The sequence below is a fragment of the Streptomyces sp. NBC_01515 genome, from assembly GCF_045040345.1.
In the GTDB taxonomy this organism is placed as follows: Bacteria; Actinomycetota; Actinomycetes; order Streptomycetales; family Streptomycetaceae; genus Streptomyces.
The window spans coordinates 3,766,523-3,824,193 of the sequence record NZ_CP109416.1; the positions used below are offsets into that span (position 1 = coordinate 3,766,523).

Here is a 57,671-nt window from a genome sequence, read left to right on the forward strand (position 1 = left end):
TACGGTTCAGTTTTTCGCGGGCCCGCGCATGGATGACCGGCTTCAAAACGACCTCACCCCACGGGAGTCCAACGCCGTTCAACCACTTGGTGATGGCGCTGACCCGCGGTGCGGAGAAGCCGCCATGGAGGGTACCGATGATGTTCCCGTATGGCAGGAAGCAGAGGGTCGTCACGTGCACGACATCGGTGCCGGCCGCGAGCCGCAACGCTTCAATGGTGCCGTTGCTGTGATCGAGTTGGTGAGGCACCTCTCCAGTGATCTTAGCGAGGAGGAGATGATCCTCGGAGGTGGCTGCATCGACGGCCCCGATCAGCCGATCTTCACCACTCTGCACACTGCGTTCGTCAGGCGGTGCGGCCGAGATGCGGTCGAGGAAGCCCCGCCAGTCCTGAGGCTCCATGCGTGGCTGGTGGTTCTTGGCCTCGACGATCTCGAAGAAAAATACTGTGCGCTTGCGCATCGTTCCGGCCATTTCGCCTCCCCCTACTGCTGGCATGGCCCACATGATCGTAGGCACATTTGCCGAGGATCACCGAGCACCGTCCACAGATGGCCGAAAGTTACAGCCTGAGATGCGCCAACTACCGTGCGCGCAAGGGGAGTTTCACGCCCCAGGCCTTGTATGCGGCCTCCGATCTGGCAAGGTGATCGATCATTGGATTAGTTTCGAGAAGCCGTGATTCTCCGCCTCAGGCCAGTAGCACCGGCACACGTCGTACCGACGAGCGGATCCGGCTGCGAAAGGTGCGTGAACGGCGGTGGCGGCAGTAGGCGGCCCGGCGACCCCCAAGCCCGGCCAGCATCAGCCGAAGCGCTGGTACCAAACTCGGCCGTCCCCCTTTCCGTGGGAGCAGGCGGCTCTTGACCACATCAAGCAACGGATGCCGGTCACTGCCCCGCACTACTCGTGGTCGACCTTCTCCTTCACTGCCATGAGCGGCCGCATCAACGAGTGTGACCTGCTCATCGCCGTACCCCGGGGCCTGTATCTGGTCGAACTGAAAGGGCACCCCGGCCGGGTCGCGAACAGCGGCGACACCTGGAGCTTCCACGCCCCCGACGGCCGGATCCGTACGATCCGCAACCCTCTGCACCTCACCGACCTCAAGTCCAAGGAGCTGAAATCCCGACTCCAGGAAGCGGCCCGCGAGCTCTACCCGAGCCTCCGCGTCCCCCGTATCGACCCGGCCGTCTTCCTCTCCGACCCTCTACTCCAGAGCGAATTGGACACAGTTCAGCGCACCCATGTCTACGGACGTGACGGCGTCCGGAGCGGACTCCCGGGGATCTGGGACGAGTTCCTCAGCCTGCCGCCGGAGCGCGAGAACTGGCGGGTCAGGGAGGACTTCACCCGGCACCTGCCCGAGTTGATGAAGAAGATCGGGGTGCGGGCATCGACCGCTCACCTCGACTTCGGCGACGGCTGGAAGCTCGCCTCCCGCCCCCTGGACGCGGGCCCCACGTGGGAGGACCGGCTCGCCGAGCGCAAGGAGATGATCCACGAGGAAGGCCGGGTCCGGGTCTATCTCGTCGAGCAGCAGGCGAGCGAGGAAAAGCGGCGTTCTACGAGCCGTGCCGCCGAGCGCGAGTATCAGGTGCTTCAGGGCATCGCCCACCGAGGTATCGCCCAGGCCGTGGCCCTGCGCCAGCATCAGGGCGGTCCCGCTATCCTCTTCCGCCACCGGGAAAGCGATCTGCGGCTGGACAACTACCTTGCCGTGTACGGCGCGAAACTGACTGAAGCGGTACGCCGTGACATGGTGCGCCAACTCGCCGAGGCCGTCCGCTACGCCCACCGCCGCTCGCTCTATCACCGTGCGCTGGCGGCCCGTTCGGTATACGTCAGCGCACGCGAGAGCGGCAGCGACCCCGTTCTGCGAATCATCGACTGGCAGGCGTCCGCCCGCGACTTCGACACCACCTCACTGCGCTCGCTGGGCGAGAGTTCCTTCACTGGGGAGCACATCGAGGACGCCGCCCAGTGCTACCTCGCACCCGAGACCGACGCCGACTACCCGGACCCGGTGGACCTCGATGTCTTCGGCATCGGCGCGGTGGCGCACCACATCCTGACCGGGATGCCTCCCGCAGAGACCCGTACCGCGCTCAAGGAGCGACTCACGGCCGACGGCGGACTGCACATGTATGCGGTCAGCGACGCCATGGACGCCGGACTCGACGAGCTGGTCTACGCCGCCACCCGAGCCTCTGTCGACGACCGGCTGGACTCGGCCGACGCCTTCCTCAAGCAACTCGATGATGCCGAACAGGCCAGCGCCGCCCAGGCCGTCGCCGTGGAGGCCGACCCCCTCACTGCCACCCCCGGTCAGGCCGTCGACGGCGATTGGACCGTCGAGCGAGTCCTCGGCTCGGGTGCCACGGCACGTGCGCTGTATGTGACACGCGTTACCGAGGACGAGCGCGGCACAAGGGCGGTGGAAGAGCGGGTCCTCAAGGTCGCCCTGGACGCGGACAAGAACGAGCGTCTCGCCTCCGAGGCCACAGCCCTTCAACAGATCAGCAGCGGACGCATCGTCAAACTGTACGAAGGTCCGCGGACCATTGGCGGCCGGACCGTCCTTGCTCTGGAGTACGCGGGCCCCGAAACACTCGGCCAGCGGCTGGCCAGCCATGGGCAGCTGGGCTACGAGGAACTGGCGTCCTTCGGCGAGGACCTTTTCACCGCGCTGGACGACCTTGCGGCCAGAGGTATGCGCCACCGCGACCTCAAGCCTTCCAATCTCGGGATCAAGGTCCGGGACGACGACGAGCAGCAGCTCGTGCTGTTCGACTTCTCCCTGGCCAATGTCTCCGACCGGGACATCAAGGCGGGCACCCGCGGCTATCTCGATCCGTTTCTGGGCGATGCACGGCGTCCTATTTACGACGACTACGCGGAGCGGTACGCCGCCGCCGTCGTCCTGCACGAGATGGCCGCCGCCGAGCGCCCCATGTGGGGCAACGGCGCGGACGATCCGCTCACAGCGCTGAAGGACGAGCTACCGCTGCTCGCCGCCGACGCATTCGTGGGGGTTCTGAGGCCCGGTCTCGAAGCATTCTTCGAGCGGGCCCTGCACCGGGACGTCAACCGCAGGTTCGAGTCGCTGCGGCAAATGCGGGACGCCTGGCGGGCGATCTTCACCGAGGCCGACCGCACCCAGCCTCCGCCGACCACCGACACCGTCTCGATACTGGGGGCCGGCGGGCTGCCGGAGGGGCTCTCCGAGGACGACATCCGGGATCTGTATGCGGAGAGGGCGAAGCTCGGAACGACCCTCAGGGATGCGGGGCTGACCGAGCGGGCGGCGGCTGTGGCCGAGGAACTCGGCGCGGTGACAGTCCGCGAGCTACTGGATGTGCCGTTGCCCCGCTTCCGGGGCAAGCGCGGGATCGGCGCGGTCGTCAAGAAGGAGCTCAACCGACGACACCGTCAGTGGACGTCTGCCCTGCGGCCGAGGAAGCCCAAGGCCGTGGCCGTGCCGGTACAGCCCCCGGTGCCAGCGGCAGACGACATGCTCGGCGCCGAGCATGAGGCCCGGCAGAACGTGGAAAGGCTCGCCGCACTCCTCAACCCGGTATTGGCCGGCCGCAAGGACAACAAGCGGCCGCAGGTCGTCGCGGCCTGGCTCGGGCTCGATGGAAAAGCAGAGCCGGGCGCCTGGCCGACCAACCGGCAGGTTTCGGAATCCGTCAAGGCCTCCGAGTACACGGTCTCCAGGCACCTAGGATCGGCGATCGGCGAGTGGGCCTCTGCGGACTGGATGACCCTCCTGTGCGGTGAGCTGGTGGAAGCCGTCCAGGATGCAGGACGCGTGATGACCGCCCGCGAACTGGCCCGGGTGCTCAGCGCGGGTCATGGCTCCGAGAGCGAATCCACCGAGGGCACGGAGGCCGCCGCGCTCGCCGTCGTACGAGCCGCTGTCGCCGCCGAGACCCTCCTCACCGGCCGCGACGAGGACCATGAGCCCCGGCTCGCGCAGATGCGGCGGCGGGGGCGTCTGATCGTAGCCCTGGAGTCGCTGGACGGCTCCGACGATCCGACTTCCGATGAACTCGCCGCGTACGCCATTGAGTTGGGCGAGGCCGCCGAGAAGGTCGCTGCCGCCGAACCGCTACCTGACCGGGCCGCGGCGCTCCGCGACCTGCGTGCGGTGCGCACACCGGAAGGCATGGCCCCGCTCCCGGACGCCCGGCTCGTCACCCTGGCCGCAGCGACTTCGGTAGGTGCCGCGGCCTCGCCCCGGCTTGAGCTGTACCCCCGGACATTGGAGCTGTGGCGGGCCCTTCAGATCTCGCAGGCCGCGGCGGGTGTACGGCGCGAGGTCGGCATCAGCCTGGAGGGGCTGCTGGCTCGGCTGCGCTCTCGCTTCCCCGAGATGGTGCTGGGCAAGCCCACGTACATCGAGGTCGAGGATGCGCTCAAGAAGGCCGGCTTCCCGCTGACGTACGAGACGGCCGAGGCGCGCTTCAAGCCTCCGGTGCCGGTCTCGGCGGTGACCGGCAGCAGCTGGCTGTACTCCTCCACCGGCACGGTGACCGGAGCCTCTCGTGCGCTGGCGGCGGGAGCCGCCGCCGGGCGCGAGCCGTCGTTGCTGCTCGCCGCGAAGCTCGACTCCGCAGTACGGGAGGGCGGTTTCCTCGCACTGAACGTGCACGTCAAGCGGTTACGGGGTGAGACGGGTTCGGTTGCGGACGCGGTGGCCGAGGCATTCCCGGTCGTACCGGTGAGCCTGGCACGGGTCTTCCTGGAGGAGTTCCGGGCGCTGGCGGGAGAGCACGGCACGGACTGGTCCAAGGTGCTGGGCGCGGACACCCGGTACACAAGGAGCGGCGAACTCCCCGGCGGGCTGCGGTCGTTCGTGGTCCGGGTCTGGCCTCGCGTCGCTGCGCAGTTGGAGAAGACGGCCTCGCGGGAGCCGGGGACAGTGTTGTTCGTACATACATCTGGGCTGCTCGCGCACTACTACGAGGCGGGTGGGCACGACCTGCTGGTCGGCTTGCAAGCCGGTGCGCGCAAGCCAGGCGGGCGACCGCACGGACTGTGGTTGCTCACCCCTTCGCACAATCCGCAGGGCGGACCGGAGCTGGACGGTCGCACGGTAGAGATAACCGGCGGCGACGCGGAACGCGTGGTACTGACCGAGGGCTTCCTGAAGGACTTGGCCACCATCTGGGCCGCACATCGAGAGGGTTTGGGACAGTGAGCGCACGCGGTAGCGGCCAGGATGGATTACTGAAGGACCTCCGCAAGCAGGTCGCGCTCCTGGAGGACGACTTGCGGGCGCGCAGCGACTCGGAGGAGGAGTACCGGGACAGGCTCGCAGACGAGTACGCGCGCGCCTGCGCCGCCGGGCGGACAGCGGCCATGTACGAGGCATGGCGCGACGAACGGGTCATGCAGGTCGCGGCAGCGTGGGTGCTGGGATGCGTCTTCGTCCGATTCTGCGAGGACAACGGGCTAATCGCGCGTCCGTGGCTAGCAGGTGTCGGCGAGCGGCTCAAGGACGCAGAGGACCACGACACGGCGTTCTTCGCCGCGAACCCGGAAAAGAATGACCGTGACTGGATCATCGCGGCGTTTGATCATCTTGCTGGCACCAACCCGACGGTGGCGGGGCTCTTCGACCGCGTGCACAACCCATTGTGGGAGATCTCGCCTTCGTATGAGGCAGCAACGGCGTTATTGAAGTTCTGGCGGCGGGTTGGTTCGGGCGGCGAGATCGTGCACTCGTTCGTGAACGAGGACTTGGACACTCGATTCCTGGGTGACCTATATCAGGATCTGAGCGAGCACGCGAGGAAGACGTACGCGCTGCTCCAGACCCCGGTGTTCGTGGAGGAGTTCATCCTCGATCTGACATTGGAGCCGGCGGTGAAGGAGTTCGGTCTAGAGCCCGTCGTCTCCCTTGTCGACGGGCACGGCATCGTACGGGAACTCCCCGCAGGCCTGCGCACGATCGACCCGGCGTGCGGCTCTGGGCACTTCCTGCTGGGGATGTTTGAGCGGCTGCTGGAGAAGTGGCGCGACTTCGACAAGGGCGCGGATGACTGGACGCTGATCCGGCGGGCGCTGGATGCAGTGCACGGGTGCGACAAGAACCCGTTCGCAGTGGCTATCGCGCGGTTCCGGCTGATGATTGCCGCGCTCAAAGCGGCGGACGCGAAGCGGCTGGACACGGCTCCCGGGTTCCGGATCAACCTGGCCGTGGGGGACTCTTTGCTTCACGGACGCGGAGCCCCAGGGGTTCGCCAGGGGCTGTATTCCGATCATGAGCAGTTCTTCTACACCACCGAAGACATATACGACTTCACGAAGAGTTGCGACCTACTCGGGAGAGGTTCGTACCACGTTGTAGTCGGCAACCCGCCTTACATCACAGTAAAGGATAAGCAGGAAAACCTGGCCTACAGGGAACGGTACGACACGTGCGCAGGAACGTACGCGTTGTCGATACCGTTCGCGCAGCGGATATTCGAGTTAGCGGTGCGCACCAGCGGGTCAGAGCGCGCGGCAGGATTTACGGGCCAGATCACGGCAAACTCCTTCATGAAACGCGAGTTCGGAAGAAAACTGATCGACTGGTTCCATCAAAAAGTTGACTTGACACATGTCATCGACACTTCCGGCGCCTACATTCCGGGGCACGGGACGCCAACGGTTATCTTGGTTGGGCGAAATCGCACGGCCTACCAAGAAGATTTAGTCCGTACTGTCATGGGAATACGCGGCGAACCCTCGCAGCCGGATGACGCATCAAGCGGTCTCGTCTGGTCCGCCATTTATCAGCAGATCGATCAACCTGGCAGCGAGAGCGAATGGGTCTCGTCAGTCGATTCTGCACGTAATCAGCTCGCAGAGTATCCATGGTCCCTAAGCGGTGGCGTGGCTGGGGAAATCGCCGAGGAGATCGCATCAGGACGGCAGAAGCTGGGCTCCAGGGCTACCAGCATCGGGCGAACCACAGCAACTGGCGCCGATGATGCCTTTTTCCTCCCGGACGTAAGTACCGCACGACGCCTCAGGGACCATTCGGCAATTCGAACGCTGATCACGGGTGACGTCGTTCGAGATTTCAGATTCACAGATTCGGTCGCAGTTCGTAACCCTTATTCAGGCCCAGAAAACCGACAGACCATCAATTCGGACCACCATCTCATCAAACACAGTTTATGGCCCTTCCGAACTCAATTATCGAAGCGCGTCATCTTCGGCAAAACTATAATCGAGAACGGTTACCCTTGGTATTGCCATCTCGAGAACTATTCGAGCAAGCTCACAACCCCGAAGGGAATATCCTTCGCCTTCGTTGCCACGCATAATCACTTCACTCTCGACACCCAGTCGCGCTTATTTAATCGTTCCGCGCCGGTGATCAAACTGCCGGATAGTGCGAGCGAGGACGAGTACTTGGCACTGTCGGGAGTACTCAATTCGTCGGCAGCATGCTTCTGGCTCAAGCACGTCTGCCACGACAAGGGTAGCCAGTCCGGCACCGGTGGCTTCATGCACGATGAATGGGAACGCTTCTACGAATTCGCCGGGGCTAAACTTCAGGATTTCCCCCTGCCCGACCGGCTTCCTCTATCCCTCGGCCGCATCCTCAACTCTCTCGCTCAAGACGTCGCCATTCACGAGCCCTCGGCCATATGCGCCGCGGACGAGCCGCCCACGCCCATCCGCCTCGATGCCGCCCGGGACACCTGGACCCGCGCCCGCCAGCGCATGGTCGCCCTCCAGGAGGAGCTCGACTGGGTGGTGTATCACTCCTACGGACTCCTCGCTGACGACGAGGTAGCCCGACTTACAGCCTCCTCGCTCAGCACCATTCCCCAAGTGAGCCTCGGAGAGCGGGCATTCGAGATCGTATTGGCTCGGAAGCAAGCAGCTGGCGAGGCTGAGACTGTGTGGTTCGGGCGGCACGGCTCCACCCCCATCACCGAGATCCCAGCCCACTGGCCGGACTGGTACCGGGATATCGTGCAGGCCCGCATCGACACCATCTCCGCCCGCCACGACATCGCGCGCATCGAGCGTCCCGAGTGCAAGCGCCGCTGGGCCACTGACCCCTGGGAAAAGCAGGAGAAGGCCGCTCTGCGGACCTGGCTACTCGACCGGTGCGAGAACAAGTCCCTCTGGTTCCACATCCTCAATGACTTCGAGCAACCCCGCACCCTCACCATCGGCCAGCTCGCAGACGAACTCGAAAGGCTCCCGTACGCGGACGCGATCCGCAACACTGCTTCGCTTTACGCCGCCCATCTTGGCAAGCCGAACCTCTCCCTCGCCCAAGTCCTCCAAGATGTGGTCGACGCGGAGCACGTGCCCTATCTCGCCGCGTACCGCTACAAGGACACCGGACTTCGCAAGCGCTCGCAGTGGGAGGACGTCTGGGACAAGCAGCGCAAGGAGGACCGCACCGGCGAGCACCTCGACATCGCCGTACCCCCCAAGTACGCCTCCGCGGACTTCACCAGGCAGTCCTACTGGTCGAACCGCGGAAAGCTGGACGTCCCCAAAGAGCGCTTCGTGTCCTACCCGGACGCGAACCCGGACTCCGACCCGACCCTCCTGCTCGGCTGGGCCGGCTGGGACCAACGCGACCAGGCCACTGCCTTGCTGAACATCGTCACCGAGCGCCGCAAACAGCAGGACTGGCCCGCCGAGCGCCTCGCACCGCTGCTCGCCGGAATCGCGGAACTGATGCCGTGGCTTCGGCAGTGGTTCGGAGACGCGGACGACGAGTGGGGCGAGGAGTCGGCAGCCGAAGAGTTCCAGAGCTTCCTGGACGGGGAGTTGGCACGCGAACAGCTCACCCCAGCCGCACTCACCGACTGGCGTCCAGCGAATGCGACCCGTGCACGCAAGACGAAGAAAACGGCAACGACGGCCATGAAGAAGGCGACGGAAGACGATGAGTAACAGTGGCAGCGACCTCTACCTCCGGGACGTGCTGGACCTGCCTGAGTCCGTGCTCGCCGGGTCATTCAAGGTCGAGCTGTCCGGCGGCTTCGATCAGACCGCCGAGCGAGTGCGCGAGTATGTGGTCACCCCGCAGCTGGAACAGTCCCTCCGTCGGGCGCTGAAGATCGTTGAGGCGTCCGTGCGTGCGGGGTCGTCCAACGCCGCGTATCTTCACGGCTCGTTCGGCTCCGGCAAGAGCCACTTCATGACCGTGTTGCACGCCATCCTCTCCAACGCCCCGGCCGCCCGCACCAAACCCACACTCCAGCCGATCATCGCGGACCACGACACATGGCTGCGGGACCGGAAGTTCCTGATGGTGCCGTTCCACCTGGTCGGCGCGACGGACCTCGACTCGGCGATCCTCGGCGGCTATGTCGCCACGGTTCGGCGGCTGCACCCGGACTCACCTGTGCCGCCGGTCTACCGGGCGGACGCGATGTTCGACGACGCCCTCCGCCAGCGGGAGTTCTTCGCGGACGACGCGCAGTTCGTACGCTGGCTCGGTAACCCCACGCTGCCGGAGGACACGAATACCGCCCCACAGCAAGCCGCCGACGACGAAAGCGACCTAGAGGACCTCGACGTCAAGGAGGCCCCGAAGGTCTGGACCCCGGCCCTCCTCGACCTGGCCTTAACATCCGCCCCCGGCGAGCAGGTCCGCGACTGGCTGGCGTCCGCACTGCTCTCCGGCCCGTACTCCTCGTACTCCCGTGGCGCGCTCGGCGCGAAGAACGCCTTCCTGCCCCTCGAAAACGGGCTGGACATCATCAGCCGGCACGCCAAGTCCCTTGGCTACGACGGGCTGATCCTCTTCCTCGACGAGCTGATCCTCTGGCTCCAGGCGCATCTGCGCGAGCGGACCTTCGTCAATGACGAGGTCAACAAACTGGTCAAGCTGATCGAGTCCGGCACGGGTGGCCGCGCGCTGCCGGTCGTCTCCTTCATATCCCGCCAGCGCGACCTGTCCGAGCTGATCGGCTCGGACGCAGTTGGCGCGGAGGCAAAGAACCTGGAGCAGCAGGTCAAATACCTGGCGGGCCGTATCGATCCAATCAGCCTGGAGGACCGCAACCTCCCGGAGATCATCAAGGAGCGGGTCCTCAAGCCGAAGGACGATGCCGCCAGGGCCGTACTTGAAGCGGCCTTCGCCCGGGTCGAGACATCCAACCAGTCAGTACGCGATGTGCTCCTAGACGCCAACGGCGCCACCCATGCCGACTGGGCCGACTTCAAGGCGCTTTACCCGGTCTCGCCCGTCCTCCTCAACGTCCTGGTCGCGCTCTCTGGCGCTCTCCAGCGCGAGCGCACCGGCCTCAAGCTGCTCCAGCAGATGCTCTACAAGAGGCGCGAAGACATGAAGGTCGGCGAGTTGATCCCGCTGGGCGACCTGTGGGACGTACTGGCCGAGGGGATGGGAGAGGCGTTCACGGACCGGCTGCGCAGCGAGGCGGAGGCGGCAACTCGCTTCCACGGCAAGGTAAAGGAGCATCTGCTGCAGAAGTACGGCTCCCCGGACGACACCAAGTTCAAGGCCGACGACCGGTTCGTCAAGACGATGCTGCTCGCCTATCTCGCCCCCGAAGTGCCTGCCCTCGCCCGGCTGACCGGGCCGCGCCTTTCCGCGCTCAACCACGGCTCGATCCGCTCCCGCACCGGGCAGGAGGACCGGATCGTGGTCAAGCGGATGCAGGAGCTCCAGGCGCAGTTCCCCGGCGAGCTGCGCAGTGACGGCAACGACGTGGACCCGGTGTTCACGCTGCATCTGTCCGACCTGGATGTGGAACCGATCCTGGACAGCGTCGGCGAGAAGGACACTCTCGGTGCACGCAAGCGGTGGGTGCAGGAGTGGCTGTGGCGGGAACTGGTGATTGCCGACAACGGCACCCTCGTCGCCGACCGCGAGGTCGTCTGGCACGGCACCCGGCGGACGGCCGAGTTCGTCTTCGAGAACGTGCGCGATACGCAGATCCTCCCCGACACACAGTTCGAGCCGTCCGCGCCGGACCGGATCCGTTTCGTCATCGACTATCCCTTCGACGATGACGACAAGGGCTTGCCCAGCGCGGACGAGAACCGGGTCTTCCGGTTGCAGCGGGAGAAGCCGGATGCGCCGACCGTTGTATGGCTGCCGTCCTTCCTCTCCGCTCAGCGGGGGACCCAGCTCGGCCGGCTCCTGAAGATCAACTACCTGCTGGAGCGCGACCGGTTGAAGGACTTCGCAACCCATCTGTCCTCCGATGACCAGGTACGTGTCAAACATCAGTTGGAGGCGCAGCGCGAGACCCTCGTCTCGCAACTGGGTCAGGTGCTGCACCAGGCGTACGGGATCGCCAAGGCCAACGAGACCGACCTTGGGGCCCAGGTCACCGAGGGGAAGCACGTCCACTCGCTGTATGCCGGACACGTTCCGCAGCTCCAGGGCGGCGGCGCCTTCAAGTACAACTTGCTGAAGCTCGCCGATGGCCTGCTGGACGCGATGTATCCCAAGCATCCGAACTTCGACCGCCAGGAGAGCCGCAAACCGGTCACTCCCGCGAAGTTCAAGATGGCGTACGGGTGGATCGCGAAGGCTATGGACGACGGCTCGCGCCGGGTCGTGGTCGACAGCCGCGAACTGACGGATGTGGCGCGGATTGTGCATCCCTTGGAGTTGGGTGAGGTGCACGACGGGCCGCTGAACGTCTCCACGGACTGGCGCCGTCACATCGACCAGCAGGCGGCCAAGCACGGCGCGAAGGGCGACTTTCCGGTCGAGGACATCCGCACCTGGATCGCCGAGCTCGGCTGGACGGGCCTTGACAAGCTGGTCTCGAACCTGGTGATCGCGACGTACGCGCTGCTCTCCGACCGCTCCTGGATCTACCGTGGCAAGGCCGAACAGGCCCCTGCGCTCGACCAGTTCGGTCCCGGCTGGGCACTGCGGGCGCAGGAGCGGCCCAGCGAGGACGAGTTCACAGCGGCGCACACGCGGGCCGCCGCACTGTTCGGCACGAGCGTGCCGCAGGTGCTGTTCACCAGGAATGTCAACGCGCTCGCGGCGGATGTTCGTGCGAAGGCCGAGGAGCGCGAGGCTGCTGTCAATGGGCTGCGGCGCGCACTGACCCGGTACCGAAGTGCCCTCGGCATCAGCGGGGAGGCGCTGAGCGCCCGCGAGCAGTCGGTGCGGGACGCTGCCGATCTGCTGGCGCGGATCAAACAGAACCTAGAGGCGACACCGCTCGCGCGGGATCTGGCGGCTGCGACATATCTGAGCACCGATGTGGTGCTGGCCAAGACGATGTCCTCGGCGCAGCGGGTACTGGAGGCGCTGGAGCATACCGACTGGGATCTCATCGACAGCGTACGCAAGTACACCGGGCGCGGGGACGGTCTGGCCGACCGGTCCGGGCTGCTGCTCGCCGAGATCGCGGACGCGGCAGGGGCCGACGAGTTCGACACGGATCTGGCCCCGGTACTGAGCAGCGCGCGCGGCCAGGCCGTGGCTCTGATCAACGAGGCAGCGCGGCTCAGCACGGTGACACCCGTGGCGCCCGTCGCGCCCCCGCCGCCCGAGCCTGTCGAGTCGGAGGCGATCGTCCCCCCTGCCCGGGCCGAGGACGACAGGCCGACCACGCACAGTCAGTCGCCATTGCCGTCCACGCCGACCACGCCGACAACCACCCGGCGGTCTCGGCGAGTGAAGGCCACGGACAGCGAAAGTGTCCTGGAAGCCGCACTCAGCAGGGCCCTGGCCGACGTACAGGGCGAGATCCGGGACTATGCGGCCGCGCACCCGGGCGTCGAGATCGAGATCAACTGGCAGGTGCTGCACGCGACTCAGGGCGACAGCGCGAGCGTGCCGGGCGGCGAGGACTGATGGGAGCCACAGTGCCCGAACTCGACCAGCGGGTCGTTACCGGGCTACTCACCACGCGCCTTGCCCACACGAAAGGCCGGCGGCTTGTGCTGGTCCACGGGAAGTACGCGTCCGACGGGCCCACGGAGTTCACCGTGCCGATCGGCGACGGCGAACGGCGCAGGGTTCGGGTCACGCACACCACTTCGGTGCTTGGCCTCACCGATGCCTGGCAGTCTCATCTGGCCACCGAGGGCGCGGACCTGCTGGTGGTCACCACTGATGTGCACGGTGACCGGATCGGCCTCGATCTGCTGGGCGAGATGGTGCGTTCGCAGATCATCGCCGTCGACGAGGCCGACATCGTCAAGCAGCTCTTCGGCGCCGCAGACCTCGACCCGCGGATGCGACGGGACCCGTGGCTGTGGCTGCCCGGCGCGCTGATCGTCGCCGAACCGGTGGGCGGCTGGCCGCAGCACGGGGCCGTGCTCACCCTGGACGCGGCGATGCGAGCCCTCGTCGGGGTGCGGCTCGGGCTTGAGGGCGTCTTCGAGGGTGGGGCATCGGTGGACGTCGATGCGCTGCTCACCTGGTCCCGTACGCCCGGCGGCCCGGAGCGCTTTGCCGCGCTGCCCGAAGCCGAACAGCAGGGCATCACCGACTGGCTGGCACAGAGCGCGGGCGAGGCCGCCCCTGTACTGCTGCGGCTCGCGCTCCGCGGCCGGGGGACCGAGGCAACCGCGCTCGGTGTGCTGGCGTCCGTCATGACCGGAAAAGCCGCGTCGGCCGACGCGGCCGTCGCACTGGGTACGGTCTTTGGCATGGTCGGTTCCCGGCCCTCCGAACTCCGCGCCTACGCACGGGCGGTGGAAGGCACGCTGACCCGCTGGATCGGTGAGGCGGCGGGGCGGGGGCCGCAGAGCATCGATGCCCGGCAGCGGGTGCTCGACGTACTGCTCCAGGCCGACGAGCTGGCGGGCAGCGCCCATCTGACATCTGCGCTAGCCGACAACCCGTTTCTTCCCTCCGGCTTCCAGTCACGACTGCATCGGCTGGCCGAGGCGCTTACTGAGGAACCGGAGGAGGCACAGGCAGCCTGGGATCACGTTCAGGAGCATCATCTCGCCGCCGACTTCTATCCGAAGCGGGTCGAGCTGGCGCGCATGGCGGTACGGCTGAGGCACTGGCTGGACGGGCAGGAGCCTGTGGTGTCCTCGGTCGACCAGGCCGTGCACACACACGTCGCCGACTGGGGGTGGGTGGACCGGGCGCTGGCCCAGCTGTGGGTGGGCGACGCCGAGGCCGAGGCCGCTCTGGTCGAGGCGTACCGCACCGTGCACGACGCGGCGCGACGGCGGCGAGCGGTGCTCGACGAAGCCTTCGCGGCCGAGCTCGGGCCGTGGACGCAGCACGCAAGTGCTGCGCAGCCCGGTGGAGTGCTGCTCATCGAGGACGTACTGCGGACGGTCGCCTTGCCGCTGGCAGCCGAGCGGCCGCCGCTGGTGCTCGTCCTGGATGGGATGAGTAGCGCGGTCGCGGCTCAGCTCGGCGAAGAGCTGACAGGTGTGGGGCGGTGGCGCGAACTGTCCGGCGGGGGGCGGAGGGCGGCCGCGGTCGCGACGATTCCGTCGGTGACGTTGCTCAGCAGGGCCACACTCTTGTGTGGGCGTCCGGTGTCGGGCGGGCAGAGCGTGGAGAAGGAGGGATTCGCCGCTTTCTGGCAGGAGAACGGGCATGCTGCAGCCCTCTTCCACAAAAACGAGATTCCCGGGCCTGCGGGGCACCTGCTCGATCCGCGGCTGGTCGCGGCGATCGCCTCGGACGCCGTGGTGGGTGTCGTTCTGGACGCCGTCGAAGAGAGCCTCGACCACGGCCAACGGAGTTCACTCGCGGACTGGGCTGTGAACCGTGTTAAGTACCTCCCCGAGCTACTCAACTCTGCGCGTGGGCAAGGGCGTCCTGTGGTGCTGGTGTCCGATCACGGCCATGTGCTGGACCGGCAAGGGTCCGAGGTGGGACCGGTGGATGCTGAGGGTGTTGAGTCGGCCCGCTGGCGTACCGGGACGACGGTCAGTGAAGGCGAGGTCGTGCTGGACGGACCGCGGGTGCTGGAGAACGGCGGCCGCGTCACCGTGCCCTGGTCGGAGGAGATCTGCTATACCCCGCGCAGAGCCGGGTACTACGGCGGTGCGGCGCTCGCCGAGATGACGGTGCCGGTGCTGGTGCTGGCGCCGTCTGCCGACCTCGCGCCCGTGGGGTGGGCCGAGTTGCCGCGTGAGTCCGTGCAACCGTCGTGGTGGGAGGCGAGTACCGCACTGGCGCCGGTGACGGCTCCCGCTCCCGCACCGTCCTCCAAGCCTGTGAGGAAAACGCCGTCAGCCAAGCCGAAGGCCCGGCCGCAGGAGGGTGAGCTCTTCACCGACGACGCGGTCCCGGTTCCCGTGGCCAAGGCAGCGCCCGCCGTGCCGGCTCCGCACACGCTCGGCCGCCAGATCGTCGACACCAAGATCTACGAGCAGCAGGGCAAGTTCGTCCGCAAAACCCCTGACCGCAAGGTGGTGGCCGCCGTCATCGACGCACTCGACGCTTCGGGCGGCACCCTCTCGCTCGCGGCAGTCGCCGCCGCCGCTGTCGCTTCGGGCGGCCGCACGCACACCCGCCCCGAGGGCTTCGTCACCGTGCTGACCCGGCTGCTGAACATCGAAGGCTACGAGGTCGTCAGCCTGATCGACTCCCGGACCCGGGTCCGGCTCAACCGCGACACACTGCGCGAGCAATTCGAACTGCCCAAGGGGAGCGCATGAGCGCCGCACCCGTGAGCGCGGCCCGCCGACGCGAGGTCATTGACGCGTTGCGACGCGGGACCGTACCCCAGTCCGGCCTCGATCTGTTCGCAGTCGGCCTGGAACGCTTCAGGCCCGCGCTGGACGAGCGGATCGCCACGATCACGACAGGCGGCGCGGCATTCCACGCAATCCGCGGCGAGTACGGGTCCGGCAAGACTTTCTTCGCCCGCTGGCTCGCCGAACGGGCAAAGCGGGCGGGGCTCGCCGCCGCCGAGATCCAGATCTCGGAGACGGAGACGCCCCTTCACAAGCTGGAGACGGTCTACCGGCGGCTCACCGAACGGCTGACCACCGCGACAGAACCTGCCAGCGCCCTGCGCTCGGTGATCGACGGATGGTTCTACACCCTTGAGGAGGAGGTGAACGAGGCACAGCCCGAACTCGCCGAAGACAGCGCGGCGTTGGAGGCGGCCGTCGAAGCCCTGACGGAAGAGCGGCTGCGTGCCGTCGCCCAGACCACCCCCGCCTTCTCCGCCGCACTGCGCGGCTACCGCAAGGCCACCCTGGACGGAGACGCGGCGACCGCGGAGGCTGTCATCGCCTGGCTCGGCGGCCAGAAGTCGGTCGCCGCTTCCGCGCGGCGCACAGCCGGCGTGCGCGGAGACCTCGACCACTTCGCGGCGCTCGGCTTCCTCCAGGGGCTGCTCACCGTGCTGAAGGACTGCGGGCATCCCGGACTTCTGGTGGTCCTCGACGAGATCGAGACCCTGCAGCGGGTGCGGGGAGATGTACGGGAGAAGGGGCTGAACGCCCTGCGGCAGCTACTCGACGAGATCGACGCAGGCCGCTTCCCCGGTCTCTTCCTGGTGATCACCGGCACCCCTGCCTTCTACGACGGGCAGCAGGGCGTTCAGCGGTTGCCCCCGCTCGCCCAGCGACTGGCCACTGACTTCTCCACCGACCCGCGCTTCGACTCGCCGCGTGCAGTGCAGCTGCGCCTGACCGGTTTCGACCTCCAACGACTGGGTGAACTCGGGCGTTCTGTAAGAGACTTGTATGCAGGAGCGGCCCGGAATCCTGAGCGTGTCGCCTCGCTCGTCGACGATGGGTACGTGGCAGAGCTGGCCACCGCGATGACGGGAAGGCTCGGCGGGCGGGCCGGGATCGCGCCGCGTCTGTTCCTGCGCAAGCTCGTCGCGGACGTACTGGACCGGGTGGACGAGTTCGAGGATTTCGACCCGCGTAAGCACTACGCGCTGACGTTGAACGCCGACGAGCTGAGCGAGGTCGAGCGCAACGCGGCGGCGGACAGCGCCGACGAGATCGAGCTGGAGCTGCCGTGACGGGCGCCCCCGAGCCGTTGGATCGATTGCACCCCGGGCTGGTCCACCACATCGTCAACACCCTGGAATGGCCCGGGCTTCGCCCGCTTCAGGAAGAGTCGATCGAACCGCTACTGGACGGCTCGGATGCTGTACTCCTCGCTCCGACCGCAGGCGGAAAGACCGAGGCCGCGTCGTTTCCTCTGTTGTCGAAGATGGCGGCGGAGAACTGGACAGGAACGTCCGTCCTGTACGTCTGTCCTCTCAAAGCGCTGCTGAACAATCTTCTGCCACGTCTGGAGACGTACACCTCCTGGCTGGGACGGACTGCTGCCTTGTGGCACGGAGATGTCTCACAGCCACGTCGTAAGAAAATCCTGCGCGACCGCCCGGACGTACTGCTGACAACACCCGAGTCTCTGGAAGCGATGCTGGTCAGCACGAACGTCGACCATCGGGCCTTCTTCTCCGGGCTGAGGGCGATCGTGGTGGACGAGGTGCATGCCTTCGCAGGGGACGACCGGGGCTGGCACCTGCTGGCCGTGCTCGAACGGCTGGAGCGGGTTGTCGGGCGTCCGGTGCAGCGGATCGGGCTCTCCGCAACGGTGGGCAACCCGGAGCAACTGCTCACCTGGCTGCAAGGCTCGGGAAGCGGACAGCGCACAGCGCAAGTCGTCGCCCCGCATCTGCGCGAGGAAAAACCCGTACTGCCGCCACCCGGCGACGTCCAACTCGACTATGTGGGGTCGCTGGAGAACGCAGTCACAGTAATCGCCGCCCTGCACCGCGGCGAAAAACGACTGGTGTTCTGCGAATCGCGCCGCCAGGTCGAGAAACTCGGCGAAGGCCTGCGGGCGAAGGGTGTGACCACGTTCTTGTCACACGCCTCATTGTCGGTGGATGAGCGGCGGCGGGCGGAAGAGGCATTCGCCGACGCACGGGACTGCGTGATCGTCTCAACCAGCACATTGGAACTCGGCATCGACGTAGGCGACTTGGACCGTGTCATCCAGATCGACGCGCCCGGCACCGTGGCCTCCTTCCTCCAGCGCCTCGGCCGCACCGGCCGACGGCCCGGCTCCACCCGCAACTGCCTCTTCCTCACCGTCGACGAGGACGGCCTGCTCAGTGCGGCAGCCCTGCTCCTGCTGTGGTCGCGCGGCTGGGTGGAACCTGTCGTAGCCCCGCCTGAACCCCGGCACATCGTCGCCCAGCAAGTACTGGCCCTCTGCCTGCAGGAACACCGCGTGGGAGACCGGCTCTGGCAGGAATGGTGGGGCGGGCTCGGCCCCTTCGGTCCCTCAGCCGAGCCCATCGTTCGTCACCTGCTCGACGAGGGGTACCTGGACCGGGACGGAGGCATGTTGTTCATCGGTCCCGAGGCTGAACGCCGCTTCGGCTACCGGCACTTCATGGATCTCACCGCGGTCTTCACCGCTCCCCCGGAATTCGCGGTCCTGTCGGGCCGTACCGAAATCGGCACGACCAATCCCGCATTGCTCACCGAAGAGGTGCCGGGCCCAAGGCGCCTGCTCCTCGCCGGGCGGAGCTGGCAGGTGACCTACATCGATTGGTCCCGCCGTCGATGTTTCGTCGAACCGGTCGAGAGCGGCGGCAAGGCGCGGTGGGATGGAGCGGGCTCGGGCCGAAGCGCCTCGTACGAGCTGACCCGCGCTGCACGGGAGGTATTGCTCGGCGCCGATCCGCCGGTTTCCGTCACCCGACGCGCGGAGGCTGCGCTCGCCCAGGCCCGTGAGGACAGCGCGGAACTGGTCCACCCCGACGGAACAGTGATCGTGCGAGGCGGGCATGACACCAATGTGCGCTGGTGGACCTGGGCCGGCTACCGGGCGAACGCCACCCTCGCCGCCACGCTCACCACGGTCGCCGATCCGCTCCAGCGGCCCACCGACTCCTGCATCCGGCTCCGCGAGGACGTGACGCCCTCGGAATGGAAGAAGGCCACTTCCGAGGCCGCTGATCAGCTGTGTCTACCCTCAGTGGACTCCCGCGCGTTGAACGGCCTCAAGTTCAGTGCCGCACTGCCACCTCGCCTTGCGGAAGCGACGCTTGCCGCACGTCTGGCGGACCTCCAAGGTGCAGCCGCTACCTTGCGAGAGACGTCCACGTTCAGCAAGCCTCGTGGGTAGTAGCGGTTCCTCGCGGATACCGCGCCCGGTACCGCATCGACGACCGACAGCGGTCAGGCCGAGGCGATCCGTGCCGCGATGCTTGGCACGAGCCGCTGCTCAGACAGCCGGCCTGTCTTCCCGAGGGCCTGCACAGCCAGGTTCAAACAGCGCCAGTGCGAACATCAAATTCCTTGAGTCCTGGGAGCCGGACTGTGAATCGCCCCGGGATGCGAACGTCGGCCGCACAGCGGAGCTACGCAGAATCGGGATCACCCACCTGCCTGAAACCTGAGTGCGTCAGCAGCCACTCGCCAACAGGTCGACACCGGCTCCGTACACAAGACCGTCACCCATCTGGCGTTAACGGTCTGAACTGGGCTCTGGCACAGATCTTGTGGAGTCGTCGCAAAGCGTCACCCGGCAGGTCGATTCGCGGGCGTGCTCACACCTGTTCCTGGTAGACCCTGATTTCCGTGGGATGGAAATTGCGGACGATCGTCCAGAATTCGTGAAGCCCGAGGCCATCAACCCAGCGGTCGAGTTCGTCGTCCGTGTCGTGGAAGAACCAGGACTCGAAGTGCCCCAGTGCCCGAAGTTGAGGGGCGGGTTCGTACCGAAGTTCGCAGTGGAGCTGGATGTAATGATCATGCTCGCCTGAGGCGTCGTTGACCTCGAACTGTCGGGCAAAGTCCAGCGTGAAGGCAGGCGGTCCCTCGAAGGTGTGGGTCCCGTACTGGCAGAGCAGGCCATCTGCGTCGGGTGCGTTCGCGGTGTCGAAGCGTTGCGAGCCGAAGCGTACGAACCTCAGCCACACTTCGTCCAAGTCCAGTTCGGCGAGAGGCTGTTGTCCAGGGCTCAGTTCATGCCGAAGTCGCTCCTGGGCCTGCTCTATGGGCGGTCTCCTCGACATTCCTGTCCTTCTCGGTCTCGAGGGAATCTGACGTCTCGTGGCGATCTTCTCAGCCCGTCACAGTCGCTGGCGTGGCCAGGGTTGGCTGCAGAGCCTGTGGCGAGACGCTATTGGAGCAGGATCATCTTGCGGAGGAGTTCGAATCCGGCACGGCCGTAGAGCTGTCTCTTGATCTTCTTGATGCGGTTCACGGCGCCTTCTGTGCCGCCGGAGCTCCAGTGCACGGTGAGTCCGGCGATCACAGCTTCGAGGTCGGTGGTGAGTCCGTGGGCGAAGCCGGTCATCCCCGGCAGCCGTGCGGCGCGGGCGGTGCTGATCCAGTCCGGCAGTTCGGCGCCGGTGCGCAGGGCGAGCATCTGGGTGAAGGCGCGTACGAGTTGGTGGGTTTGATCCAGCCCGGGGCAGGCGTCGAGGACGGCCTTGAGCTGGCTGGTTTCGTCTTCGGTGAGGGTGTCGGGGTGGCGGGTGATCCAGCCGACGACAGTGCGCACGGACGGCGCCGCAGCGGTCGGCGCGGGTACATCGGGCCACTCCAAGCGGCTGCGGGCCCAGTCTCGCAGGCTGCTGTAGGGCACCCGGTGACCACGGACGGCGAGTTCCTCGCGCAGGTCCTTGATAGTGATCACGCCGTCGGTGTCGTCGATGCGCCGTTGCAGGTAGGACTGGTGCACGTCGAGGTGGCTGGAACGGGTTCGGCGTCCGGTGACCATGTCTTGCCAACGAGCGGCCCGTGCGTATCGCTGGACGGTGTGCCGTCCCCAGCCGAGGTGGCGGGCGATGGCCCGCAGCCCCATTCCCTCCCTCAACAGGCCGTGGACCAGGGCACGATGGGCCCGCATCCGCTCGGCCCTGCGGCCGGCGGGCAGCTCGATCTCGGCGGTCCGTGTGTTGGTGGTCGCAGGATCCGGTGGTGGAGCGGCGGTGCGCAGGCAGTCGCGATGCGCTGCGACGCACTTCTCGACGGCCTGGTTGAGGTTCTGGAGAATATGGAACCGGTCCGCGACCTGCAGCGCGTTCGGGGCGCCGAGCGCGGCGCCCTCGGCATACGCCCCCGCACGGTCCCTGCAGATCACTTCTACTCCTGGATGTGCCCTCAGCCAGGCCGCCAGCGGCGCGGCCTCGCGGCCGGGCAACACATCGATGGGGTTGTGCCGTTCACCGTCCGTGATCACGGTGGCGTACGAGTGGCCGCGGCGGGTGGCGAAATCGTCGACCCCGACCGCCTGCGGTGTGTTGAACTGCGGGTCCGGCAAGGCCATCACCCGGCGCAGAAGCGTCATCCGCCCGGCACCGAGGCTCCGTTGGGCCGCCAGCCTCGCGCCGGCCCGTCCGGCCAGTGCGAGCCCGATACGCTCCAAGACGCGGTCGAGCCGGGTGGTGAAACGCGCGTACGGGCAGGTCAGCCGTATGAACGGTTCAGCGAACGTGCGTCGAAGACAGGCCCTCGCGTCACAGACGAAGCGCCGGACCTTAAGCAGGATCACGACACTCCGCTCGCCGAGCGGGAGATCCCGCAGTCTGCGCTGATAGGAGCCGTGCACTCGCTCGGAATGGTGGCCGCAGTCTGGGCAGGCCGCACCGGCTTTGCTGCCTCTGGCCACGATCTCGACCGTCCCGAAGGCGGTGGCTACCTGCTCGACGTCCACCTCGTCGATCCCGTCGAACACGAGCGCTTTCCAGAATGGTGCGTCGGCCTGCATGAACGGAACCGTCACTGACGACCGCTCAAAAGTGCGGAGCTCCGCACCTACTTGATGGAGCGTCAGCAACCACTGTTCGGCGGCACGGCGCACGCCGTCTCACGCACGAGCAGCCCACCACATTCGAATTGCGGGGTGAGCGGATGGATCCAGTTGCCGGGGGCGAGATGGCGGATCAGCGCGGGTGAGGTCGTGGCCGTGGTCCAGGCGGACGAGCCACGCCTGCTTCTCGGACACTCACGCCCGGCTGGAGAGAGGAGCTCGAAGCTCCACGCGCAGTCGGATCGAGGTGTCGATGGGCAGTCCCATACTGGAATAGCGAAGATCTTTCGAGTAGTTCGAGATGAGGTCGAGGTCCCGCAGCTGCCGCTGCAACTCAGAGGTCAGCGCTTCGTCCGAATCAGGGACGAGCTCGTCCTCTTCCTGCTCGGCCAGGAACTCAAGGTGTTGATCAACGGCCTCCACTGCCCGGCGACTGGTCCAGCTGGCGAAGTCGTGGCAGCCGAACAGATAGGCATGCGCGGCATACAGCGTCGCCGCTGCGGCAGACTCGTCTGCATCATCGGGCCCGTCCTGGCCGTCGTTGTGGCAGTACTCGCTGAGCATGTACTCGGCGACACCCCGTTTCACCGCCGAGAAGGCCGTCGAGTCACCGAGAACGCCCTCCCACACGGAGTTCAACAGGGGCCGAACGCCCACGGTGAACGGCGCCTGCTCGTCCGCGGGCAGTCCCTCATGCCAGCTCATGAGCCGTTCCGCGACACCAGCAGCAAACACAGCGCGTTCCCCAGCCGAGATGGCCTTCAGCCGCTCCTCCACCAGCGCTGAAAGCTCCTGCCACGTGTCCATATGAGCCATCCCCGAGTCGTGAAACCAGCGTGCCCACGCCAGCAACGTCGATCATTGCATCTACCAGCGACAACTCATCGGGCGAGGCTCCCTGGCTCTGAGCGCGGGGATACAGCCGGCGCAGCGTCCCCGCCCCGCCCCGGGACCAGATCGCTTGAGACAGGAGACGTGGTGACGCTCCGCGACCGCTCCCCAAGATCTGTGCCAGAGCCCAGTTCAGACCGTCAACGCCACCCATCGGACACAAGGTCGTCGAGCATCTGCGCCGAGAGGCCTTCAAGCAGCTGTCCTGGAAGGACATTGAGCCCTGACGCAATGCGGAGAAGAGTCAGCACGCTCGGGTTGCGTTGCCCGTGCTCGATATAAATGAGTCCACGAAAACTCAGTCCGCTGCGTTCAGCCAGCTCCTCCAGGCTGTATCCCTGCTCCTCCCTGAGGCGTCGGATTTGCATGCCGATGGACAGAAGCCGGGGATCAGGCAGTGAGTGACTTTCAGGCACACAGCGACTTGACCGTCACACTTTTGCATGCACCATGAACAGCTGTGCATAACTACCGGGCGTAGCGGAAAGCATTGCCTCGGCCGACAGCAACAGACCGATGCACGCGCCGGTCAGCCGAGGTTCGTCGCGCCGACGCGACCGTCGCCCTGATGAGTCCTCAGCCCCTTCGCACCTTCGAGCCGGGCCAGCTTCAGGAGTTGGCGGCCGGCAGACGACACAGCACTCAGCCAGATCATTGGGTGGGACATATGAGCAGGCCAACGCAGCCGTTCGATCGCTGGCACAGGACCTATCCGAAACCGGAACGCGGTGACACGCCGTGCCGCTGCGGCACCCCGAAACGCCCTCTGTACCCGTCCGCCGATCACGGGCGGGGGCGGCGCTGGCAGGCGCGCTACACCGACGCCGCCGGAAAGGAGAGGAGAGTTTGCCTGATTACTTGGGAGGAAGCCCGCAAGCGCCTGGACGCAGCATGTTCAGAATTCAAGAAGCCGACACCGGAAAGGAATGATGCCAGCAATGTAAGAGTTGCGTTCCATGCCATGGAAATGATCAGAAGGAAACGCAGCAAAAACAGGAATTCCCGTACCACCAACACCTACGAGAGCCACCTCCGCAACCACATCCTTCCGTTCGCCGGAGACCGTCTCGCGGGCACCCTCCGCCGCCGGGACTCCATGACCTTCGTCGATCACCTGATCGACAAACCCGGTCTCGACTCCGCCCACACGGTCCACCAGATCTTCAAGACCTGGCGCATCCTCATGCACTACATGCTCGACGAGGACGTCCCTCTCCCACCCAACATCGTGGCGCGGATCGAACTCCCCGACGTCACACCACGCGTCACAGTCCCGCTGTCACCCTCGCAAGTCGCTGCGGTCGCCGCAGCGATGCGGAAGGTCGCACCACGCTATGAGGCTCTGATCTGGCTGGGAGCATGCGCCGGACTACGCCAGGGCGAGGCCTTCGGACTGAAACGAAGCCAAGTCGTCTGGGACCAGGACCTACTTCGTGTCGCAGAGCAACGTCAGCAAGGCAAGGCCGTACACCTCAAGACCAAATCCAGCTACGCAACCCTGCCCGTGGATCACTTCCTGATCCAGCGGCTGGCCCAGCACACAGCGCTGTTCTCCGAGCCGCCGCCCGTTACACCGCAGGCCGAACGCCGCCGCCGGGCCCGCGGCTACATCGAACCGCCGGACGAGGGCCTGCTCGTCACGAACAGGTTCGGTAGGCCCGTCCTCGACAGCGATTTCCATGAGAAGTGGCGAAAGGCCGTGAGACTGGCCGGGCTTCCGGAACGCACCCGATTCCATGACCTCAAGCACTTCTACACGACCACCCTCGGCGCCTCCGGCAAGCACGATCCCAAAACGGTACAGGCACTCTCCCGGCATGCGGAGTTCTCCGAGACCTGGGACACCTACGCTCACCCTCCCCTCGCCGTGGAGGGGATCACGGTCAACGTATTCCGAACCATGTTTTCGCAGATCGACGGACCGCCGGCCGCACCGTGAACCGGCGCCACCCACACTGCTCGTAGTGGGAAGACGGCGAGCAGCTGTCAGGGAGGATCTGCCCCGTCGCGGAGTTGCGTAAGGCGTCTGAGGGCGCTGGGATTTCCGGCGTCCGCCGCGATCCACGCGAGGCGGTCGGCTTGGCGTCTGTCTCCTGCCATTTCTCGCATGATCGCGACCCGTGCCATGGCGTCGGTGTCTCCCGCATCGGCGGCAAGCCGGGCCAGTTCCTCCGCTCCTTCATGGTCACCTGCCGCTTCTCTCAGGTCGGCCAGGCGCACCAGGGCAGAAGTGCTCCCTCGTTGAGCAGCCTGATGTGCGAGACGGGCTGCCTCTCCCTGATGCCCGGTGAGTTCACGCATCTCCGCGAGCCGGTTGAGAGCGCTGGTGTCGCCCGCGTCTGCTGACAGCCACGCCAGGTCCTCCGCTCCCTCTGGGTCCCCGGACGCTTCTCTCAGGTCGGCCAGACGGGCTGCCGCGCTTGGATTTCCATCCGCGGCGGCCTGGCGGGCCAGGCGTTCTGCCCCCTCCAACTCTCCGGCATCCGCCATCATTTCAGCGAGGCGCGCCACGGCGGTGGGATTGCCGGCTGCGGCGGCTTGCTGAACAAGTCTCTCGGCGCCTTGTCGGTCCCCGGCCGCGTAGCGGATGGCAGCGATGCGGATCAGGGCGAAGCGGTGGCCGGCGTCGATGGCCTGTTGCGCGAGCTTCTCGGCTTCCTGCTGGGCGCCTGCTGCCTCGCGTATCTCGGCGAGCCGGACCAGAGCGAAGGACTGGCCGGCACGTGCGGCCCGCCTGGCGAGTTGTTCGGCTTCGTCTCGGTGTCCGGCCTTTTCCCGCTCAGCGGCGAGACGGGCGAGCGCGCTGGTGTTTCCTACACGTCCGGCACGTTGGTAGAGGCGGTGTGCTTCGTGGCGGGCTGTCGGGCCGCCAGTCTCCCGGATGGCGGCAATCCGGACCAACGCCGTCGTGTCGCCGGCTTTGGCGGCGAGTTGTCCCAGTCGTTCGGCCCCTTGAGTGGCTCCTTCGAGCTCTCGCGTCTCGGCCAGGCGGACGAGCGGTCCGGTGTCTCCTGCCGTCGCGGCTCGCACGGCGAGCACTTCGGCCTGTTTACGGTCACCGTGGGTTTCACAGATCTCGGCGAGTTGGCTCAGTCCCCCTGGAGCAGGGCGTCGAACTCGTCGTAATCAAGGAACTGTTGGGGCACGCCCACATCGGCGTCACCGCCAGCGTGTACGCCCACGTCCGACTCCGCCTCCAACGCGACGCCATCGACCTCCTCAGCAACGCCCTCCGCACCCCCGCCGAGCTCACCGGCAAGCCCGACGGCGGGAACGAACCACCCCTCTGCGCAGCCCCCGTCCGCTGACGTTGCCGTCAACTACTGACGTCACGGCACCCAGAAGCCCCACCAGAAACAAACTCTGGGTGGGGCTTCTGCATTCAAGGTCATTGCCTCAGATAACTGACCGTCTGCTGGCGCAGATCGTCAATCCTCCGGACCAACGATTCTTACCGAATCCGGAAGTTCGCCAAGCAAGCCTGAATCACCTGCCACAACCTTGGTTCCCCTAAGTCGAATGTCACGTAGGGAACCCATACTGAGAAGCGGAGCCACCGATCGCACCTCCCCCCCGTACGTAACCCTGAGCTCTTCCAGATTATTTAGAGCTGACACAGCGTTGAAGTCCAGCGGCTCAGGCTGAATTGACGCCCCTCCGCCAATCAGCCAGCACCGGCGTAGATCTCGGAGGCCTCGAAGGGGGGCAAGGCTTTCAACGCGCGCCTCAAGAATCTCCAGGTCGTCGAGTTTCGTGCAGTTCTCCAACCCGCGAAGATCCACAATCTGCCCCACGCCTTCCAGCTTGAATGACGAGATCCAGGGCGCACTCCTCAGGAATCCCAAATCACTCCTGCCGGATGACCAAAGCGTCAATCTCGTCAGGGCGGGAAACCCTGCAAGGTCAATTGCGCCCGCCCGATCATCTACCGCCAACGTCGCCAGAGATGCGTTCCGGACTGCAGGGATCGCCACTTCCCCCCTCGTGAGGAGCACAAGTTCGCGGAGTCCAGCAATTTTGAAAGCCTGCGAGTCATCGGCGACGCGGCCTTCAATCTCCAGATACTTGAGCTCCGGCAAGCTGAACAAGAAATCAAGGCTGCCCAGCCGCGCATTTCCGCTCACACGGAGGAACAATCCGTTGAATTCCCCGGACTGATACTGCCGGCCGAGTTCATGCTCATCGATCGACTCGTCGGCTCGCCAATTCAGGACACTATAGTCCGCCCGCATTAAGGAACCTCATTTCGGCGATTCAAAAGCGTACCGCCACCCACGCCGCCGTATTGATCCATTACCGACTGCTCTTGCTCCCTGATCGCTTTCCAGGAATGACCAGACATATCGTTCACGGATATGTTGGAAATGTCGCTCGTCGTGTAACCCGCCGACTTCACGGCCGCCTTGTCTGAATTGAAAGCGGCATGCAGGCGACTGTGTATGTTGGTTGAGCTGGACCCAACATACACCTTGCCATCCTTCATCGTGATGGTGTAAACCCCGGGCACGGTCGGAGCGTCCTTGAATCCGAACGTGCTACACGACGAGTTATGCACCAGCACCGGAGTATTCCCCGCGAGTACATAGTACGTGTGCAGTTGCTCAACGGTGAGGTTGTACATGTCGGCCTGACCGGGCCGGGTCTCGACGTCGATGACCTGGGCGTGCTGGTTGGTGTCGGTGTTGAGGGTGTGGCCGGAGCGGAGAGCGCCGGCGGGGACCCAGGCGTGCGCGGTGTCGTCCCAGAAGGGGTGGTTGGAGGTGGCGTGGAGGGTGGCACTCTGGCCGTCGGTGCCGCGGACTGTGACGTCGACGAGGTCGTTGTCGTAGTGAACGATGCGGGCCGTGACCGTGCGCGCTCCCTTGCGCTTTCCGGTCTGAGGGTCGGCTGCTGCGACTTGGTCGCCGGGTTTCACTTTGCCTATGGGTTTAGTCTTGCCGTTTTTCAGCAGGACCGGTGTGGCCGGGGTGAAGCTGCATGCCTCCCTCAGCATCGTCGCAGCGATGCTCTCCTCGGTCTCCGCGGCGACCGTTCTCGACGCACCCCGTGCCAGGAGTCCCTTGCTGACGGATCCCCACGCGAGTGACACCACAGTGATCACATCGGAGATGGCAGCCTCGGTGCAGTCGCCGTGCCCTGTGACGCAGTGGATGGTGGCTATGACGCCCCATGGGTCGTTCTGGGGGCCGGGCAGGAGACCTGCTTTTTTAGCCGTATCGCAGAAGCCGCCGTTCTTGTCGTCCCGGATATAGCACAGATCCCTGGCGAATCGGGCGAGGTACTGGCTGTAGGTGGTGTGGCGCGGGTCGAGGCCGGCGTAGCGGGCCACGAGTTCTTTCTGCGCAGGGAGTCGGATCCCCTGGATGATCGGCTGGCCGTCCTTGGCGGTCTTGGCTCCGGACTTACTGCCGTTGGTCGTCTTGGAGTTGCCGTCTCCCTGGGAGGTGCTTTTACCGCCGCCCTTGTCCATGTTGTCGATGTTTTGCTTGGAGCAGTTGCTGTCTGGGCCGCAGCTTTCGAGCCCGGTGGGGTCGGATCGGGTGACGGGGCTGTTGTTGCTGTAGCTGTAGCCGTTGATCTGCTGCGGATCCGCCGTGTCCAGTACCGGGTCGGCGGACAGGAATCGGCCGGTGGCGGGGTCGTAGTCGCGAGCGCCGAGGTGGGTCAGGCCGGTGCTGGTGTCCTGGGTGCCGCCGACGAAGCCCTTGTCGCCCGGCCAACTCGTCGGTGCCTTGCCTCGTGCGGCGCCGAAGGGGGTGGAGCGGCGCTGCTGGAGGGTCAGGTCGGTGGCGTTGATGGCGAGTTCGGATGTGCCGTGGTGGTCGCCGATGAGGAAGGAGAGCTTGTTGTCGTCGGTGCGGATGGCCTGGTTGCCGTCACCGAGGTCGTAGTAGCGGGTCGCCTTGGGTGTGGTGGAGCTTTTGGCGAGGGTGATCTGGGTGCCACCGAGGTAGAGCGTGGTGTCCGCGTCGGTGTGTGTGATCAGGCGGTTGCCGTCGGCGTCGTAGACGTATGAGGTGGTTTTGGTTCCGCCGCTGCCGTCGGGCTTGCTCACCTGTGCGAGGTTGCCTTCCGCGTCCCAGGTGAGGGTCTGCTTGTCACCGCTGAGGGTGCGCGTCTGTGTGTTGCCCGCGCTGTCGTAGGTGTAGCCGTCCTGGGAGACGCCGTTGGGGCCGGTGGTGTCGACCTGGGTCAGGATGTGGGGCTGTTTGCCGCCCGCGGCCGGGTATTTGTAGCCGCGCTTGATGTCCTTGGCCGTGTCGCCGGTGGCGTCGTGCTGGGTTTCCGTGAGCCGGTTGCCGCTGAGGTCGTAGCTGTAGGACTGCCAGTACGGGGCGGGGCCTCCGAGTGCCGAAGCCGACGGGACCGTGGCGCAGGTGGTGGTGTTCTGGGCCCAGGCATCGGTGAGGCGGCCGAGATAGTCGTAGGTGTAGCACTGGTTGTCGGTGCCGTCGCGGGAGACGTCCGAGAGGGAGGTGATGTTGCCTGCCTCGTCGTAGCCATACGTGGCCGACTTGTCGGTGCCCGCCACTCCGTCGCGGTACACGCTGGAGCTGTGGAGGCGCTGGGTGCCCCACTCGTACGCGTTGTAGATGTCCGTCTGCTTGGCGCCAGTGGCCTTGTACGTGTACTGCAGCGCCTTGCCGGTGTAGCTGTAGACGGTGTTGGTGACGTAGGTGAGGCCGCCGCTGCCGGAGAGGGTCTTGGGGCGCAGTATGTCGTCGTAGACGGGTGTCACGGCCTCGGCGGTCAGGCTGCCGGCGGCCGGGTAGCCGACCGACTGCACGGTGCCGTCGACGTTGTAGGCGACGTTCGTCTGATAGGAGCCCGCGAGCGAGCCCTCCGAGGCGGGGATGGTGACGGTGGTGCGGCGCGCCCTGTAGAGGGTGTCGTACTGGCTGTAGGTGGTGGTGTAGGCGTAGCCGCTCGCGCCGCCGACGTAGCGGGTGGCGGTGGACAGCTGGCCCTTGAAGCCGCTCGGGTCCCAGACGTGCTTGGTCAGCAGGGTTCCGGAGGCGTCGCCGTCGTGGGTTTCGGTCCCCCGGCCGAAACCGTCGTAGATGTGCGTGATCTTCTTGCCGCGGCTGTCGGTGGTGGAGACCAGTTGGTTGCGGTCGTCGTACTCCGACGTCGCGGTGCCCTTGTCCGGGTCGGTTGCCAGCTTCTGGTTGCCGCGCTGGTCGTATTCGTACGTCCAGGCGTTGCCTGCCGGGTCGGTGAGCTTGGTCAGCTTGCCGGCCGGGTTGTACTCGTAGTGCGTCTGGTCGTACGCGCCTGTCGGTGTGGCGGCGTGGTACTGGCGCAGGTCGGTGGTGTTGCCGCGGGCGTCCGTGATGGTCGTGGTGGGAGTGGCGCCCTTGGGCGGGGTCACGGTGACCCGGTCGCCCCCGTAGGCGGTGACGGTTGTCGACAGGACCGTGCCGTTGTCTCCGTTGCCTGCGATCTGCTGTGACTTGGTGGCGCGGCCGAGACCGTCGTAGGTGTTCCAGGTCTGTGTCTCCACCGCCAGCGCCTCGTCCAGAGTCAGCATGCCGGTGGAGGGGACGCTGGTGTTGTAGTACGGGGCGAAGGCCTTGGTGGTCAGGCCGCGTTCGTCGTAGAAGGTGTCGCTGATCAGTCGGCCGCCGTCGGGTCCCGGGGCCTGGATCTGGCGGGGGCGCAGGAAGCCGTCGTAGAGGGTGTAGGCGGTTTTGCGGCCCGTTCCGTACAGGGTGGTCGTACCCACTGCGAACGGTTTGCCGTCGGTGATGGTGTAGGAGAACTCGTAGTTCGGGGTCTCGCTGTTGGCCTTGGAGCGGTTGGGCAGCCAGACTTTGAGTTTGCGGCCGAGCGCGTCGTAGATGGTGTCGGTGCGCTTGGTGTTGGTGTCCACCACGGTGAGGGGGAGGCCCCTGACGGTGTCGTAGGTAGTCGTGGTGGTTTGTGCGGTGGCCGTGTTTCCGGTTACGGCAGCCGGTGTGACGGTGATGGTGGAGCCGGTGGGGAAGCCGGTCGTCGGGGTGTAGGCCGTTGTGGTGATGCGTCCGCCGGTACGGTCGGTCCGGACCGGAGCGGTGGTCTCTGTCGCGGTGACCGTGCCGGTGATGTCCGTCGCGGAACTCTGGCGGCCGTAGGCGTCGTAGGTTGCGCCTGCTTCGGTGTAGGTCGCGGTGGTCCCGTCATGGGATTTCAGCGTCGCCGTACGGGTGGCGTCCCCCTTGGTGGGGGCGGTTCCGTAGGCCTGCCCGTCGTAGGCGGTGCGGATGTCGACTATGACGTCCTTGGACCGGTCCGGGGTGTCCGCGCATTTGACCGCTACGGATTCCACCCGGGATGGGCCGTCGAGGATCCAGGCGGTGGTGTTGTCGACGTAACTGGTACGTGTGCACTGGTTGTCTGTGGAGCTGGATTCGTCGCCGAAGTCGTCGGTCTGGGTGATGCGTCCGGCGGTGTCCTCGAAGGCATTGGTCTGGTAGGTAGTGCGCCACTTGCTGCCCGCCCCGTCGTCCAGGGAGGTCCAGGTGCGGGTGGAGGCGGTGCCGGTCAGGTTGGCGGTGGCGCTGCCCCAGATGCGGAGACGTACCGCGGTCTGGTGGTGCCACGGAGTGCTGACGGTCTTGCCCAGGAGCCCCCCGCCGGGGCCGCTGTACTGCTCGGTCTTGTACTCGAAGCCGGCTGCGGACTCGTGGTCGGTGATGGTCCCGCCGTTGTCGTCGGACACTGTGACCGACTTGCTGCCGCCGGCCGGGGCGGCCCTGTCGCCGTCCATGCCGCGCAGGAAGTAGTGGTCGGTCTGCGACTTCATGCCGACCGGGTCCTGGCCTCCGGTCTGAACCCGCACGTGGGCGTAGCCGCGCCAGGTGGACCAGGTCTTGTACTTCTCCTTGGTCAGGCCGTCATCGTCGTCGTAGTGCCAGGCCGTCCCGTCGAGATAGCTGTAGCGGGTGACCATCTCCGGGGAGGCTTTGGTGCGGTCGGTCTCGGTGACCGAGTCGACCACGTATTTGTTGAACCATTGCAGGGTCGGATCCGCGTCGCCTTCCTTGGTGTAGTACGCCGGGAAGCAGCGGGTCGTGTTCGTCTCGGGCTTCGGCAGACTGGAGGCGTCGCAGGCAGCCGCGGAGTACTGCACCGACACCTGTCCGCCGGATTCGTCGGAGATCCCGGACAGGCGCTCCTTGATGAACGCGGACGTGTCGTCCCCGGCTGTCTTGAGGCGGTTGGTGCGCTGGTCGTAGGCGAAGGCGACCTTGGGCAGGGTGATCTCTGGGGTGGCCGCCTTGCCGGTGTGCTGGATGGAGTCCAACAGCAGCTGGTAGTCGATGTCCGACATGCCCCAACGGTGGTTGAGGGCCCAGGAGTCGACTGCCTGGTACGCGCCGTCCGACTGCAGGACCTTGGTTGTGACTGCGCTGAGCCGTTTACGGGTCCAGAACGAGGGACTGGCGTTGTAGCAGTCGGCGCCGGATTTGCAATTCAGGTCCCACGGGGTGTCGTACCAGTAGAACTTCTTGTCATCGATGGTCGAGGCGTCGCAGGTCACACCGGTTTCGGGCAGGCAGCGTTCGACGGAGGTGAAGTCCACCTTGGCCAGCGCCGACCCGTACATGGACGAGGACTTCAGGCCGTAGTCGATGTGGTCCAAAGACCCGCCGCGGTCATAGACCGTCGCATTGGCCGATGCCACGTTCCGGGCGTAGTAATTGGTCTCCTTGTTGTAGTAGTAGGAGATCGCGTTGCCGTGGGTGTCGACGGCGTAGTCCAGGTTCCATCGCCAGCCCTGCTGACACCAGGAGCCGGCGAATGTGGCGGCGTGGCACGGCTCCGTGTCGTCGTTGCCGAAAACGGGCGCGGTCCAGGCGGAGTTCGTTTCCGATTTGCCGGAAGTCCAGCCCGGAAGCCGGTTGTAGCCGAAGAAGTACTGGGTACCGTCCGTGGTCGTGACACGCCAGTACTCGTCGTTGCGGGCGCCGTTGGACCGGACGTCGTTGGTGTCCGCGCCGTAGACGCGATCGACCTTGGTGCCGTCGTCACCCTTGATCCTGAAGCTGTTCTTGCCCGTTGCGATCAGCTCACCGGAGTGCCCGTTGAACGACAGCGTCGCGTTGTCGTACGCCCAGCACAGGTCGCCCGGTTTGATGCCGTCAGCGTTCTTCACCCCGTCGTCGGCGCACGACTTGTAGCTGCGCTCGATGAAGCCGGGCCACAGGCTGAACCCGTCGCCTGCCCAGGAGGCCTGGTTGTTGGTGTTCGCCGTACGGCCATCCACCGTCCCGGACGCATACGACAGACCCACCTGCGGGGTGAAGGAGCCCGGTACATCAGGCACAGGCATGTCGTACGACCAACTGAAGTCCCCGGTGTTCAGGTTGGTCTGCCACGCGGAGGAGGCCGAGAGCTCGGTGGCCTTGTAGTCACCCTGGTCGCTTGACGTACCGGTGGTCGCCGCCAGCAGCGTCGTGGCCGCACTGCCGCTGCTGTCCGCTGAGGACAACGGCACCGCGGCGGCCGTCAGGGTCTTCGCCTTCACATCGTTGTGGGTGGGGATCGTCTGCGCGGTGGAGCACTTTGCGGTGCCGGGGTGGGCCGCCGCGCACGCGGGCAACCGGATCAGCTTCAGCCGCGCCGCATACGCACCGCCATACGCCTGCGCGAACTTCGAGTAGTCCACGCTGACACCGACCGAGTCTCCCTTCGTCCCGGTCTGGGGGCGGACGGAGAACAACACTCCGTCCACACCGGCGCGTTCGGTGCTCTTACGGTCCAGCACACGCACCGTGGCGGTACCGGTCAGCGGTGTACGGGCCGTGGCTTTCTTGCCCTTGGCCGGAGGAGTGGCGGCCAGGGAGATCGGCAGGTCACCTGCCCGGACGGCTGTGATCCCTGTTTGAGATCGCAGTGTGACGGTCGCGGAACCGGCCTTCGCCCAGGCCCGTTTGGGCGCGGACTTCGGCGCACGTGGCTGATGGTCCGAGACTCGGGGCAGTGGCTTGACGCTGTGCCCGGTCAACGGCTTCTCCGAGGCGGGCACCTTGATACCAGTGGCTGCCGCGGGTTCGACCACCGCCGCCTGGATCAAGGTGCCGACCAGTACGGCGGAAACCGTCAGGGCGACTCTGCGCCGGATGCACGTCCGTGCCCTCGCTGTCATGGCTCGCTCCATCACTCTGCCCGTCGTCCCGTGCCGTCTCACCCCGACTGGCAGGGCTTCGACCGGAAATGGCCTTGATGCTTGGGTACTTGCTGCTCGCTGGCGGTGCGGCTGCCTGTCTGTCGACAGCCGCACCGGGTCGCCGTGTCAGGGGCCGGTCGTGGTGCCCAGGTCGACACCGCTGTTCAGGCTCTGGATCTGGGTATCGGCGGCGGCGCCCTGGAGGACCCAGACGTCGTCGATGGCACCGCTCCAGTACTCGCCCCAGGTACTGGCGCCGGTCTTGAGCCGGCCCAGTTGCAGCCCCTTGGCCGCCGCGAACGGCAGGACCGAGTAGTTCCAGGACACCTGTTCCTCGCTGCACGTCGTGTCGTCCAGGCACGACGCGCCCTGCACCTGGCCGTTCACATACAGCGCGATCCGCCCGGCGTAGGCGTCGTAGACGACCGCGACGTGGTTCCAGTCGTTCTCCTGGAACTGCGTGTGTTCGGCCGTGGAGGCGGTTGCCGTCGTGGAATCGGCGTTACGCGTGACGAGTTGCCAGCGACCGGCGGTGGCCGGGGTGGTCGCGTCGGGCACGTACCGCACCGCGAACGCGTTGGCGTTCGCCCCGGCCATGCTCATCACCGTCATCGGTCTTGTCGGCCGACCCGCTGTCGTCGCCCAGGCCGACACGGTGAAACTCCTGCTGGTGTCGATGGGCGAGGTGCTGGTGGCCGCGTAACCGGTGGTGCCGTTCAACGTCAGTTCGCCGACGCCGATCTTCACGTTGGGGTCCGTCAGGTAGACGGAGGCCCCGTTCCCCAGTGTCAGTGGGTGTGCCGTGTGATCCTCGCGGACCAGGTCGTCGGGGGAGGACGTTCCGGACTGGGCGTCCAGCTTCCAACGGCCCTCCACCGCAGGTCGGTTCTCGAACGACTCAGCGATCTCCGGGGCGGACAGGGCCCTGTCGTACAGCTGCACATCGGAGATCTGGCCGGGAAAGAAACTGGATGCCGTACCGCTGAATCTGCTGGCCCCGATCAGTACCGGACCGCCGGCATAGAACGGCGCGTCGACCTTGGCCGTCGCCACCCACTTGCCCTGCACATACAGCCGCAAGTCATCGGTGACAGCGTCGTAGGAACCCACGATGTACGTCCACTCGCCCCCTGGCGCCAGTGCTGCGTCGCCCTGAGAGGCTCGGATGGCAACACCGTCCGTGCTGTCCTTCGAATACTGGTTGAACGTCCAGCCGTAGGAAGCCGAGTAGTACAGCTCGAACCCCGGCATCACGGTGCCGGCCTGAGTCGCGATCACCGCACCGTGTGTGGGCTTGGTCTTGGGCAGTTTCGCCCAGGCCGTTACCGAGAAACTGGTCTGGTTATTCAGGACCGGACCGGGCGTGGCGGCATAGTCGTCCACGCCGTCCAGAGTCAGCGCCGTACCCGCACGGCCCGGATCGCCGAGCTTCGCACCGCCCTTGAGAACCGCCGGATTCACATCCGCACGGCCCGTCACCTGCGTCGTCGGATTGCCGTCGGCGTCGGTGGCCAGCTCGTCGAGGGGGAACACTGCCCGCGCCGGACGACCACCGCCGATGGAGTTCTTGCTGTAGAGGTCGCTGACCTCCGTAGCCGACAGAGGCTTCTCGAAGACGCGAACCTCGTCGATCGTGCCTGGGAAAAAGGATCCGGGCGTTCCGCTGTGCGAGCCGGCGCCGATCTGCAGACCCCGTCGAGCGTCCCAGGGGGTGGAATACGGCGCTGTCCCGGCCAACACTCCGTTGACATAGAGCGACAGTTGATTGGCGCCCGCCCCGTAGGTGCCGACGAGATGCACCCACTGACCCGCCTTGACCCCGCCCGCGGCCGCCTGCTCCGCCTGCACGGGCGTCGCGGAGGCGGTGTCCGCCGTGTATTGGTCGAACGCCCACCGGTCACGGGACTTGGAGTAGTACAGCTCAAAGCCCGGGGCGTTGTTGCCCGGCTGTGCCGCGATCACTGCTGCCGTGTCCGGCACCTTGTCGAGCTTTACCCAGGCAGCCACGGAAAAACTGATCGAGGTGTCCACTGCCGGGATGTCCGACACCAGGTAGTCGTCCACGCCGTCCAGGGATACTGCGGTGCCCTTCACGCCCGAGGCCCCCAGAGTGGGGCCGCCCTCCAGGTCCAGGGTGCGCGTGCCGGCGCTACCTTCGGCTTGGGTGGCGCCGGACGCCTCGTCCAGCTTCCACTGCGCGCGCGTCGGCTGGCCCGCCTTCACCCTGTACATGTAGCGGGCGATCTCGCTGCCGGTGCCCGCCGCGTTGAACGACTTGACGGACAGGAAGTTCGCACCGGCCCGGGTCGGCCTGAAACTCACCGTCCTGGCCGCTCCGCCAGATGTGGCCACCTCATTGTCCGCAGACGGGTCCGCGTTGACTCCGTACCAGTACTTGGTCACACCCGTGTCCGACGAGGACATCGTGAAGGTGCCATACCTTCCCACCCCGTCGTACACCGGATCGTTCGGATCACTGTCGTCGGCGGCCGGATAGTCGCCCGACACGACGGTCGGCGCGGGCGGCACGGAGGTGTCCCAGACGAAGTAGCACCCCGTGGCCGAGCCCGCGGCCGACCATGGAGACGCGCTGTAGTAGGTGTCTTCGTCGTAGTCCCAGGCCCGCGCGAACCAGGCGATCGTCTTGTTCTTCGGGATCGCCTTGCCGGACAGCGTCTCGGTCAACCTGGTGGAGAAGTCGGAGCCGGATGACTTCGGTGTCATTCTCGCCGAGGTCCACTGGGCGGCGAAGCCGCTGCCGGCGTCCCACCACACCTGGAACTGCACACTGACCTGGTCCTTGTCCGGGTCCGTCACATCGCTCGCCGTGATGGTCGGAAGTGAGTTGATGGCCACCTTGGTGTCCGGCGTGTGGCACGTACCGCCGCGTGACATGGTCAGCTGCTTCATCGCGAGCTGCTTCGGCGTCTGGTTGTACTTCACCCGCAGATACGCGTCGTCCGAGAACCGCTTCCAGCCGTACTTGTCGTCCTCGTTTGCCGCCTTGAGCCCGAACGTCGTGTACGAGGAGTCGTTGGCGGCCGCGTACTTCACCCCGGCCGTCGCATCGAACTCCACATCACCCGCCGGGCAACCGGAGCCTCCGCCCTTGGCCACCGACCGGGCATCCAGCTGATCGATCCAGAAGCCGGTCCCCGAGGTCTGGTCGTTCCACGTCGTCGACGAGGTGATGTTCTTGGTCCGCCACAACTGCACCGACCGTGCCTCGCAGGAGCCGGACCACGTCTCGTGCGCCACGAACGTCGCTTTCAGAACCGACTTGCCGCCGAACTTGCCGGTCGGAAACCGGAAGAGGACCCGCTTCAGGTCATACGGAGCGCAGTAGTCCCACCCGCAGTAGCCCACACCTGCATCCGAGTCCCCGTTGAACCGCCACTGCGGCGAGGACGCCCAGTAACGCGAGACCATCGTCCACTCCCCCGCCTTCGGGGTGTAGGTCTGCGGATCGATGTAGACCGGGAACGTCGTGCCAGGATCCGTCAGCAGACCCTGATCCGGCGTCAGCCTCAGCTCCTGGCCGGCCGACGCCACCTCCACGCCGATCGGCGCGATGTTCGCCGCATCCCCCGGCCCATCCTCAGCAGCGGAGTCGGCGGCATCCACGGCCGTCTGCCCCGCACCTCGAACCAACTGCGTCTGCGGGCCCGTCGCCTCCGTCGAATCCCACATGACGGGCTGCGCCGCCTGGAAGACGACGCCGCCCGCCGCCTCGTCCACTGCTTCCAAACCGCCGGACGTGCTCTTCTGCAGATCCAGTCCCGTGGAGCCGACGCCCAGCTTCAGCTCGGCGAGCGCCGGGTTCTTCGCCGCCTCGGCACTGTTCACAACCAGCAACTGCGAAAAGCCCTCGCCGGTCGCCCGCACCTTCAGGTCAACGTCCGGAAGCACGTCCGCGTACGTCGCAGTGTCTGCATCCAGGGTCGGCACGGGAAGCGTTGCCGGCCACGAGAACGACAGTTCCTTTCCGGTGCGTTCCAACGACACCAACGGACCCGTGCCGCCGCCGGAGAACACGATCCCAACCGCGGAGGCGTTCGGCGTCACAGTGCCGTCGGACCGCCTGGCCAGGGTGTTGTCGATCGCCTTCCACTGACCATCGGTCCAGGTACGCACCGGCCGAAGGTGCTGCACCGCCTCCAGACGACCGTCGGGGGTCGCGTACACCTCGCCCGACTCGGTACGCAGCGAGGTGACCTCGACGTTGGTACCGCCGGACTCGGCCGCATCCTCGGCAGCGGAGAGCGTCACCGCAGTCTTGGTTCCGCCCGTGTTGGTCGACCGCTCCCCGGCGTGAGCTGGGGTGCCGACGCCCGTCGACGGCACAACGCTCGCCACAACCGCAGCCGCGATCACGGTGATCAGCAATCGGCCCACACCGCGCCGTCTTCGGAACACGCTCATTTTCCCCGCCCCCGACCTCACAGAGTCCCCACCCGGAAGTCACAAGATCCTCAAAAGTAAGTGGACCTTACCCAGCCCTTACTTGCACGCGTCAAGGGCTGGCCACCAAAGCCTCCAGCGCACCCTTTGAGGCAAGCCGGGCCACTCCAGCCACATATCCGAAGCGTCGGATTGAAGCGCTAAATGAATCTTTAGCCCACTTCACACAAGGCTCATGTCCCGACATAGGCAGCATGCGCAACGTCGAGATCCGGACACCCACCACACGACCTCGACTGCACGAGTACGGCTTAGCTTTACCTGGATTTGAGATTCTCCACGGAGCACGTTCAGTCACCGAATCGCCACCGACCGGTCCCAAACTCGCAGTCAGCGCAGGTTCCCACCGCCAACACACGTCTGCTGACCAGCAGCACCACCTACAGACGCTGCGGGAGCGGCACGAGGGTCAACAGACTCGTCGTGCGCCGTTTCGCCGGGAGCAGTCACCGGGAGCCACCCATACGACACCGGATCAGCTCCTGCGGCACAACCCCCGTTCCGGAAAGCACCAGCTCACGACGGCTACAGGACCGTACAGATGTTGTCGGTGCCACCCCAAGGACTCAAACCTGCCGCCTGTCGGCGACGGGTGCATCGTTAAGCCGACGCCGACAGTAAGCGCCCCCGCTCGACACGTTCGCATGCCTCGCGTCGGACGACGGCCAGGACACGGTGCCGACCTCACACACGGCTGATCTGCAGTCAGCGCCATCGGCGGCCCCGAGCCGATTCGCTGCGGGCAATGACCTGCACATTCCGCGCACTTGATCGACTACACCGTCGGACGGGACGCCACCTCCGCAGGTATGCCTTGCACTACTTCTCCAAACGCGGGAACGCCCCCAAGTCGCACGCAAGGCAGCACAGAGATGGGGAGGCCTCGGCAGTCGAACAGGGAGATCCCGACCACCACCGCCGCCACCGCCGCCGCCGCCGCCGCACCAAGTCTGTGCGGCATACAAGCGCCTATGTCCAGTCTCGACAGATTTCACCGCCGCACGCGGGGGTTCCATCCACCGCGTCCAACGACACCCGAGAGAGCGCTATCGGTAGCTGTCTCGACATGCTGCGCGAGTGACGTCACCCATCCTGGCCCGAGCACGGCTCGCTAGAGGAGGCGCCATCGGTGCTCAAGTTCAGCCCGAGCAGGTCAGCAAGAGGACACCGCGTACATGTACTTCAGCATGCAGCCGGTGCCGGGATGTCCACTACAGATCGACATCGGACCGCATTTGACGCCCGGAATGCCAAATACGTCGCACGCGCAGTGGACAGGGACGACGATACTTGCAGCCCGAATTCGCCCCCGAATCGACCCGGACAGCTTGTTCAGCGAGAACACATGTCCTCTGACCTGCGAAAATAAAGAGCGGCAGACGAGTCAGGCTATACGCCGGGTTCTGTGTCCGGGAGGACCTCACGATCCCCCCGGCGACGGCCATCCATCTAGGACCGGTGTTGCCACCGGCCTCGTGCGGTCTACCCGCGGACTCGGGCGGGCAGCCCTCGAACGTCCGCGCAGAGCCACCCTTCTTGCGAAGAGGCGGCTCCTTTTGACCTTGCTCCGGGTGGGGTTTACCTAGCCGCCTGAGTCACCCCAGGCGCTGGTGGTCTCTTACACCACCGTTTCACCCTTACCGAGGACCGAGGTCCCCGGCGGTCTGTTTTCTGTGGCACTGTCCCGCGGGTCACCCCGGGTGGCCGTTAGCCATCACCCTGCCCTGTGGAGCCCGGACGTTCCTCGGGAAGTCCCCCTAGGGGCACTCCACGCGGCCGTCCGCCCGGCTCGTCTGCCGTGTCGACCATGCTACCGGGCGGGCACCATCCCTTCGACCGGTGCCCGCCGTCGCCAGCACCGACCCCGCCAGGATCAGCGTGAACGCCACCGCGATACCCACCGTCAGGCTCTCCCCCAGGAACAGCGCGCCCGCCGCCACCGCCACCGCCGGGTTGACATACGTGATCACCGTCGAACGGGTCGGGCCGACCTCCTTGATCAGCTCCAGGAAGGCCACGAACGCCACCGCCGTGCAGATCACTCCCAGGCCGGCGAGGGAGGCCAGGACCTGGGGGGACGGGACCGAGGACGGCCACGTCACCGCCGCCGCCGGGGCGTAGACGATCGCCGCCAACGCCAGGCACGGGGCGGTTAGTTGGAGCGTCGGGACGTCCTTCAGGTAGCGGGCCGCTATCAGTGGCGCCGTCGCATAGCCCAGCACCGTCAGCAGCACCTCAACCAGCGAGCGCGCGTCGCCGCCCGTCAGATGCGGGACCGTGAGGACGGTGACCCCGGCCAGGCCCAGTGCCAGGCCTGCCACCCGACGCGCCCCCAGCCGTTCCGCGTCGCCGAAGAAGCGGGCCATGAGCACGCCGACGATCGGTACGCCCGCGATGAGCAGGCCCGCCGTAGAGCTGGACAGGTGCCGTTCCGCGTCCGTGAGGGTGAACCACGGGCCGATGATCTCGATGCACGCGAAGGCCAGCATCGGGCGCCAGTGCGCGCGGATCGTCCCGGCCAGGCCGCCTTGTCGTAGCGCGAAAGGCAGGAGGAGTACGGCGCCCAGGGCGCAGCGCGTGAAGACGACCATGGACGGGGACAGCGGGGCGTCCACCGCCACCTTGATCATCAGGTAGGGGATGCCCCACACCACTCCCATCAGGGAGAACAGGAACCAGCCGCGTGCAGTCATACGGCGAGTTTGCGCCGACCCCTCATCGGGAGTCTTGAACGCTGTTGCGGTACGCCGCCGGCGTCACCCCGAGCACCCGCCGGAACCACCGCGTCAGGTGCGCCTGGTCCGCGAAGCCCACCTGCGCCGCCACCTCGGCGGGCCGGCCGCCCGCGTCCAGCAGACCGCGCGCCCGGGTCACCCGGTACTGGGCCAGCCAGGCGTACGGCGGTATCCCCATCGTCGTACGGAAGGCGCGGAGCAGTTGGTAGCGGGACAGGCCGAAGTCCGCGGCCAGGGACGAGAGCGACGGTGGGGTGAGCAGTTCGTCCGCCAGACGGTCCCTCACCGCGTGGGCCACCCACGCCGCGCCCGGGATCTCGTCCGGTGCCGGGCGCGATGTGGAGTGGCGGCGGGCGAGCGCCGTGAGGAGCCACGGGAGGCGGGACTCCGCCTCCAACGGGTCCGGGCAGAGGCTGAGTTGGGTGTGCGCCACGCGCAGCGCCACGGCGAGTTCGGCGTCGTCGAGGAGCGGCTCGCGGAAGTGCGGGAGGGCGGCGCCGAGGATGCCGTCCGTCAGCAGTCCCGGGTCGGCGTAGAGGGCTCGGTAGGCGTAGCCGTCGGTGGTGGTGCCGGGGCCGCCGGTGTGCATTTCGCCGGGGGCGAGTACGACGATGGAGCCCGGGTGCGTGCGGATGTGGCCGCCGCGGTAGTCGATGAGTTCCGAGCCGTCGACGCAGACGCCGATCGTGAACTCCTCGTGCGCGTGCGGGGCGTAGACATGCCGGTCGAAGCGGGCCGTCAGGAGATCGAGCGGCGGGCCGCAGTGGCCCAGTCTCGCCCTCGTCCACAGTGCCTGCTCACGTGCGCTCACCGGCCGCACCCCCTCTCCCCCACAGGGTGCAACGCGCCGGGGCCGTATGTCATGCCGGGGTGAGCGCCCGTTCCAACACGTCGAAGGCCGCGCACAGCCGTGCCCGATGGTCCGCTACGAGTCCTTCCGCGCCCTCTCCCGCGAAGACGCGGCGCGCGGTGGTGACGTAGACCGTGCGGTACGCGGCCACGGTCAGGGCCGCGGTCAGGGCGGGGTCGGGGGTGTCCGGGGCGGTCTCGGTGAGGGCGGTGGTCAGGGCGTTCTCTATCTCCTCCAGGGCTTCGCGGCCCCGGGCGCGCAGGGCGGGCGAGTCGGCCACGACCTCCCAGAAGTCCGGGAATCCGCTGTCGGGACCGGCCAACGGGTGGCGCCGGTCGAGGAGTTCGAGGGCGAGGCGGCGGAGCGCGGCGAGCGGGGTCTCGCCGGGGGCGCGGTCGCGTACGGCCCCGCCGAACATCTCGACCGCCTCCGGGATGCGGTCGAGGAACAGGTCCTCCTTGCGCGGGAAGTAGTTGAAGACGGTCATCGTCGACACCTCGGCGGCGCGCGCGACCTCCGCGACCGACACCTGGTCGAAGCCGCGCTCCCGGAACAGCGCCGAGGCGACGTTCGAGATCCGCTGCCGCGTCGCCCGCTTCTTGCGCTCCCTCAGCGGCAGTTCGGCCGCGCCCTTGGGCTCGTTCACGCTCTCGTATCTGCTCTCACTCACGAGAACAGTGTAGCCAACATAATTTTTTAGTGACTACACTCAAGCCATGAACACTGACACGAGCACGAGCACGAGCACGGACACCGATATCGACACCGACTACGACGTCGTCATCGCCGGAGCCGGGCCCATCGGGCTGCTGCTCGCCTGTGAGCTGCGGCTCGGCGGGGCTCGCGTGCTGGTCGCGGAGCGGCTGGCCGAGGTGGACGAGACCATCAAGGCGGGCGGGATCAACACCCTCACCGCCGTCGGCCTGTACCGGCGGGGGCTGCTGCCCGCGCTCACCGAGGTGCAGGTCGAGACGGCGAAGGGCATGAAGGAGTTCCTGCGGACGCAGAGCGGTGGAGACGGGGCCGCTCCGCCGCCGAAGTCCGCCGGGCACTTCGCCGGGATCACCCTGCGGGCCGATCTGCTCGACGGGTCGGACCCCGCCTTCGCGGAGGTCGGTCCGCCCGGCGAGGTCGGCCGGTTCGTCCCGCAGGCCCCGTTGGAGCGGCTGCTCGGCCGGCGCGCCGACGAACTCGGCGTAGAGGTGCGCCGGCAGGTCGAGTTGACCGGCTACGACGCGGACGACGAGGGGGTGACCGTCCACCTCGCCGCTACGGACGGATCGGCGCCGCAGGCCGTCCGCACGGGCTGGCTGGTCGGCTGCGACGGCGGCCGAAGCCTCGTGCGCAAGCTCGCCGGGATCGCGTTCCCGGGCACCGCACCGGAGATCACCGGCTACCAGGCGATCGCCGACATGACCGGCACCGAGGGGCTGAGCAAGGGCTGGAACGCCACCGGCACCGGGATATACACCTACGGCCCGATGCCGGGACGGATGGTCTCCATCGAGTTCGACGGGCCGCCCGCCGACCGTCAATCCCCGGTCACCACCGAGGAGTTGCAGGCCAGTGTGCGCCGCGTGACCGGCGTCGACGTCACCGTGCACGCGCTGCACACGGCGACCCGTTTCACCGACAACTGCCGTCAGGCGGACACCTATCGCGCGGACCGGGTGCTGCTCGCGGGCGACGCGGCGCATGTGCACTCGCCGTTCGGCGGACAGGGGCTCAACCTCGGTGTCGGGGACGCGATGAACCTCGGCTGGAAGCTCGCCCTGGTGGTGAGCGGCCGGGCCCCGGCCGACCTGCTGGACACCTACACCGCGGAACGGCATCCGATCGGCGCCTGGGTGCTGGACTGGACGCGCGCCCAGATCGCGATCATGCGCCCCGACGCCCACGCCCGTGCCCTGCGCGGGATCGTCGGCGACCTCGCTGGGACGGCCGACGGCACGACGTACTTCGTCAAGCGGATCTCCGGCGCCTGGCAGCGCTACGACTTCCCGGGCGACCACCCGCTGACCGGCCGCAGCGCCCCCGACCTCGAACTCGCCGACGGCACCCGCCTCGGCGACCACCTCCACACCGGCCGGGCCCTCCTCCTCGACCTCGCCGACGACCCCGAACTCCGCGCCCGCGCGGCCGGTTACGAGGGCCTGTTGGACGTCCTCACCACGACCTGCCCCCAACACCCGGAACTCGCCGGGCTGTTGGTGCGCCCGGACGGGTTCACGGCATGGGCGGCCGACGTGAACGGCACCGAGGATGACCCGACGGAGGCACTGCGACTGTGGTTCGGCGCGCCGCTTGGCGCTTGACACTCACGCGACGTCAGCATCTGCACTGACCCCATGAGGACCAACTGGGCAGGCGGCGGGCGGGTGTTCGGGTATGCGCGGGCGCGACGGGCCCTGGTGGCCGGGTCGGCGCTCGCGTGCGTCCTGGAGACCCTCACCATGTCGGTGCTGCTGCGGGACTGGCCGGTGCTCCACCAAGTGGTGCCGGTCCTGGGCCTCTTGGCGGTCGCGTCCGTCGTCGCCCTGCACGCGGCCTCCGTCGCCCGCCCGCACCTGCTGGACACGGACACATGTGCGCTACGGCTCCGGCGGGCCACCCGCGCCGATCTGCTCATCCCCTTGAGCCATATCGCCTCCGTCCGGGGCGAGTTGCGGACGGCCCGGCGCCGGGCCGACGGCGAACTCGACCTCCCCGTCGCCTTCCGCACCACCGTCACCCTTCAACTCGCCCAGTCCGTAACCCACTTCACCCTCCTCGGCCGACGGCGGGAGGTCGACACCGTCCACTTCCACGCCGACGACGCCGACCGCGTCGTAGCGACCCTTCAGGCTCATCTGGAAGCGGTCAGGCGGGCGCGAACCGTACCTTCGACGTCCCCGGGTCCGCCTGGGTGAGGCGGACGCGCAGGCGCTCCCCCAGCGGCAGCGGAGTCGTGCCGCCTTCGAGGCGGGCGACGACGGCCGGGGTGTCCAACTGCACCTTTCCGACGGTGGGTTGGCGTTCGTCCACGTCCACCACATAGCCGTCGAAGAGGTCGCCGACGCGGTCCTTCAGCAGGGCCGCCTCGACGATGTCGACGCACTCGCGCTCGACGGTGCCGGCGAGGCGGGTGCCGTCGGCCATCTGTTTGGGGAGGGCGTCGAGTCCGGCCAGGACCCAGGCGGGCGGGTTGCCGGGGGCGAGGCAGAGTTCGGAGGCGTAGCGGTCGACGAGGCGCCGTAGGGGTGCCGTGCAGTGGGTGTAGGGGGCGGCCACCGCCGCGTGGGTGGTGACGGGCGGGAGGTTGCCGTCGCGGAAGACCGTGTAGCCCGCGCCGCGCAGCAGGGTCGTGCACTCCTGGAGGAAGGCCGCGTGGTGCGGGAGGTGCGGGTCGAGGGAGCGGATGAGCTGCGCGTACGGCATGTGGTGCGGCCAGTCGATGTGCAGGGCGTGCGCGGTGCGGTGCAGACGGCCGACGGCGCCGTCGGGGGCGATCGGCAGGGTGCGCAGGATGCCGGTGCCGTGCGTGAGCATCAGGGCGGCGGCGGCCATGCCGGTGAGGAGGGAGATCTGGGCGTTCCAGCCGTCGGCCGGGAGCGGGGCGCGGTAGGCGAGTTCGTAGGTGTGGCCGCGCTCGACGATCTCCTGCTCGGGCACGTTGAGGGAGATGCCGCCGCGCTCGACCTCCAGGCGTTCGCGCGCCTCGCCGATGTCCTTCAGCAGCGCGAGCGGCTCCTCGGCGGTGCCCGCGTCGATCTGCCGCTGCGCGGTGGCGTAGTCGAGTTTGGCGCGGCTGCGGACGAGGGCGCGGCGGACGTCGACGGCGGACGTACGGCCGTCCGCGTCGAGGTCGATCGTCCACAGCACCGCCGGCCGGGTCACGTCCGGCAGCAGGCTCGCGGCGCCCTCGCTCAGCAGGGGCGGGTGCAGCGGGGTCTTCTCGTCGGGGAAGTAGAGGGTGGTCACGCGGCGGTGGGCCTCCGCGTCCAGCGCGCCGCCGGGGACGACGAAGGCGGCGACGTCGGCGATGGCGTACCGGACGCGGAAGCCTGTCCCCCCGCTCCCCCTACGGGACAGGTGCATCGCCTGGTCCAGGTCCATGGACGTGGGCGGGTCGATGGTGAAGAAGGGGATGTCGGTCGCGTCCTCGGCGGGCGGGGCCGGTGCCTTCGCGGCGCGTTCCGCCTCCGCCAGCACCTCCGGCGGGAAGTTCTCGGGTACGCCGAGTTCGGTGCGGAGTGCGGTGAGGGCGGCGCGGAGCGGGGCTTCGGGGGTGCCGGTCACCCGGATACGGCGGCTGGGCATGTCACGAGCGTAGGCACAATCCGCAGGCCCGCACCCTTTACGCTGGCGCAGGCCCCCATGTAAGCCAGAAGCTCCCCAGAAGTCCCCTAAGGAGAAACCCGCCGTGCTCGTCCTGCTGCCGCCTTCCGAAGGCAAGGCCTCCTCCGGCCGCGGTGCCCCCCTCAAGCCGGAGTCGCTGTCGCTGCCGGGACTCGCCGACGCCCGCGCCGCCGTACTCGACGAACTCGTCGACCTGTGCGCGGCCGACGAGGACAAGGCACGCGAGGTGCTCGGGCTGAGTGAGGGGCTGCGCGGCGAGATCGCGAAGAACGTCGACCTGCGGACGGCGGGTGCGCGGCCCGCCGGGGAGATCTATACGGGGGTTCTCTACGACGCCCTCGACCTGGCCTCGCTCGAACCCGCCGCGAAGAGGCGGGCCGCGCGCTCGCTGCTCGTGTTCTCCGGGTTGTGGGGCGCGGTGCGGGTGACGGACCGGATTCCGTCGTATCGCTGCTCGATGGGGGTACGGCTGCCCGGGCTCGGCGCGCTGGGCTCGCACTGGCGGGCCCCGATGGCGGCGGTGCTGCCGGAGGTCGCCGGGGACGGGCTCGTCCTGGACCTGCGGTCCTCGGCGTATGCGGGGGCGTGGAAGCCGAAGGGGGAGGTCGCGGGGCGGACGGCGACCGTACGGGTGCTGCACGCGCCGACGCGGAAGGTCGTCAGCCACTTCAACAAGGCGACGAAGGGGCGGATCGTGCGGAGTCTGTTGACCTCGGCGGGGGTGCCGGGGACGCCGGGTGAGTTGGTGGAGGCGTTGCGGGGGTTGGGGTACGAGGTGGAGGCGGAGGTGCCTTCGCAGGCGGGGCGGGCTTGGGCGTTGGATGTGTTGGTGGACGAGATCCACTAAGGGTTTTCGAGCGTCACTGAGGGGTTTTGAGCGCGTGCGTTGCAGTGTGCGCAATGGGCTTTGCGTGTGCTGCATCGGCTCGGCAGGATGTGGGCATGCCTTCCTCGCCGTCGCCTTCCTCTGGCCTGCTCGATCTTGCTCCTGTGCTGCCCGTCGTCGTCATCGAGGACGTCGCCGATGCGGTGCCGCTCGCGCGGGCGCTCGTCGCCGGGGGGCTGCCCGCGATTGAGGTGACCTTGCGGACGCCGGGCGCGCTGGAGGCTTTGCGGGCCATCGCGGGTGAGGTGTCGGGGGCCGTGGTGGGGGCGGGGACCGTGTTGACTCCGGGGCAGGTGAAGGAGTGCGTGGGGGCGGGGGCGCGGTTCCTTGTCAGTCCCGGGTGGACCGAACTGCTGCTGGAGGCCATGCAGGGGTCCGGGGTGCCGTTTCTGCCGGGGGTGTCGACCACGTCCGAGGTGGTCGCGCTGTTGGAGCGCGGGGTGCGGGAGATGAAGTTCTTCCCGGCTCAGGCCTCGGGGGGTACGGCGTATCTCAAGGCGCTGGCGGGGCCGTTGCCGCAGGCGCGGTTCTGTCCTACCGGGGGGATAGGGGTCGACTCCGCGCCGGAGTATCTGGCCTTGCCCAACGTCGGGTGTGTGGGCGGGAGTTGGATGCTTCCGGCGGATGCGGTGGCCGCGCGGGACTGGGGGCGGGTCGAGGTGCTGGCCCGGGAGGCGGCGGCGCTGCGCTCAGCGTAGGTGGGACGTGTCGTTGAAGAGTCGTACGCTCGCGTTGCCGTCGGCGTAGTACGCCACCGCCGAGATCGAGGCGGCCGAGAGTTCCATGCGGAACAGGGACTCCGGTGGGGCGCCCAGGGCGAGTTGGACGAACGTCTTGATCGGGGTGACGTGGGTCACGAGGAGGACGGTGCGGCCCGCGTAGGCCGCGGTCAGCTTGTCCCGGGTGGCGGCGATTCGGGTTGCCGTGTCCGCGAAGCTCTCGCCGCCGCCGGTGGGTTGGGCCGTGGGGTCGGCCAGCCAGGTGGTCAGGTCTTCGGGGTAGCGGTCGCGTACCTCGCCGAAGGTGAGGCCTTCCCAGGCGCCGAAGTCCGTTTCGCGCAGGCCGTCTTCGATCGTCACGGGCAGGCCGAGGCGGTCTGCTACGGCTGCGGCGGTTTCCCTGGTGCGGGTGAGGGGGGAGGCGATGATGTGCTGGATCGTGCCTCGGGCTGCCAACGCGGTTGCGGCCCGGGTGGCTTGGTCCTGGCCGACGTTGGAGAGGGAGGGGTTCGTTCCGCCGCTGCCTGAGAAGCGTTTCTGGGGGGTGAGGGGGGTTTCGCCGTGGCGTAGGAGGACGAAGGTCGCGGGGGCGCCCATGTCCGCGGGGGCCCAACCGGCGCTGGGGGTCGCTACGTTGCGGGCTGCGCGGGTGTCGGCGGTGGTTTTGTCGGTTGTCGTCACAGTGCCGGCCGGTGGGGGCTGGTCGCGCAGTTCCCCGCGCCCCTTAAGAGCGTCGGCCGAGCCTGCACTGGAAAGCCCCGCATGTGTCCCGCGCCCCTGAAAAACCTCGGCTGAGCCTGCACTGGAAAGCTCGGCGCGCCCGCGGCCCACAGGTGCCTCGCCCGGGCCCGCGTCGGAAAGCTGATCGCTGTCGCGCCCCTTGAGGCGCGCATCTGAGCCGGAGTCTGCGAGTGCCGCCCTTGTACTTGCCGCGCCCGCTGCCGCGTCCCCGGGCGGCCCCGCCGGGTCAGGTGACCCGGACCGCCGCGCCCGCACATCCAACTCCGCCGTCGAACTCGCCGCCGACCACGGCTCGCCCCGCTTCCCCGCATCCATCGCCTCGTTGGCCAAGCGGTCGGCGTGTTTGTTCTGGGCTCGGGGAATCCACTCGTACGTCACCTGGTCCGCAGGGAACACCCCGCCCGCCTCTGCCGCCAGCGGCTTCATGTCGGGGTGTTTGATCTTCCAGCGGCCCGACATCTGTTCCACGACCAGCTTGGAGTCCATGCGGACGTGGATGTGGGCGGCGGGGTCCAGGGCGTGGGCCGTGCGGAGGCCGGCCACCAGGCCCCGGTACTCGGCGACGTTGTTCGTGGCGATGCCGATGTACTCGGCCGCCTCCGCCAGGGTCTCCCCCGTCGTCGCGTCGATGACCACCGAACCGTAGCCCGCGGGGCCCGGGTTTCCCCGGGAACCGCCGTCCGCCTCGACGATGAACTCCCGCACGGCGCAAGCTCCTTACAGGCCGGAGTCGGACGTGCGCACCAGGATGCGGCGGCAGTTCTCGCAGCGTACGACCGTGTCGGGGGCCGCGGCGCGGACCTCGTTGAAGTCGGTGATGGCGAGCTCCTGGCGGCAGCCCTGGCAGGTGCGCTGGTACAGCTTGGCCGCGCCGATGCCGCCCTGCTGCTGGCGGAGCTTGTCGTAGAGCTTGAGGAGGTCCGCGGGGATGGTCGCCGAGACGACCTCGCGCTCCTTCTCGGCCGTGGCCTCGTCGGCGTCGAGGGTCTCGTACGCGGCCTCGCGGCGGGCGGTCGCGTCGTCGATCCTGCCCTGCACGGAACCGACCCGCTCGGTCAGTTCGGCGGTGCGCTCCTGCGCGGACTCACGGCGCTCCATGACTTCGAGGACGATGTCCTCCAGGTCGCCCTGGCGCTTGGCGAGGGAGACGATCTCGCGCTGGAGGTTCTCCAGGTCCTTGGGCGAGGTGACGGCGCCGGAGTCGAGGCGCTGCTGGTCGCGGGTGGCGCGCTGGCGCACCTGGTCCACGTCCTGCTCGGCCTTGGTCTGCTCGCGGGCGCAGTCACTCTCCTCGGTCTGCACGGCCACGAGCAGGTCGCGCAGCTGGGTGAGGTCCTTGGTCAGCGAGTCGATCTCGGCGTGCTCGGGCAGGGAGTTGCGCTTGTGCGCGAGTTGCGACAGGCGTACGTCGAGGGCCTGGACTTCGAGAAGGCGGATCTGGTCGGCGGGCGCGGCGTTCAGTTGGGGGCTCCAGGTTTGTCAGGTGTGGTGGTGGACGCCGCGTGGGCGGTCCAGGGGTCGGTGACCGTCTTGGAGACATGGACCCTGAGGTCCCATCCCTCGCGGTCGGAGATCTCGTCGAGCTGGGCGGCGGCCAGCTCGCACCAGGGCCACTCGGTGGCCCAGTGCGCCGCGTCGAGCAGCGCGAGAGGAGTGTGGGCGCGGGCCTCGGATACGGGGTGGTGGCGGAGGTCCGCTGTCAGGAACGCGTCCACGCCTGCCGCTCGTACGTCGTCGAAGAGGCTGTCGCCGGAGCCGCCGCTGACCGCGATCCGGTGGACCAGGGCGTCGGGGTCGCCCGCGACGCGGATGCCCTGCGCGGTGGCGGGCAGGCGCTCGGCGGCGCGGGCAGCGAGGTCGCGGACGGTCAGGGGGTGGTCCAGTTCGCAGATCCGGCCCAGGCCCCTGCGGCCCTCCGGATCGGTCGGGTCCGGTACGAGCGGTCCTACGACCCTGAGGTCCAGCGCGCCCGCGAGGGCGTCGGAGACTCCCGGGTCGGCTCGGTCGGCGTTGGTGTGGGCGACGTGCAGCGCGATGTCGTGCTTGATCAGGGTGTGCACCACGCGGCCCTTGAAGGTGGAGGCCGCGACCGTGGTCGTACCGCGCAGGTAGAGGGGGTGGTGGGTGACCAGCAGGTCGGCGCCCAGCTTCACGGCCTCGTCGACGATCTCCCGCACCGGGTCGACGGCGAACAGCACGCGGGTGACGTCCTGGTCCGGGTCGCCCACGACGGTGCCGACCGCGTCCCAGGACTCGGCCCGCTCGGCGGGCCACAGGTTCTCCAGCGCGGCGATGACTTCGGACAGGCGGGGTACGGACTGACGGGGCACGGGGAAAGGCTACCTGGCTGGACCGATCGGCTGAACCGCTGAACCGGCCGTACGGAGGTGCGCGGCCCCGTTCAGCACACCCGCCCCCGTTTCCTCAGGCGAATCGTTACTTGGCCACCCTTATTGGTGAAGCGGCTGCTCATCGGTCCCACGTCCGTACGTGCGAAAACTAGTTTCGTGGCCGGAGGTGACCGAACCATGACGGCCTGTGCGATCGAGCCCACGGCGGCGGACGAGGACGGCGACGAATGCGGGGACGAGTGCGGGGTCCCGCGGAACGGTGGCACCGCGTGTGCGATCACCGCGGACGGGGCGTACGCCGCCCGCCTCGCGCCGGCCGGCGACTGTCTGTTCCCGGAGCGGTGGACGCTGGACGGCCCCGAGCCGTACGCCGTGCCGCTGCCCGGCAACCAGCCGGAGGAGCCCGGCACCGAGGTGCAGCCGATGGGGGACGGGCGGGTGCTCATCCGGCGGCTGGTCGACGGGCGGCACGCGTTCTCGCTGCTCTACCCGACCGGTCCGGGCACCGGTGAGCTGCCGCTCGGCGCGGTCGAGTGCCCGGACCCGGACACCCGGCTGCGGCTGCTGCCGCCCGCGCCGGGGGGCGAGAAGGCGTACGCCCTCGCCGTGGGCCGGCGCTCGACCGCCGTGTGGCTGGTGGCGGGCGGGGCCTTTGGGCCGGAGCATCTCGCGATGGTCCCGGGGCGGTGTTCGGGCGGGGTCTGGCTGGACCGGGCCGGGCGGATGCTGGCCCTGGACCGGGAGGTCGGCGGGCGGACCAAGGCGATCGTGGTCGACCTGGAGCGGGACGGGGAGGTGTCGCCGCTGCTGCAGATCGCCGCGGACAGCGACGACCGGCTGCTCGCGGCCGACCCCGACAGCGGACTGCTCCTGATCCGCTCGGACGCGCCCTCGCCGGGCCGGGGGGACCGGCTGGGCTGGGGGGTCGTCGGCTCCACGCTGCCGGTGCGGTTCCCGGAGTGCCTGCGACTGCCGGACTGCACGGTGACGCCGTTCGCGATCCAGCCGGGGCAGGTGCTGATGCCGGAGAACTGCGGGGTCGCGCTGCGCGTCGACGGGCCGGCCGGCACCTGGTTCGCCGTATGGCGGCCCGCCGAGCGGCAGTTGCTCCAACTCCCGGCGCCCGAGGGGTGGTTGGCGGGCGCCGGGCTGTGGACCGAGGACGGGGTGCTGCGACTGCCGTACGCCACACGGGAAGTGCCGTGCGGTGTGGCGCGGTTCGCGGTGCCCAGGGGGGCGGGGGGAACGGGGGGCCTGGGGGAAGCAGGGGACGCGGGGTCCGCTGCGGCCACGGGGGGCGTGGGGGGTACGGGGGAGACACGCCCGGAGGATCCGGTTCGGGACGGGACGGGGGGCGCGCCTGGGGAGGCCGCGCCGTCGCCGTCGGCACCGTCACGACCGGATCCTCCGGTGCCGGTCGCGCCGCGTCCGGTGCCCTTGCGGGAAGCGCCGCTCAACGGCCGGGTGGCCGTCGGGTAACAAAGTGGTGCGGCTCGGTAACGAACTCGTTCCGGACGGCGGTCCGCCTCGCTTCACCCCGGGAACGGCTGGATAAGATCGCCGGGCTGTATGAAGGATCATGTTGCAACGGGGTGAACTTTCCGATGAACGACTCGAACACCGCGCAGACCATGTCTGCCGACACACACGACGCCTCCGGTCACGGCAAGCACCGGGGTCCGGTCTCGGCACAGGACGGCGATTCGGCCGCCCACGGCCGTCACCGCAAGCCGTCCGAGCAGTCCACGCAGTCGAAGTACGCGGCGGTCTGACGACACGTCAGACGTCCTGCACCATCGCGCACGACACGGCCCCGCTCGTCTCCGGACGGGCGGGGCCGCCGCGTTCCCTATGCCGTGCCCGGCTCCCGCTTGAGTCCCAGCACCTCGGCCGCCGCGAAGGTCTCCCCCGGCGGTCGCTCCGCGTAGTGCGGAGTGAGTACGGCGTCCAGCTCGTCGTAGCTGAAGATGTCCTGCTTGCTGTCGAACTTGGCCTGGACGTGCGGGCGTTCGACGATCGCGACCATGCCGCCGTGGACGACGAGGAGCTGGCCGTTGATCCGTTCGGCGGCGGGTGAGGCCAAGTAGCCGACGAGCGGGGCGACATGTTCGGGTGCAAGGGGGTCGAGGCCGTCGCCGCTCTCCCCGAACCCGGCGAAGACGTCCTCGGTCATCCGGGTGCGGGCGCGGGGGCAGATGGCGTTCGCGGTGACGCCGTACTTGGCGAGGGCGAGGGCCGTGGAGGTGGTCAGGCCGACGATTCCGCCTTTCGCCGCCGCGTAGTTGGGCTGTCCGGCCGAGCCCGCGAGGTATGCCTCGGAGGAGGTGTTCACGATCCGGCCGTACACCGGTGCGCCGGTCGCCTTGGAGCGCTCGCGCCAGTGCCGGGCCGCGAAGTGGGTCGTGTTGAAGTGGCCCTTGAGGTGGACCCGGATCACCGCGTCCCACTCGCCCTCCGTCATGGAGAAGACCATGCGGTCGCGCAGGATGCCCGCGTTGTTGACGAGGATGTCGAGCCTGCCGAACTCGGCGATCGCCAACTCGACCAGATCGGCGGCCTGTTGGAAGTCGGCGACGTCCCCGGTGTGGGCGGTGGCCCGGCCGCCCGCCGCGCGGATCTCGGCGGCGACCTCCTCGGCGGGACCGGCGGACGCCGCCCCCGAACCGTCCCGGCCCGGCTGCCCGTAGTCGTTGACGACGACGGCCGCGCCGAGCCGGCCGAGCTCCAGCGCCTCGGCCCGGCCGAGCCCGCGTCCGGCGCCGGTGACGATCGCGGAGAGGCCCTCAAGTGGCAGTGACATCAAGGTCCTTTCAGTAGAAGAGGCGCCCTCGGATCCCTCAGATCTCGATGCACGTGCGCAGGGCCGTCCCCTGGCGCATCTGGTCGAGGGCCTCGTTGATGTCGGCCAGCGGCACCCGGTGGGTGATCAGGCTCTCCAGGTCGACGCGGCCCGCCCGCCACAGCGCGATCGTGCGCTCGTAGGAACGCAGGACGTCTCCCCCGCCGTACATCGAGGGCAGGATGCGCTTCTCGTCGAAGAACAGCTCGAACATGCTGAGTTGGAGATAGTCGTCCAGGGCGCCCGCGCCGACGACGACGAGGGTGCCGCCGCGCCGGGTGTTCTCGTAGGCGGTGCGGGCGGTGGCGGAGCGGCCGACGACCTCGAAGACGTAGTCGAAGCCCTCGCCGCCGGTGACCTGTTGCTTGGCGTCGGGCAGCTCGTCCGGTGAAATCGCCCTGGTGGCACCGAACTTGAGGGCGGCCTCGCGGCGGGACGCGACCGGGTCGACGGCGACGATCTCGGCGGCGCCCTTGAGCCGGGCGCCCTGGATCGCGGAGATGCCGACGCCGCCGCAGCCGATCACGGCGACCGACGAACCGGCCTCCACGTCGGCGGTGTTGAGGGCGGCGCCGAGTCCGGTGGTGACCCCGCAGCCGATGAGGGCGGCGATGTCGAAGGGTACGTCGTCGGGGATCGGTACGGCGCAGCCCGCGTCGACGACGACCTCCTCGGCGAAGGTGCCGGTGCCCGCGAAGCCGAAGACATCGCCGCTGGGGCGCTTGAAGTTGGGGGTGCCGGCGTTCATGAACCCGGCCAGGCACAGCTGGGTCTGGCCGCGCTTGCAGGCGGGACACACCCCGCAGGCGGGCAGCCAGCAGACGACGACCCGGTCACCGGGCTTCAAGTGGCTTACGCCTTCGCCGACTTCGAGGATCTCGCCCGCGCCCTCGTGTCCGGGTACGAAGGGGGCGGGCTGTGGCAGTACGCCGGCCATCGCGGACAGGTCCGAGTGGCACAGCCCCGTGGCGCGCACCCGGATCCTGACCCGGCCGGGCCCGAATCCCACGGCCTCGATGTCGTCGAGGACCTCCAGTTTGTCCTGGCCTATCTCGTGCAGTACGGCTGCGAGCATGATGCGGCTCCCCTCGACTCGGGCTTGGCTCAAGAGTGTTCGGCGGTCATTCGGGGTCAGGAGTGTTCGACGGTCGTGTCGGCGAGGACGGGCGCGTCGTCCCGTTCCACGGCGCTCACCGCGACCCGCACGGTGCCGGCACCGGCATCGCCCTGCCGCCACATGCGGATGCGCAGCGTCTCGCCGGGGAACACCACTCCGGCGAACCGTGTGTCGTAGGCGCGCACCCGGCTCACATCGCCGCCGAGCAGCGTGTCGACGACCGCCTTCAGCGTCATGCCGTAGGTGCACAGGCCGTGCAGGATGGGCCGGTCGAACCCGGCGAGCTTGGCGAACTCGGGGTCGGCGTGCAGCGGGTTCCAGTCGCCGGAGAGGCGGTAGAGGAGGGCCTGGTCCTCGCGGATGCGCCGCTCAACCACCTTGTCGGGGTTGCCCGTTGGGGCCTCCAGGCGGGTGGAGGGGCCGCGGTCGCCGCCCCAGCCGCCCTCTCCCCGTACGAAGATCTGCGCGTCGTTGGTCCACAACGGGCCGTCCGTGTCGGCGACTTCGGTGCGCATGACGAGGACGGCCGCCTTGCCCTTGTCGTACACGGCGGCGATATGGCTGGTGCTGGTCGCGGTGCCCCGGGCCGGGATCGGGCGGTGCAGGCGCAGGGACTGGCCGCCGTGCAGGACGCGGGCGAGGTCGACCTCGACACCGGGCATGGACAGGCCGCTGATCACGCCGGGCGAGCCGTTGCCCGCGACGGTGGCGAAACTCGGCAGGACGTGCAGCCGGGACTCCAGGGTGTAGCGCAGCTCGTCGGGGTCGGTCGCGGGGGTGCCCGCGCCGAGGCCGAGGTGGTAGAGCTGGACGTCCTTGGTGGTCCAGGAGATCTCTCCCGAGCGGGGTTCGGCGGCGAGTGCCCTGGCGGCGTCGATCGGCATGGGGCTCCTGTTCGGTGGCGGCGAACGTCGGTGGCGGCGGCGTGCGTCATGGTGGCGAGAGACCCCGGTGCGGCCGTCCGCACCGTCGGCCGCACCGAGGTCGTCACGGGCCGACCTAGAACGCGTTCCAGTCCGGCGCCCTTCTGTATAGCCGAGCGCCCCGCACTTGTGAAGGCTCCTGACGGTGCGTCAGGTCGGTGTCGGTACCGGCATCCACACCGGCACCGGCGCCCGTGACATTTGTCCTGCCCGAGTCCGTACATGCGCATCTGCCGGGCGAGGGGCCCGGATCCGTAGCGTCGTAGCCATGACACAGACAGGTGGGGCGGCGGGCCGGGCGGCACGTGGTTCGGCGGGCCGGGCGGCGGACGGGACCGCGGGACGAGCGGCAGGCGGGACTGCGAACCGGGCGGCCGGCGGTTCGGCGAGCCGGGCGGCGCGTGGGACTGCGGACCGGACAGAGCGTGCCGTGTCCTTCGCGGGGGCGGTCAAGACCTTCGGCGCGGTGCGTGCCGTGGACGGTGTGGACCTGGAGATCGGGCGCGGCGAGACGGTCGCGCTGCTCGGCCGCAACGGCGCGGGCAAGTCGACGGCGATCTCGCTGCTGCTCGGGCTGAACGCGCCCGACGCCGGCACGGTCGAACTCTTCGGCGCCGCACCGGAGTTGGCCGTACGGAACGGCCTGGTCGGAGCGATGCTCCAGGAGTCGCGGGCGGTGCCCCGGGTCACCGTCGGCGAGCTGGTCGCCTTCGTCGCCCGGTGCTATCCGGCGCCGATGCCCGTCGCGCGGGCCCTGGAGCTGGCCGGGATCGGCGACCTGGCCGGGCGGCGGGTGGACCGGCTGTCGGGCGGGCAGACACAGCGGGTGCGGTTCGCCGTGGCGCTGGCCGGGAACCCGTCGCTGATCGTGCTCGACGAGCCGACCGCAGCGCTGGACGTGGAGGCGCGGCACGCGTTCTGGCAGTCGATGCGGGCGTACGCCCGGCGCGGGCACACCGTCCTGTTCTCCACGCACTACCTGGAGGAGGCGGACGCGCACGCCGACCGGATCGTCGTCATCGACCGCGGCCGGATCGTCGCGGACGGCACCGGCGAGCAGCTCAAGCGGGCGGCGGGCGGCAGCCTCGTCTCCTTCGACCTGGCGGGCCGCGCCACCGAGGGGCTGCGCCTGCTGCCCGGCGTACGGACCGTCGAAGTACGCGGCGACCGCGCCCTGCTGCGCACCGACGACTCGGACGCGACCGTGCGCGCACTGGCGGACCTGGACGCGATCCGTGGCCTGGAGGTCACGCCGGCGTCGCTGGACGACGCGTTCCTGGCGCTGACGTCCCCCGAGGCCGACGCCCCGCGCACCGGAGTCGGCGCCATGAACCCGGTGACCCCGAACGACACGTTCCTCGCCGGCACCGGAGCCGGGACGGAGACCCGCTGATGCTCGACCGTCCACGGCTCGGAGACCTCCGCCCCCTGCGCCACGCGGACCTCGCGGCCGACCGCGTCGCCGCGTCCGGCCCGGACATCACCCGCGGCCGCGAGGCCACCCCCGCGTCCCCGAAACGCACCTCCACTTCCCGCACCTCCACATCCCGCACCTCCCACGAGACGGAGACCGTCCGATGATCGACTACCTGCGCCTCGAAGTACGCCGGACCCTGCGCGACGTCGGCTTCGTGATCGGCGGTGTCGCGATGCCCGTGATGATGTACCTGCTGTTCACGAACCTCGGCGGTGACGACAGCGGCTACAAGGCCACGGCGATGGTCGGCATGGCCGCCTACGGCGCGGTCGGCTCCGCCCTCAACACCGGCGGCGGGGTCGCCGAGGACCGGGCGATCGGCTGGCTGCGGCAGCTGCGGGTGACCCCGATGACCCCGCGCCAGGTCGTCCTCGGCCGGGCGCTGACCGGTTCGGTGACCGTGCTGCCCTCGATCGTCGCGGTGCTCACGGCGGGCGGTCTGGTCAACGGCGTACGGCTGGACGTCTGGCAGTGGGCGGCGATCGCGCTGCTGCTG

36 protein-coding genes, 1 other RNA gene and 1 pseudogene (2 of these 38 running past the window's edge) are annotated in these 57,671 nt (G+C 68.0%); 19 read left to right on the plus strand and 19 right to left on the minus strand.

What is annotated here, in order from left to right:
- Positions 1–475, minus strand: the start of a protein-coding gene (locus OG407_RS16690; protein ID WP_266768076.1) for a hypothetical protein. The gene continues 497 nt to the left of window position 1, outside the view; only the first 475 of its 972 coding nucleotides appear in the window; it begins with the start codon at positions 473–475; its stop codon lies beyond the left edge, outside the window.
- Positions 476–761: 286 nt separating this feature from the next.
- On the opposite strand from OG407_RS16690, the gene pglW reads away from it, so the two are divergent.
- Genes pglW through OG407_RS16720 form a run of 6 tightly spaced genes read left to right on the plus strand, consistent with a single transcriptional unit; the run spans position 762 to position 19,061 of the window.
- The gene (gene pglW, locus OG407_RS16695) at positions 762–5,207 is read left to right on the plus strand and encodes a BREX system serine/threonine kinase PglW (protein WP_405858847.1); all 4,446 of its coding nucleotides are present in this window, start codon (positions 762–764) and stop codon (positions 5,205–5,207) included.
- Positions 5,204–8,923, plus strand: coding sequence for a BREX-2 system adenine-specific DNA-methyltransferase PglX (gene pglX, locus OG407_RS16700; protein ID WP_327404501.1), 3,720 nt, complete (start codon positions 5,204–5,206; stop codon positions 8,921–8,923). The genes pglW and pglX overlap by 4 nt, the downstream gene beginning before the upstream one ends.
- Positions 8,916–12,824 carry a PglY protein gene (locus OG407_RS16705; protein WP_405858849.1) on the plus strand — a complete coding sequence of 1,303 codons (3,909 nt, stop codon included), beginning with the start codon at positions 8,916–8,918 and terminating at the stop codon, positions 12,822–12,824. Before pglX ends, OG407_RS16705 begins: the two co-directional genes overlap by 8 nt.
- Entirely contained in the window at positions 12,824–15,607 is a 2,784-nt protein-coding gene (pglZ, locus tag OG407_RS16710; RefSeq protein ID WP_405858851.1) for a BREX-2 system phosphatase PglZ, read from the plus strand. The genes OG407_RS16705 and pglZ overlap by 1 nt, the downstream gene beginning before the upstream one ends.
- Positions 15,604–16,932, plus strand: a complete 1,329-nt coding sequence (gene brxD, locus OG407_RS16715; RefSeq protein WP_384170793.1) for a BREX system ATP-binding protein BrxD — start codon at positions 15,604–15,606, stop codon at positions 16,930–16,932. Before pglZ ends, brxD begins: the two co-directional genes overlap by 4 nt.
- Entirely contained in the window at positions 16,929–19,061 is a 2,133-nt protein-coding gene (locus OG407_RS16720; protein ID WP_405858853.1) for a DEAD/DEAH box helicase, read from the plus strand. Before brxD ends, OG407_RS16720 begins: the two co-directional genes overlap by 4 nt.
- A 424-nt stretch (positions 19,062–19,485) precedes the next feature.
- On the opposite strand, the gene OG407_RS16725 is transcribed toward OG407_RS16720, so the two are convergent.
- The 4 genes from OG407_RS16725 to OG407_RS16740 all read right to left on the minus strand — a co-directional run bounded on the left by OG407_RS16725 (position 19,486) and on the right by OG407_RS16740 (position 22,954).
- Positions 19,486–19,953, minus strand: coding sequence for a hypothetical protein (locus OG407_RS16725; protein WP_405858855.1), 468 nt, complete (start codon positions 19,951–19,953; stop codon positions 19,486–19,488).
- A gap of 107 nt (positions 19,954–20,060) precedes the next feature.
- The gene (locus tag OG407_RS16730) at positions 20,061–21,653 is read right to left on the minus strand and encodes an ISL3 family transposase (protein WP_405858857.1); all 1,593 of its coding nucleotides are present in this window, start codon (positions 21,651–21,653) and stop codon (positions 20,061–20,063) included.
- A 237-nt stretch (positions 21,654–21,890) separates the two neighbouring features.
- The gene (locus OG407_RS16735; protein ID WP_405858859.1) at positions 21,891–22,502 is read right to left on the minus strand and encodes a hypothetical protein; all 612 of its coding nucleotides are present in this window, start codon (positions 22,500–22,502) and stop codon (positions 21,891–21,893) included.
- 224 nt (positions 22,503–22,726) lie between these two features.
- A complete protein-coding gene (locus OG407_RS16740; RefSeq protein ID WP_405868440.1) occupies positions 22,727–22,954 on the minus strand; it encodes a helix-turn-helix domain-containing protein in 228 nt (75 codons plus the stop codon).
- A 200-nt stretch (positions 22,955–23,154) separates the two neighbouring features.
- Here OG407_RS16740 and OG407_RS16745 point away from each other — a divergent pair, with 200 nt between their 5' ends.
- The 4 genes from OG407_RS16745 (at position 23,155) to OG407_RS16760 (ending at position 25,894) form a co-directional block, all read left to right on the plus strand.
- Entirely contained in the window at positions 23,155–24,525 is a 1,371-nt protein-coding gene (locus tag OG407_RS16745; RefSeq protein WP_405858861.1) for a tyrosine-type recombinase/integrase, read from the plus strand.
- Between the two features lie 140 nt (positions 24,526–24,665).
- The gene (locus OG407_RS16750) at positions 24,666–24,932 is read left to right on the plus strand and encodes a hypothetical protein (protein WP_405858863.1); all 267 of its coding nucleotides are present in this window, start codon (positions 24,666–24,668) and stop codon (positions 24,930–24,932) included.
- Positions 24,933–25,124: 192 nt separating this feature from the next.
- Complete coding sequence (locus OG407_RS16755; RefSeq protein ID WP_405858865.1) at positions 25,125–25,712, plus strand: hypothetical protein; 588 nt, start codon at positions 25,125–25,127, stop codon at positions 25,710–25,712.
- Between the two features lie 11 nt (positions 25,713–25,723).
- Complete coding sequence (locus OG407_RS16760) at positions 25,724–25,894, plus strand: hypothetical protein (RefSeq protein ID WP_405858867.1); 171 nt, start codon at positions 25,724–25,726, stop codon at positions 25,892–25,894.
- 120 nt (positions 25,895–26,014) lie between these two features.
- Here the strand turns inward: OG407_RS16760 and OG407_RS16765 are convergent, their stop codons facing one another.
- The 7 genes and pseudogenes from OG407_RS16765 to OG407_RS16795 all read right to left on the minus strand — a co-directional run bounded on the left by OG407_RS16765 (position 26,015) and on the right by OG407_RS16795 (position 42,454).
- Entirely contained in the window at positions 26,015–26,818 is an 804-nt protein-coding gene (locus tag OG407_RS16765; RefSeq protein WP_405858869.1) for a hypothetical protein, read from the minus strand.
- Positions 26,818–33,717: a polymorphic toxin-type HINT domain-containing protein gene (locus OG407_RS16770; protein ID WP_405858871.1), complete on the minus strand. Its 6,900-nt coding sequence runs from the start codon at positions 33,715–33,717 to the stop codon at positions 26,818–26,820. The genes OG407_RS16765 and OG407_RS16770 overlap by 1 nt, the downstream gene beginning before the upstream one ends.
- Positions 33,718–33,864: 147 nt before the next feature.
- The gene (locus OG407_RS16775) at positions 33,865–38,007 is read right to left on the minus strand and encodes a LamG-like jellyroll fold domain-containing protein (RefSeq protein ID WP_405858873.1); all 4,143 of its coding nucleotides are present in this window, start codon (positions 38,005–38,007) and stop codon (positions 33,865–33,867) included.
- Positions 38,008–39,575: 1,568 nt separating this feature from the next.
- Positions 39,576–39,991: RNase P RNA component class A (rnpB, locus tag OG407_RS16780), an RNA gene on the minus strand.
- Positions 39,992–40,109: 118 nt separating this feature from the next.
- Positions 40,110–40,892 (minus strand): annotated as a pseudogene (locus tag OG407_RS16785) (DMT family transporter); the annotation flags it as partial.
- A gap of 22 nt (positions 40,893–40,914) precedes the next feature.
- Positions 40,915–41,745 (minus strand): helix-turn-helix domain-containing protein, encoded by an 831-nt coding sequence (locus tag OG407_RS16790; RefSeq protein WP_405858875.1) that lies wholly within the window; start codon positions 41,743–41,745, stop codon positions 40,915–40,917.
- Positions 41,746–41,794: 49 nt separating this feature from the next.
- The gene (locus tag OG407_RS16795) at positions 41,795–42,454 is read right to left on the minus strand and encodes a TetR/AcrR family transcriptional regulator (protein ID WP_405858877.1); all 660 of its coding nucleotides are present in this window, start codon (positions 42,452–42,454) and stop codon (positions 41,795–41,797) included.
- Between the two features lie 46 nt (positions 42,455–42,500).
- Between OG407_RS16795 and OG407_RS16800 the strand changes: the two genes are divergently transcribed.
- Together OG407_RS16800 and OG407_RS16805 are read left to right on the plus strand one after the other, a co-directional pair.
- Positions 42,501–44,099, plus strand: coding sequence for an FAD-dependent monooxygenase (locus OG407_RS16800; protein ID WP_405858879.1), 1,599 nt, complete (start codon positions 42,501–42,503; stop codon positions 44,097–44,099).
- A 33-nt stretch (positions 44,100–44,132) separates the two neighbouring features.
- Complete coding sequence (locus tag OG407_RS16805) at positions 44,133–44,693, plus strand: hypothetical protein (protein WP_405858881.1); 561 nt, start codon at positions 44,133–44,135, stop codon at positions 44,691–44,693.
- Here OG407_RS16805 and OG407_RS16810 read toward each other — a convergent pair.
- Entirely contained in the window at positions 44,644–46,083 is a 1,440-nt protein-coding gene (locus OG407_RS16810; protein ID WP_405858882.1) for an RNB domain-containing ribonuclease, read from the minus strand. The genes OG407_RS16805 and OG407_RS16810 overlap by 50 nt on opposite strands.
- A gap of 103 nt (positions 46,084–46,186) precedes the next feature.
- On the opposite strand from OG407_RS16810, the gene yaaA reads away from it, so the two are divergent.
- The gene (gene yaaA / locus OG407_RS16815; protein WP_405858884.1) at positions 46,187–46,969 is read left to right on the plus strand and encodes a peroxide stress protein YaaA; all 783 of its coding nucleotides are present in this window, start codon (positions 46,187–46,189) and stop codon (positions 46,967–46,969) included.
- A gap of 95 nt (positions 46,970–47,064) precedes the next feature.
- Positions 47,065–47,706 carry a bifunctional 4-hydroxy-2-oxoglutarate aldolase/2-dehydro-3-deoxy-phosphogluconate aldolase gene (gene eda, locus OG407_RS16820; RefSeq protein WP_405858886.1) on the plus strand — a complete coding sequence of 214 codons (642 nt, stop codon included), beginning with the start codon at positions 47,065–47,067 and terminating at the stop codon, positions 47,704–47,706.
- Here eda and OG407_RS16825 read toward each other — a convergent pair.
- The 3 genes from OG407_RS16825 to OG407_RS16835 are packed head-to-tail and all read right to left on the minus strand — an operon-like array spanning position 47,698 to position 50,798.
- Complete coding sequence (locus OG407_RS16825; protein ID WP_405858888.1) at positions 47,698–49,173, minus strand: bifunctional RNase H/acid phosphatase; 1,476 nt, start codon at positions 49,171–49,173, stop codon at positions 47,698–47,700. The two genes, eda and OG407_RS16825, sit on opposite strands and share 9 nt — an antisense overlap.
- 12 nt (positions 49,174–49,185) lie before the next feature.
- On the minus strand, positions 49,186–49,929 hold the full coding sequence (locus tag OG407_RS16830) for a zinc ribbon domain-containing protein (RefSeq protein WP_405868442.1): 744 nt from the start codon (positions 49,927–49,929) through the stop codon (positions 49,186–49,188).
- The gene (locus OG407_RS16835; RefSeq protein ID WP_403598850.1) at positions 49,926–50,798 is read right to left on the minus strand and encodes a Nif3-like dinuclear metal center hexameric protein; all 873 of its coding nucleotides are present in this window, start codon (positions 50,796–50,798) and stop codon (positions 49,926–49,928) included. Before OG407_RS16835 ends, OG407_RS16830 begins: the two co-directional genes overlap by 4 nt.
- A gap of 198 nt (positions 50,799–50,996) precedes the next feature.
- Between OG407_RS16835 and OG407_RS16840 the strand changes: the two genes are divergently transcribed.
- On the plus strand, positions 50,997–52,298 hold the full coding sequence (locus tag OG407_RS16840; RefSeq protein WP_405858891.1) for a hypothetical protein: 1,302 nt from the start codon (positions 50,997–50,999) through the stop codon (positions 52,296–52,298).
- Positions 52,299–52,423: 125 nt separating this feature from the next.
- Positions 52,424–52,591, plus strand: coding sequence for a hypothetical protein (locus OG407_RS16845; protein WP_199810983.1), 168 nt, complete (start codon positions 52,424–52,426; stop codon positions 52,589–52,591).
- A 77-nt stretch (positions 52,592–52,668) separates the two neighbouring features.
- On the opposite strand, the gene OG407_RS16850 is transcribed toward OG407_RS16845, so the two are convergent.
- The 3 genes from OG407_RS16850 to OG407_RS16860 are packed head-to-tail and all read right to left on the minus strand — an operon-like array spanning position 52,669 to position 55,659.
- The gene (locus OG407_RS16850) at positions 52,669–53,619 is read right to left on the minus strand and encodes a 3-oxoacyl-ACP reductase (RefSeq protein ID WP_405858893.1); all 951 of its coding nucleotides are present in this window, start codon (positions 53,617–53,619) and stop codon (positions 52,669–52,671) included.
- 37 nt (positions 53,620–53,656) lie between these two features.
- On the minus strand, positions 53,657–54,733 hold the full coding sequence (locus OG407_RS16855) for a Zn-dependent alcohol dehydrogenase (protein WP_405858895.1): 1,077 nt from the start codon (positions 54,731–54,733) through the stop codon (positions 53,657–53,659).
- Positions 54,734–54,789: 56 nt separating this feature from the next.
- Positions 54,790–55,659, minus strand: a complete 870-nt coding sequence (locus OG407_RS16860) for a MaoC/PaaZ C-terminal domain-containing protein (RefSeq protein WP_405858897.1) — start codon at positions 55,657–55,659, stop codon at positions 54,790–54,792.
- Positions 55,660–56,128: 469 nt separating this feature from the next.
- Here OG407_RS16860 and OG407_RS16865 point away from each other — a divergent pair, with 469 nt between their 5' ends.
- The 3 genes in view from OG407_RS16865 to OG407_RS16875 are tightly spaced (each overlapping or abutting the next) and all read left to right on the plus strand, a layout consistent with a single transcriptional unit that may run on beyond the window.
- A complete protein-coding gene (locus OG407_RS16865; RefSeq protein ID WP_405868444.1) occupies positions 56,129–57,091 on the plus strand; it encodes an ABC transporter ATP-binding protein in 963 nt (320 codons plus the stop codon).
- Positions 57,091–57,279: a hypothetical protein gene (locus OG407_RS16870; RefSeq protein ID WP_405858899.1), complete on the plus strand. Its 189-nt coding sequence runs from the start codon at positions 57,091–57,093 to the stop codon at positions 57,277–57,279. Before OG407_RS16865 ends, OG407_RS16870 begins: the two co-directional genes overlap by 1 nt.
- Positions 57,276–57,671, plus strand: partial view of an ABC transporter permease gene (locus OG407_RS16875; protein WP_405858900.1) — the 5' portion only. 321 nt of this gene lie beyond the right edge of the window; only the first 396 of its 717 coding nucleotides appear in the window; the start codon lies at positions 57,276–57,278; the stop codon falls past the right edge of the window. The genes OG407_RS16870 and OG407_RS16875 overlap by 4 nt, the downstream gene beginning before the upstream one ends.

Bases quoted from the DNA above. Each gene is read 5' to 3' on its own strand.
- OG407_RS16745 (WP_405858861.1), top strand. From the start codon at position 23,155: ATGAGTCCTCAGCCCCTTCGCACCTTCGAGCCGGGCCAGCTTCAGGAG.
- OG407_RS16730 (WP_405858857.1), bottom strand. From the start codon at position 21,653: ATGCAGGCCGACGCACCATTCTGGAAAGCGCTCGTGTTCGACGGGATC.
- OG407_RS16705 (WP_405858849.1), top strand. From the start codon at position 8,916: ATGAGTAACAGTGGCAGCGACCTCTACCTCCGGGACGTGCTGGACCTG.
- OG407_RS16725 (WP_405858855.1), bottom strand. From the start codon at position 19,953: ATGTCGAGGAGACCGCCCATAGAGCAGGCCCAGGAGCGACTTCGGCAT.
- OG407_RS16765 (WP_405858869.1), bottom strand. From the start codon at position 26,818: ATGCGGGCGGACTATAGTGTCCTGAATTGGCGAGCCGACGAGTCGATC.
- OG407_RS16805 (WP_405858881.1), top strand. From the start codon at position 44,133: ATGAGGACCAACTGGGCAGGCGGCGGGCGGGTGTTCGGGTATGCGCGG.
- brxD (WP_384170793.1), top strand. From the start codon at position 15,604: ATGAGCGCCGCACCCGTGAGCGCGGCCCGCCGACGCGAGGTCATTGAC.
- eda (WP_405858886.1), top strand. From the start codon at position 47,065: ATGCCTTCCTCGCCGTCGCCTTCCTCTGGCCTGCTCGATCTTGCTCCT.
- OG407_RS16870 (WP_405858899.1), top strand. From the start codon at position 57,091: ATGCTCGACCGTCCACGGCTCGGAGACCTCCGCCCCCTGCGCCACGCG.
- OG407_RS16860 (WP_405858897.1), bottom strand. From the start codon at position 55,659: ATGCCGATCGACGCCGCCAGGGCACTCGCCGCCGAACCCCGCTCGGGA.
- OG407_RS16845 (WP_199810983.1), top strand. From the start codon at position 52,424: ATGAACGACTCGAACACCGCGCAGACCATGTCTGCCGACACACACGAC.
- OG407_RS16770 (WP_405858871.1), bottom strand. From the start codon at position 33,717: ATGACAGCGAGGGCACGGACGTGCATCCGGCGCAGAGTCGCCCTGACG.
- OG407_RS16735 (WP_405858859.1), bottom strand. From the start codon at position 22,502: ATGGACACGTGGCAGGAGCTTTCAGCGCTGGTGGAGGAGCGGCTGAAG.
- OG407_RS16810 (WP_405858882.1), bottom strand. From the start codon at position 46,083: ATGCCCAGCCGCCGTATCCGGGTGACCGGCACCCCCGAAGCCCCGCTC.
- OG407_RS16840 (WP_405858891.1), top strand. From the start codon at position 50,997: ATGACGGCCTGTGCGATCGAGCCCACGGCGGCGGACGAGGACGGCGAC.
- OG407_RS16850 (WP_405858893.1), bottom strand. From the start codon at position 53,619: ATGTCACTGCCACTTGAGGGCCTCTCCGCGATCGTCACCGGCGCCGGA.
- OG407_RS16800 (WP_405858879.1), top strand. From the start codon at position 42,501: ATGAACACTGACACGAGCACGAGCACGAGCACGGACACCGATATCGAC.
- OG407_RS16740 (WP_405868440.1), bottom strand. From the start codon at position 22,954: ATGCAAATCCGACGCCTCAGGGAGGAGCAGGGATACAGCCTGGAGGAG.
- pglZ (WP_405858851.1), top strand. From the start codon at position 12,824: ATGGGAGCCACAGTGCCCGAACTCGACCAGCGGGTCGTTACCGGGCTA.
- OG407_RS16855 (WP_405858895.1), bottom strand. From the start codon at position 54,733: ATGCTCGCAGCCGTACTGCACGAGATAGGCCAGGACAAACTGGAGGTC.